This window comes from Pedobacter sp. T50_32, assembly GCF_057652195.1.
Window position 1 is genome coordinate 57,672 of record NZ_JBYFBY010000010.1, and the last position, 48,630, is coordinate 106,301.

General features: G+C 37.3%; 44 protein-coding genes (1 of these 44 cut by a window edge). 16 read left to right on the forward strand and 28 right to left on the reverse strand.

Annotated elements, in window-relative coordinates; genetic code table 11:
* On the forward strand, nucleotides 1-2,069 hold the 3' portion of the coding sequence (gene tamL, locus AC23ME_RS20310) for a translocation and assembly module lipoprotein TamL (RefSeq protein ID WP_487729562.1). 334 nt of this gene lie to the left of the window's left edge; 2,069 of the gene's 2,403 nt are visible here — the last part of the coding sequence; its start codon lies beyond the left edge, outside the window; the stop codon is at nucleotides 2,067-2,069.
* A 37-nt stretch (nucleotides 2,070-2,106) separates the two neighbouring features.
* Here the strand turns inward: tamL and AC23ME_RS20315 are convergent, their stop codons facing one another.
* The 10 genes from AC23ME_RS20315 to AC23ME_RS20360 form a co-directional block, all read right to left on the reverse strand.
* Complete coding sequence (locus AC23ME_RS20315; RefSeq protein WP_487729563.1) at nucleotides 2,107-2,634, reverse strand: hypothetical protein; 528 nt, start codon at nucleotides 2,632-2,634, stop codon at nucleotides 2,107-2,109.
* Between the two features lie 5 nt (nucleotides 2,635-2,639).
* Nucleotides 2,640-4,955: a patatin-like phospholipase family protein gene (locus AC23ME_RS20320; RefSeq protein ID WP_487729564.1), complete on the reverse strand. Its 2,316-nt coding sequence runs from the start codon at nucleotides 4,953-4,955 to the stop codon at nucleotides 2,640-2,642.
* A 288-nt stretch (nucleotides 4,956-5,243) separates the two neighbouring features.
* Nucleotides 5,244-5,390 carry a C1orf53 family protein gene (locus AC23ME_RS20325; protein ID WP_487729565.1) on the reverse strand — a complete coding sequence of 49 codons (147 nt, stop codon included), beginning with the start codon at nucleotides 5,388-5,390 and terminating at the stop codon, nucleotides 5,244-5,246.
* A 30-nt stretch (nucleotides 5,391-5,420) separates the two neighbouring features.
* Nucleotides 5,421-6,371 carry an exonuclease gene (locus AC23ME_RS20330; protein WP_487729566.1) on the reverse strand — a complete coding sequence of 317 codons (951 nt, stop codon included), beginning with the start codon at nucleotides 6,369-6,371 and terminating at the stop codon, nucleotides 5,421-5,423.
* A 35-nt stretch (nucleotides 6,372-6,406) separates the two neighbouring features.
* Complete coding sequence (coaE, locus tag AC23ME_RS20335) at nucleotides 6,407-7,000, reverse strand: dephospho-CoA kinase (protein ID WP_487729567.1); 594 nt, start codon at nucleotides 6,998-7,000, stop codon at nucleotides 6,407-6,409.
* Nucleotides 7,000-7,944 (reverse strand): YbbR-like domain-containing protein, encoded by a 945-nt coding sequence (locus AC23ME_RS20340; RefSeq protein ID WP_487729568.1) that lies wholly within the window; start codon nucleotides 7,942-7,944, stop codon nucleotides 7,000-7,002. Before AC23ME_RS20340 ends, coaE begins: the two co-directional genes overlap by 1 nt.
* Nucleotides 7,945-8,061: 117 nt before the next feature.
* Nucleotides 8,062-8,370, reverse strand: a complete 309-nt coding sequence (gene yajC, locus AC23ME_RS20345; RefSeq protein WP_487729569.1) for a preprotein translocase subunit YajC — start codon at nucleotides 8,368-8,370, stop codon at nucleotides 8,062-8,064.
* Nucleotides 8,371-8,461: 91 nt separating this feature from the next.
* Nucleotides 8,462-8,905 (reverse strand): DUF1573 domain-containing protein, encoded by a 444-nt coding sequence (locus tag AC23ME_RS20350; protein ID WP_487729570.1) that lies wholly within the window; start codon nucleotides 8,903-8,905, stop codon nucleotides 8,462-8,464.
* 98 nt (nucleotides 8,906-9,003) lie between these two features.
* On the reverse strand, nucleotides 9,004-9,957 hold the full coding sequence (gene nusB / locus AC23ME_RS20355) for a transcription antitermination factor NusB (protein WP_487729571.1): 954 nt from the start codon (nucleotides 9,955-9,957) through the stop codon (nucleotides 9,004-9,006).
* Nucleotides 9,958-10,006: 49 nt separating this feature from the next.
* Nucleotides 10,007-11,095 carry a Glu/Leu/Phe/Val family dehydrogenase gene (locus tag AC23ME_RS20360; RefSeq protein ID WP_487729572.1) on the reverse strand — a complete coding sequence of 363 codons (1,089 nt, stop codon included), beginning with the start codon at nucleotides 11,093-11,095 and terminating at the stop codon, nucleotides 10,007-10,009.
* 277 nt (nucleotides 11,096-11,372) lie between these two features.
* On the opposite strand from AC23ME_RS20360, the gene AC23ME_RS20365 reads away from it, so the two are divergent.
* From AC23ME_RS20365 to AC23ME_RS20375, 3 genes are all read left to right on the forward strand, one after another.
* Nucleotides 11,373-13,154, forward strand: coding sequence for an ABC transporter ATP-binding protein (locus AC23ME_RS20365; RefSeq protein ID WP_487729573.1), 1,782 nt, complete (start codon nucleotides 11,373-11,375; stop codon nucleotides 13,152-13,154).
* Nucleotides 13,155-13,256: 102 nt separating this feature from the next.
* Nucleotides 13,257-13,580 (forward strand): DUF3276 family protein, encoded by a 324-nt coding sequence (locus tag AC23ME_RS20370; protein ID WP_487729574.1) that lies wholly within the window; start codon nucleotides 13,257-13,259, stop codon nucleotides 13,578-13,580.
* Nucleotides 13,581-13,762: 182 nt separating this feature from the next.
* Nucleotides 13,763-14,677 carry a serine hydrolase gene (locus tag AC23ME_RS20375; RefSeq protein ID WP_487729575.1) on the forward strand — a complete coding sequence of 305 codons (915 nt, stop codon included), beginning with the start codon at nucleotides 13,763-13,765 and terminating at the stop codon, nucleotides 14,675-14,677.
* Between the two features lie 3 nt (nucleotides 14,678-14,680).
* Here AC23ME_RS20375 and AC23ME_RS20380 read toward each other — a convergent pair whose 3' ends face one another.
* Nucleotides 14,681-15,148, reverse strand: a complete 468-nt coding sequence (locus tag AC23ME_RS20380; protein WP_487729576.1) for a DUF5362 family protein — start codon at nucleotides 15,146-15,148, stop codon at nucleotides 14,681-14,683.
* Nucleotides 15,149-15,317: 169 nt separating this feature from the next.
* Between AC23ME_RS20380 and ychF the strand changes: the two genes are divergently transcribed.
* Nucleotides 15,318-16,412 carry a redox-regulated ATPase YchF gene (gene ychF, locus AC23ME_RS20385; protein WP_487729577.1) on the forward strand — a complete coding sequence of 365 codons (1,095 nt, stop codon included), beginning with the start codon at nucleotides 15,318-15,320 and terminating at the stop codon, nucleotides 16,410-16,412.
* 260 nt (nucleotides 16,413-16,672) lie between these two features.
* Here ychF and AC23ME_RS20390 read toward each other — a convergent pair whose 3' ends face one another.
* The 3 genes from AC23ME_RS20390 to AC23ME_RS20400 all read right to left on the reverse strand — a co-directional run bounded on the left by AC23ME_RS20390 (nucleotide 16,673) and on the right by AC23ME_RS20400 (nucleotide 19,442).
* Complete coding sequence (locus AC23ME_RS20390; protein ID WP_487729578.1) at nucleotides 16,673-17,299, reverse strand: hypothetical protein; 627 nt, start codon at nucleotides 17,297-17,299, stop codon at nucleotides 16,673-16,675.
* 224 nt (nucleotides 17,300-17,523) lie between these two features.
* Entirely contained in the window at nucleotides 17,524-18,369 is an 846-nt protein-coding gene (gene accD / locus AC23ME_RS20395; RefSeq protein ID WP_487729579.1) for an acetyl-CoA carboxylase, carboxyltransferase subunit beta, read from the reverse strand.
* A 296-nt stretch (nucleotides 18,370-18,665) separates the two neighbouring features.
* Complete coding sequence (locus AC23ME_RS20400; RefSeq protein ID WP_487729580.1) at nucleotides 18,666-19,442, reverse strand: hypothetical protein; 777 nt, start codon at nucleotides 19,440-19,442, stop codon at nucleotides 18,666-18,668.
* A 467-nt stretch (nucleotides 19,443-19,909) separates the two neighbouring features.
* Here AC23ME_RS20400 and fbaA point away from each other — a divergent pair, with 467 nt between their 5' ends.
* From fbaA to AC23ME_RS20415, 3 genes are all read left to right on the forward strand, one after another.
* On the forward strand, nucleotides 19,910-20,989 hold the full coding sequence (gene fbaA, locus AC23ME_RS20405) for a class II fructose-bisphosphate aldolase (protein WP_487729581.1): 1,080 nt from the start codon (nucleotides 19,910-19,912) through the stop codon (nucleotides 20,987-20,989).
* Between the two features lie 190 nt (nucleotides 20,990-21,179).
* A complete protein-coding gene (locus AC23ME_RS20410; RefSeq protein ID WP_487729582.1) occupies nucleotides 21,180-22,070 on the forward strand; it encodes a glucosamine inositolphosphorylceramide transferase family protein in 891 nt (296 codons plus the stop codon).
* Nucleotides 22,071-22,203: 133 nt separating this feature from the next.
* On the forward strand, nucleotides 22,204-22,686 hold the full coding sequence (locus AC23ME_RS20415) for a low affinity iron permease family protein (RefSeq protein ID WP_487729583.1): 483 nt from the start codon (nucleotides 22,204-22,206) through the stop codon (nucleotides 22,684-22,686).
* A 158-nt stretch (nucleotides 22,687-22,844) separates the two neighbouring features.
* Here the strand turns inward: AC23ME_RS20415 and AC23ME_RS20420 are convergent, their stop codons facing one another.
* The 3 genes from AC23ME_RS20420 to AC23ME_RS20430 all read right to left on the reverse strand — a co-directional run bounded on the left by AC23ME_RS20420 (nucleotide 22,845) and on the right by AC23ME_RS20430 (nucleotide 25,267).
* Complete coding sequence (locus AC23ME_RS20420; protein ID WP_487729584.1) at nucleotides 22,845-23,765, reverse strand: NAD(P)/FAD-dependent oxidoreductase; 921 nt, start codon at nucleotides 23,763-23,765, stop codon at nucleotides 22,845-22,847.
* A gap of 84 nt (nucleotides 23,766-23,849) precedes the next feature.
* Nucleotides 23,850-24,473, reverse strand: coding sequence for a CatA-like O-acetyltransferase (locus AC23ME_RS20425; RefSeq protein WP_487729585.1), 624 nt, complete (start codon nucleotides 24,471-24,473; stop codon nucleotides 23,850-23,852).
* A gap of 107 nt (nucleotides 24,474-24,580) precedes the next feature.
* Nucleotides 24,581-25,267, reverse strand: a complete 687-nt coding sequence (locus AC23ME_RS20430; protein WP_487729586.1) for an HAD family hydrolase — start codon at nucleotides 25,265-25,267, stop codon at nucleotides 24,581-24,583.
* Nucleotides 25,268-25,341: 74 nt separating this feature from the next.
* On the opposite strand from AC23ME_RS20430, the gene AC23ME_RS20435 reads away from it, so the two are divergent.
* On the forward strand, nucleotides 25,342-25,896 hold the full coding sequence (locus tag AC23ME_RS20435) for a Crp/Fnr family transcriptional regulator (RefSeq protein ID WP_487729587.1): 555 nt from the start codon (nucleotides 25,342-25,344) through the stop codon (nucleotides 25,894-25,896).
* Between the two features lie 2 nt (nucleotides 25,897-25,898).
* On the opposite strand, the gene AC23ME_RS20440 is transcribed toward AC23ME_RS20435, so the two are convergent.
* Genes AC23ME_RS20440 through AC23ME_RS20450 form a run of 3 tightly spaced genes read right to left on the reverse strand, consistent with a single transcriptional unit; the run spans nucleotide 25,899 to nucleotide 28,471 of the window.
* Entirely contained in the window at nucleotides 25,899-26,771 is an 873-nt protein-coding gene (locus AC23ME_RS20440; RefSeq protein ID WP_487729588.1) for a hydroxymethylglutaryl-CoA lyase, read from the reverse strand.
* A complete protein-coding gene (locus tag AC23ME_RS20445) occupies nucleotides 26,746-27,195 on the reverse strand; it encodes a methylglyoxal synthase (RefSeq protein WP_487729589.1) in 450 nt (149 codons plus the stop codon). The genes AC23ME_RS20440 and AC23ME_RS20445 overlap by 26 nt, the downstream gene beginning before the upstream one ends.
* Nucleotides 27,134-28,471 carry an NAD(P)/FAD-dependent oxidoreductase gene (locus AC23ME_RS20450; protein ID WP_487729590.1) on the reverse strand — a complete coding sequence of 446 codons (1,338 nt, stop codon included), beginning with the start codon at nucleotides 28,469-28,471 and terminating at the stop codon, nucleotides 27,134-27,136. The genes AC23ME_RS20445 and AC23ME_RS20450 overlap by 62 nt, the downstream gene beginning before the upstream one ends.
* A gap of 820 nt (nucleotides 28,472-29,291) precedes the next feature.
* On the opposite strand from AC23ME_RS20450, the gene AC23ME_RS20455 reads away from it, so the two are divergent.
* The 3 genes from AC23ME_RS20455 (at nucleotide 29,292) to cobA (ending at nucleotide 34,033) form a co-directional block, all read left to right on the forward strand.
* Nucleotides 29,292-31,904, forward strand: coding sequence for a TonB-dependent receptor (locus AC23ME_RS20455; RefSeq protein ID WP_487729591.1), 2,613 nt, complete (start codon nucleotides 29,292-29,294; stop codon nucleotides 31,902-31,904).
* 209 nt (nucleotides 31,905-32,113) lie between these two features.
* On the forward strand, nucleotides 32,114-32,707 hold the full coding sequence (locus AC23ME_RS20460; protein WP_487729592.1) for an LOG family protein: 594 nt from the start codon (nucleotides 32,114-32,116) through the stop codon (nucleotides 32,705-32,707).
* 528 nt (nucleotides 32,708-33,235) lie between these two features.
* Nucleotides 33,236-34,033 carry a uroporphyrinogen-III C-methyltransferase gene (cobA, locus tag AC23ME_RS20465; RefSeq protein ID WP_487729593.1) on the forward strand — a complete coding sequence of 266 codons (798 nt, stop codon included), beginning with the start codon at nucleotides 33,236-33,238 and terminating at the stop codon, nucleotides 34,031-34,033.
* A gap of 87 nt (nucleotides 34,034-34,120) precedes the next feature.
* On the opposite strand, the gene recN is transcribed toward cobA, so the two are convergent.
* Entirely contained in the window at nucleotides 34,121-35,779 is a 1,659-nt protein-coding gene (gene recN, locus AC23ME_RS20470; RefSeq protein ID WP_487729594.1) for a DNA repair protein RecN, read from the reverse strand.
* A 65-nt stretch (nucleotides 35,780-35,844) separates the two neighbouring features.
* Entirely contained in the window at nucleotides 35,845-36,288 is a 444-nt protein-coding gene (locus AC23ME_RS20475; protein ID WP_487729595.1) for a hypothetical protein, read from the reverse strand.
* A gap of 168 nt (nucleotides 36,289-36,456) precedes the next feature.
* On the opposite strand from AC23ME_RS20475, the gene AC23ME_RS20480 reads away from it, so the two are divergent.
* A complete protein-coding gene (locus tag AC23ME_RS20480) occupies nucleotides 36,457-38,874 on the forward strand; it encodes an outer membrane beta-barrel family protein (protein WP_487729596.1) in 2,418 nt (805 codons plus the stop codon).
* 600 nt (nucleotides 38,875-39,474) lie between these two features.
* Here the strand turns inward: AC23ME_RS20480 and AC23ME_RS20485 are convergent.
* A complete protein-coding gene (locus AC23ME_RS20485; protein WP_487729597.1) occupies nucleotides 39,475-41,418 on the reverse strand; it encodes a M56 family metallopeptidase in 1,944 nt (647 codons plus the stop codon).
* 2 nt (nucleotides 41,419-41,420) lie between these two features.
* Complete coding sequence (locus AC23ME_RS20490; RefSeq protein ID WP_487729598.1) at nucleotides 41,421-41,798, reverse strand: BlaI/MecI/CopY family transcriptional regulator; 378 nt, start codon at nucleotides 41,796-41,798, stop codon at nucleotides 41,421-41,423.
* Between the two features lie 193 nt (nucleotides 41,799-41,991).
* Here AC23ME_RS20490 and AC23ME_RS20495 point away from each other — a divergent pair, with 193 nt between their 5' ends.
* From AC23ME_RS20495 to AC23ME_RS20505, 3 genes are read left to right on the forward strand one after another with little or no spacing between them, the layout of a single operon-like run.
* A complete protein-coding gene (locus tag AC23ME_RS20495) occupies nucleotides 41,992-42,510 on the forward strand; it encodes a hypothetical protein (RefSeq protein WP_487729599.1) in 519 nt (172 codons plus the stop codon).
* A 7-nt stretch (nucleotides 42,511-42,517) separates the two neighbouring features.
* Nucleotides 42,518-43,252, forward strand: coding sequence for an LVIVD repeat-containing protein (locus tag AC23ME_RS20500; RefSeq protein ID WP_487729600.1), 735 nt, complete (start codon nucleotides 42,518-42,520; stop codon nucleotides 43,250-43,252).
* Nucleotides 43,253-43,936 (forward strand): hypothetical protein, encoded by a 684-nt coding sequence (locus AC23ME_RS20505; protein ID WP_487729601.1) that lies wholly within the window; start codon nucleotides 43,253-43,255, stop codon nucleotides 43,934-43,936.
* Between the two features lies 1 nt (nucleotide 43,937).
* On the opposite strand, the gene porD is transcribed toward AC23ME_RS20505, so the two are convergent.
* The 4 genes from porD to AC23ME_RS20525 form a co-directional block, all read right to left on the reverse strand.
* Nucleotides 43,938-44,837 (reverse strand): type IX secretion system protein PorD, encoded by a 900-nt coding sequence (gene porD, locus AC23ME_RS20510; protein WP_487729602.1) that lies wholly within the window; start codon nucleotides 44,835-44,837, stop codon nucleotides 43,938-43,940.
* 21 nt (nucleotides 44,838-44,858) lie between these two features.
* Nucleotides 44,859-46,061: a bifunctional phosphopantothenoylcysteine decarboxylase/phosphopantothenate--cysteine ligase CoaBC gene (gene coaBC / locus AC23ME_RS20515; RefSeq protein ID WP_487729603.1), complete on the reverse strand. Its 1,203-nt coding sequence runs from the start codon at nucleotides 46,059-46,061 to the stop codon at nucleotides 44,859-44,861.
* A gap of 456 nt (nucleotides 46,062-46,517) precedes the next feature.
* Entirely contained in the window at nucleotides 46,518-46,844 is a 327-nt protein-coding gene (locus AC23ME_RS20520; RefSeq protein ID WP_308851086.1) for a DNA-directed RNA polymerase subunit omega, read from the reverse strand.
* Between the two features lies 1 nt (nucleotide 46,845).
* The gene (locus tag AC23ME_RS20525) at nucleotides 46,846-47,796 is read right to left on the reverse strand and encodes an outer membrane protein assembly factor BamD (RefSeq protein ID WP_487729604.1); all 951 of its coding nucleotides are present in this window, start codon (nucleotides 47,794-47,796) and stop codon (nucleotides 46,846-46,848) included.
* Nucleotides 47,797-48,630: the final 834 nt, after the last annotated feature.

Here is a 48,630-nt window from a genome sequence, read left to right on the forward strand (position 1 = left end):
GCACTCAAATCGAAAAGTTTTTTAAAAGTAAGGGCTTCTTTAACACCAAGGTAAAATCTGAAATTGAAGTGAAGGACAAAAAGGCTACTTTAACCTTTACCGCCAATACGGGTGAGCCTTTTATGGTTAATAAAATTACCCATGAAATACCCGATGAAGCTGTTAAATCATTATACTTTGGTTCAAAAGATAAGTTTTCGCATTTGCGGGAAGGAATGCAGTATGATGAAGATTCTTTATCTACTGAAAGGGAAGAAATTTATAAATTGATGCGTCAAAATGGCTACTATGATTTTGTAAGGCCTTATGTGAGATTTTCTCCAGATTCTAATCAGAACAATAATAAGGTAAGCGTAAAATTGATCATCGACGAGCCTTTAGATAGTACCATTAACAAACATCAGATTTATAAAATAGGTGAAACAAATATCATTGTTGCACCAAATAGCGATGGTTTTACAGACTCACTTACCTTAAATAAGCGAAGTTTTAATGGACTACGTTATACTGATCTATCGGGCAAGTTTCGACGAAACCCTATCACCCGTTATAATTTTATAAGGTATGGCGAAAACTACAATATCGATAATGAAACTTTGACTTACGATAGACTGTACGACCTCAATATCTTTAAAAATGTAAAAATCGATTACCTAAAAAATAAGGATACAGCTGGTGTAGTTAATCCTGTTATTTTGCTTATTCCGCAAAAGCGTATGAGTAACAGGATTGAGGGTGAAATACCTTTTAACGATGCGACAGTCGGGTTTACGCTGAGTAATACCTATACCAATAATAACTTTCTGAGAGGTGGTGAGCGTTTTCAGCTACAGGTAAAAGGGGGGATGCAATCGAGGCTTAACAGTATTGGCTCTATATTCTCAGATATTTACCAAAGGGACTTTTCGGTTAGTGCAAGTTTAACCGTTCCGCGTTTAATGGTGCCTTTCAGGATTCCTTTGATGGGTAAAAATGGCGTTCCGTACACTACATTTGCGAGTAGCTACTTATATGCATTACAAAAGGATATCACGGTACGTAGAATTTTTATCAACTCCATTACTTATGATTGGGTAGAAACAAAATCTAAATTACACTCATTTACGCCATTGAATTTTGAGTATCGCTTTGGTAGTGTTCTTTTGGATACAAACAACGTGGACAACATTGTAACGGCGTTAAACAATCTTTATAGCCTTTTAGTGCTTGGGCGTAAAGATTTCACCTTAGGTATGAAATATGCTTACTCCCTAAATGCAGACAAACTCTTGCAAAATAGAAGTTTCATTTATTTTAGAGGAAACATAGACATTGCAGGCAACCTATTGCAGGGTATTTCTAGGCTGATGGGTAATAGGCATAATCCTGCTCAAGACGATTTTGGAAGAGTGCTAGGTTTGCCGTACAATCAATATGTGCGCCCGGAGTTAGACATACGCTGGTATAAGAGCTTGGGAGCCGAATCGCAGTTGGTGGCAAGAATCAACACGGGCATCGGCTATGCTTATGGCAATTCTACAGATATGCCTTTTGAAAAGTTATTTTTTGCTGGTGGATCTAGTGGCGTAAGAGCTTGGCAGGCTAGAACGCTAGGCCCAGGGAACTACAATAGAGGAGAAGTAATTACTACTCCAGAAGGTAGGGCTGCAACTTTTGGCATAGACCAATTAGGGCAAATGCGTTTAGAAGGAAACTTGGAATATCGCTTTCCATTGGTTAGACGCTTTTTTGGAGGAAAATTGAGCGGCGCAACCTTTTTAGATGCAGGTAACATTTGGAATATTTCTCCTAACAACCCTCAGCCAGAAACCAATTTCAAATTCGACAAGTTAGGGCAGCAAATAGCACTGGGTACAGGTTTAGGATTTAGATATGACGTTCAGTTTTTCGTATTCAGGTTCGATATCGGTTTGAAATTGAAAGATCCTCAGTTTGATGGTGACGAACAATGGGTAATCGGTAAATTCATTAACGGCGGTAAAGCTTTCAAAGCAAATTACTTTAGTACGCACAGTCCAGATAGATATCGCTTTATGCAATACAATTTTGGTATCGGTATGCCGTTTTAATCAATATTTTTTTCTTTCTCAGTTAATCAGTTAACCCTCATATGAGGTTTTTTAGGTAATCAAATATCGTTTCGAAATAAGTTGAAATGTTTAGACCGTTGCTATAGCTAAAGAAAAAGAAGATTAGAAACAGCACCACTGCCATGTAAATGAACTTCTTGAACGCAAAGGCCAGTAAGATGATTACTAGTGGAATAATGATGAAGAACATCCTACTAATGGTAATTGGATTTAAATCGCCATCTTTTTTGTACACGTAAAGCAATTTGCTGTGCGTACCATTATCATTTTGGTGCTTAATGTAAACAAAGGTCGATTTTTCTATCGTTAAAGGTAAGATTGCAATACCATTGGTAAAGGTCAGTTGTTGCGCAAATCCGCTTACCGTAAAGCTGTAACTCCCGTTAACTTCCTCAATTGGATTTTCTAAACTATCAGCAGCTATAATTGCTATTTTGCTGTTCTTTAGCAGACTTTCTTTTACAATGAAATTATTAATACCTGATGTTTGCGCAAATGCTAGGCTTGATGATAAAAACAGGCAGAATAAAACAACTAATCGCATAAATACTATTCTAAAGATCTTTTATTGTAAATTAAATATCCAATGTGCAACAGTACGCCGTGCCTACGTTTCGGCTCGTCGTACAAATTATAGCTTAAACTAACTGGTCCCAACGGCGATTGATAAACCAAGCCTGCCGTACCCGCATAACGCAATCTACTTAATTCCTTTTCGAAACCAATCTGTTGCAGCCCAATTTTTTTAAACTCTTGATACGGTAAAAATACATAACCTTCTACACGAAAATCAAATTTTCTTTGCAGGTTGATAATATTTTTAACGCCGGCGGCTCCGTAATTGAAAGCTCTAAAATGTTCCAAAAACGATGATCTGCTATCTTGCAGTGGGTAAAATGCTGGCGCAGCTAATAAAGTTGAGTAATAATTGCTGTACAAAGACTGATTTGAGGCCACAACTTCGGCTAAATAGCCTAAACTATAATTTTTGGTATGTAAGAAATAGTTTTCGTAACTAAATTTAGCCTGTATCCATTGTCTTAAGTTTCGTTTAATATTAGGCGCCATGCTTGGCCCAAAACTATTCGCTTGAATATTGCCAGGGTAGTAATTCTCTCTTCCGGTGGTGTAGTTCACGTTAACCGAAATGTTTCTGCCCGCAGTTGGATATTGCTTACGGTTTAGCGAATTCTTTTCAAAAGTAATTCCAGTTCTAAACCCATTAAAAATGGTCTTGTCTAAAACATCACCAACATTAAAATTCCCAGTTGGACTATAATTATCACTATTGTTGATGAATGCAGCGTTAATGATAATTCTTGCATTACGGTTAAGTGGCATCCCAAATTTCAAATCTATTTTACGGTCGGCCTGGTCAATGTAAACTGGTGTAGGGTTTTCTACGAAAATCTTACTTGTATTGTAGTAATTCCAGTTATTGTAAGTAAGCTCACCACCTAAAAAAAGTGGTAATTTAGTAGGGAAATCTATTCTGCCGCCTAGTTGCACCGATTCGTAAAAACGACCAGAATAGAAATTAGATGAAAATGTATATGCCCTGCGGTTAAGGTAGTTGTACTGTACCCCTAAAAATACATTGCTAATAGGTCGGGTTGAGATGTTTCCCCCAAAATCAATTTTTAAACTTTTTTTAGGTTGTGCTATAATTTCAAAATTGTAGCTATCGGTAGGGGCGTCGTAGGTAATCTTTGGATAAATCGCTTCAAAAACTTCATCGGCTACCAATTTGTAATAACCTCTTTTGATATCGTTTAAATCAAAATTTTCATTGTCGCTTTTAAATAGGCGTTCAACATATTTTCGCTGTTGCGCATTTACGCCTCGTACCAAAACGTTGCTAAATACCAATTCAGATTTTTTAAGGTTAAAGCTTATCCGTTTTTTTAACAATTCTTTGGTGTCAACCCTACGTTTGATAGAAGCCTTTATTTTATCCATTTCGGCTATCGTGGCATCATAGCCTTGTTTAATTAACTCGGCAACAGGCAAAAAATTAGTAGAACTGAAATCGGATAGGTTGGGTTCTATATAAATTCCGTTTTCTCCAACTAAGGTAGAATCCGATTTGGAGAGGAACATATAAACTAGAAATCTGTTCATCAGCCGATCGTCGTCTTTCGGATATTCGTTAAAGGTTTTAGATGATACATTTGCGCCAATAATGAAATCTGGTTTAAATTCCTTCTGCATTACATCTGCTGGGAAATTATTGTAAATGCCGCCATCAAATACAAACTTCTCATCTAATTTTATTGGTCTGTAAATTAAAGGAACAGTCATACTTGCCCTCACAGCTTCTGCCAAACTACCTTTACTTACCGTAATACTTTTTTGAGATAAAATATCTGAAGCCATGCAGCGGTAGGGTACAAATAAGTTATCGAAATTATCTTTTGCAGTAGCCGATGCCTGCGAAAAGAGTTCTAACAAAGCAAAATTAAGCGGAATGTCGTTAACTAAATTAGGGCGGAAACTCAGGCGTAAACTAGTGTCAATTGCCATTTTTGCAGTTAGCATCGAAGGGTTTGGTGTCGATTTCTGAAAGTAATAGCTGTAATCGCTTTGGTAGCGACCGCTTACCCAGTCTTGAAAATCATTACTTAATGCTATTTTTTCAATTTGATCTGGTGAATAGCCAGAAGCGTACATTGCGCCAACGATAGCGCCCATAGATGTTCCAGTGATGTAATCTATTGGGATGTTGTTTTCTTCAAGTGCTTTTAGTGTGCCAATGTGAGCAAGCCCCTTTGCACCACCGCCGCTAAAAACCAACCCAACTTTTTGTGCGTTTAGTTTTATAGAGATAAATATTAGCGATATGGTAAACAAGTATTTACAAAGCATGCTTCATAAATATACCTATTTTTAGATGATAATTAATTTTAATTGGGGATGGTTTCAGGGAAATCGCTTTTTAGAAATCAAAAAGGATTTGGCTAAAGCCATATTGTAATCTTTTATATAGTCCGTTGGCTGAAGCCAAACGGCAATTAATTGTCTTATGTCGGTTCATTGCCGTCCCATTTATGGGACGGATATTTAGGCAAACAAACAAGGCTTTAGCCAAAATTGTTATTAAGAGCGATTTCCCTGAGGGTGGTCTTTATTAATTGTTCTCTTCGATAGGCTATACTATCCTTTTTTGTCTTTCTTTTTGCCGTAATTCCAAGGGCAATGTTTGCATTTATTTTTACAGCAATAACCTCGCTTTAAATGATACGCTGCGGTAAACACCATCAGTCCGTCTTCATTAAAATAGAAATCTTCGCCTTCTTTCATTGTTTAAATAATAGAACAATCTACTGGATTTTAGTTTAATATTTTTACGGCAAGCTGGTCTTTAAAATGGTCTTTCAACTGTTTCCCGTCGCCGTGTAAAGTCCACACTTCTTTTGGTTTAACTTCGTTGATGGTTGTGATAATACCGTTCCAGTCTACGTGATCGGAAATATAAAGATGTATGCCATTGCCTTGTTGTAAATACTTCCACCCTGTGGCAAAAACTCTAACTACGTTAATGGCTCGTATGTAGCTGTTAAAAACCATTGGTGGAACTAGGTAGATGTTGCCTTCCAAGTTTTGCTTCATTATTTTTCTGTCGTAAACTTGATAATTGCCGAGTGATATGCCTAATTCCTCGTAAATATTTACGAATGGCATCACATTATGATGAACAAGTATTTTTTTGTCTTGGCAATGTTTATTGATTAGCGAAATTAAACGCTGACTTTTTCCGAGGGCATAAGCGCCCAACATGATGTTGCTATTCACGGCATTTAGCTTCTTAATTTCGTCTTCCGCATTTGGATGAGTAACATTCGGATCAGCAAATGTTGTTTCTGTAATCAATACATCTGCTTCCACAAATTCAATAGGTTCGCAAGTGCTGTCTGGTTCAATTTTGTAATCGCCAGTGTATAAATATCTGATACCTTGATGTTCCATTAAAACCATTGCGGAGCCAAGAATATGTCCAGCAGGGTAGAAACTAATCTTAACACCATTGAGATCAAATTTTTGACGATAGTCTTGGATCTCAAAATTTGCTGCGGCGAATTTCTTATACCGATGCTGCATAAAAAGCTGAGTGGCTTTGGTACAATAAACGTTTTGATTGCCGCTTACTGCATGATCTCCATGAGCATGAGAAATAACCGCATCGACTACAGGTTCTTGTGGATCTAAATAGAAGTTGCCGTAACTGCAATATAGTCCAGTTTTGGTTAGGGTAATAAAATCTTGAAGTATATGGTTGGTCATTGATTGTATTGGTAGGTTTTGATGCGTGTCGAAGCCTATTTAATTTTTAAAAACTCTTGGTGCAAATCTAAAACTTGGAGGATAATAGATTTACTTTCACTGTTCTCAATAAAGTAATCAGCTAATTTCAACTTTTGTTTGTCGGTAAATTGCTTGCCCATTCTGGCCAATACTTGCTCTTCGCTTACTTTATCTCTCTTGGTAACCCTTTCAATTTTTAAAGCGTGTGGCGATGTCACCAAGATGTTTTTATCGCACATTTCGTAAGAACCACTTTCGAACAAAAGCGCAGCTTCTTTAATAGAATAGGGTAGGTGTTTAGGTAGTTTGGCGTCCCATTTATCAAAAGCTCTAAATACAGCAGGGTGTACCAAAGCATTTAGTTTCATTAATTCTGCCTCATTATTAAATACGATGTTGGCAATATACTTATTGTTTAAGATATTGCCTTCCAGATAGCTCTCCGATCCAAAAGTATCTCTCACACCATCCATTAAAATATTGTCGGTGGTCATAATTTGCTTTGCTACGGTATCAGCATAAAAAATAGGAATGCCTAAAGTTTCAAAAACTCTACAGATAGTTGTTTTTCCACTTCCAATTCCGCCAGTTATTCCAATTTTTAGCATTATTTTTCGATGATAAAATCTACATTACTGGGAGAAATACTTACCAATTTTGAGAACTCTGGTAAGGTAGTCACCTTTACAGAAAGTTTAGTGTGCTTTAAAACTTTCCATTCATTTAAATCTACGACAGCTTTCAATGAATTATCGACCTTTGCGTAATTAGATAAGGCAACTAATAATGTAATCTTAACTTTTTTAGGGTACAATTTTACATCATAATATTCTTTGTTATTAAGGATAGTTAAAGGTACCTCAATTGTTTTCTCCGTAAACTCATCTACAGTGAGTTTTACACCAACATTGTTAGGGTAAATGCTCACATTACTGATGGCATTTCTAAGCACATTTACCCTGGTTTCAACACTTTCTTTGATATCAGTAAGCTTTAAGCTGTCTGTATGCCAAATGTGTATCTTTTCTAATTCTTCCTGTGGACCAGAAATATTAACGTAAGAAGGTGTCAACTTAATTTCTCTAGCAATTCCGTGTTGCGGTGCAAATTCAATTTGCGAAATTAGTTTTAACGGAACACGTTTATTCGTTCTTCGTGAGAAATCAAAAAAGAGTGTATCTGGCTTTACCGAAATAACTTGCTGAGAAGTTTCAAGTTGTCTGTTGATCTGATCTAATTGCTCTGAAAAGACGACATAGCTTCTACTGTTTAACTTCTGTAAACTCACATTAATGGAAGGTGGTTTAATCCTTAATCTCGCAAAAAGTAATTGCCAACCGGTACCTTCTACTTTTAAGTCAACCGTATCTGGTTGTAGCGCTTTAAAAGCCTTGCCCTGAGGTTCATCTTTATAAAGAAGTTCAGTTTGTACGGTATACGGGTATTTTTTGTTTAAAGCCATAAACAACCAAGCGCCAACCGCACATAACATGCAGATGAGTACAGCGCCGAAACGCTTTTGCTCTAGCTTGGTTAATTTAATAAAGGGCATATGGTAAAATTACAATAAAAAAGCCACTCCGAATATATCGAAATGGCGCTATTTTATGATAGCACAGAAATCTTGTTACATCATGTAGTACAAAAGCTGTGTATCTGTGGCTTGTTTTTATGCTTTAGGAGCTGCAGCTTTTGTAGCATCTAAAGAGATAGCAGATTTGTCGAAACGGATTTTACCACCACCTTCTGTTTCAATAAGGAAAGTAGTTTCTGCAGCACCTACAATTCTACCGTGAATACCTGCAGTCGTCACAATTTTATCGCCAACTTTAAGCTCTTCAACCATTTTTTTATGGTCTTTTGCTTTTTTCATTTGTGGTCTGATCATGAAGAAATACATCACTACTGCCATTAAACCAAACATAATTAATGTTTGTGTTCCTGAACCTCCTGCTTGTAAAATTACTGTTGATATCATTTTTTGGTTAATTGTTTTAACTGATTAAATTGTTTTAATTGTCTTGTTGTTTGCATTTAGTGTTCCTCCCCTTGGTGAGGTTAGAATTGGCCTACTTCTCTAAGATATTGCCCACTAAGTGTAACTGCTCAAATGCTGGGTTTGCATTAGATGTAATAGTTACTACTTTATCTTGTAAACCTAACTTACCAGCACTATCAAATACCACCTTAATTATACCTTCTTCTCCTGGTTTAACAGGTGCCGAAGGATACTCTGGTACGGTACAACCGCAAGTTGCAGATGCGTTGGTAATAATTAAAGGTGTTTTGCCGACATTCTTAAACTTGAATTCGTAGCTTACTTTTTCGCCTTGTTTAATATCGCCAAACTCAAATATCGCTTTTTCTACTTGTACTTTTGGTGCATCAGCCTCTGCAATTACGGGTGATCCTGTAGATGTAGTGTCTGTAGTAGTTGTTTCGCTTTCTGTTGTCTTGTTTTGGCATGCGCTAAACGCAACTGCACAAATAGCAATTAAAAAGAATTTTTTCATTGTGTTGTCGTTGTTGTTGAGGGAGTTTGAAAGTTGAAATGTTGTAGCTTAGGATGCTTAGTTGCAAACCTAATTACCCATTTTCTCATTCAAAATTTCTATTCCTCTATTAAACCTCTACCTAATTTTTTAATACTGTTGTTTTTCTTAAGATCGTTTAAAATCTTGTCCAAGATACCATTTATAAAAGTATTACTTTTCGGAGTACTGTAATCTTTTGATAATTCTAGGTATTCGTTAATCGTTACCTTAACAGGGATAGAAGGGAAGTTCATCATTTCACAGATGGCCATTTTCATCAAAATAGTATCCATTAATGCAATACGTTCCGATTCCCAGTTCTTTGTTCTTTCTGCAATTAATGCTTGATATTTGTCATCGTTTTTAAGCGTATAAGCAAAAAGATCTTGTACAAAAGTACTATCTTCTCTCCAGTCGGCACTAATTGGGGTTAGTTTGTTTTTCAGGGGATCTTCAGACTCGAAATTCTTTAAAGTTTTAGCAATCATTCCCTGCATGACCTCACGGTCTACTGGCCAATTGATAAACTTATCTTCGAAAGCTTGTACAACATTTACGTTTTTCAACAACATTTTACGGAAAATGAACTTGATGATTTCCTTTGAACTTTCTAAGGTTTCTTCAAAATCTTCCGCTAAATAAGCTTGGTATTCTTTGCTCTCCTTTAATTTATTGAAGATAGCCTTCACCAACTCAGGGTCAGAAAACCAGTTGATTTGATATTTATTTACAGCAGCAACATACTCTGGGTTATGCTTAAGTACATTAACAAATTTGTTGTGAAGTAATTTTTGATTTGGATTTAAATCTTCGGCGCTTGGCAAGTGTTTGTTTGCTCTTTCGATAGCGTCGTTGGCAGTGTACTCTGTAACATCTACAATAAGTGCCAGCATTGAAATGTACATCTGATTTACTTCATCAATACTTTTCATCAGCGTTTTCTGAGCGCTAACTGTATCTCTCTTCTCAGTAGTGTGCCAAGCGAAAATGTTTTGCAGGGCTTTAATTCTTAAGTGCCTTCTATTTAACATGAATGTAAGAACGAGTGCGGTTTAAACCGCATTGTTTGTATAAAATTAATTAATATGACGATTTGATTTTCTTAATATCTTCGATGCGCTTTTCAGCGATACGCGATGCGGCTAAATTTGTTGGTATATTTTCTGATTTTGATAACTTGATTACTTCTCTGGTAGCTTCGTAAATGTTTTCGGTAAGCTGTATGGTGCGTTTCTTGCCAAAGCCAGTTAATTCCGAATAGCAACTGATGATGCCTCCTGCGTTAATTAGATAATCTGGAGCATACAAAATTCCTTTATCATGCAAGATTTGACCATGAACTTTTTCGTCTGCCAGTTGGTTGTTCGCCGAACCAGCAATGATAGCAAACTTCATGGTTTTTAATGTTCTATCGTTAACGGTAGCACCTAAAGCGCAAGGGGCATAAATATCAGCACCAATGTTGAAGATTTTATCAGCCTCGATAGCCTTTGCTTTATATTTGCGAGCAATAACTCGCATTCGCTCTTCGTTAATATCGGTAACATAAACCTCTACGTTGTCATTTCTTAGTAACTCTACTAAATGCTCTCCAACATTACCAGTACCTTGTACCACTACCGAACGACCAGCTAACTCATCTGTACCAAAAACCTCCTTAACGCAAGCTTTAATACCTAAGTAAACGCCTTTTGCTGTATACGGAGCAGGATTTCCAGCACCGCCTAATGACTCGGGAACACCAGTAACATGTTGTGTTTCCATACGGATATACTCCATATCACGTACAGTTGTGCCTACATCTTCACCAGCAATAAATTCTCCGTTTAAGTTTTTTACGAAACGCCCAAAACTGCGCATTAAAGCTTCAGTTTTTTGTCTTCTTGAGTCGCCGATAATTACCGCTGTACCACCACCAACATTTAAACCCGCAATGGCCGCTTTGTAGGTCATTCCTTTAGATAAACGAAGTACATCTTCTAAGGCTTCGGCTTCCGAGTTGTAGTTCCACATTCTAACACCGCCCAAAGCAGGGCCTAAAGTAGTGTCGTGTATAGCGATGATAGCCTTCAATCCTGTAGTAGGATCGTTGCAAAATACCACTTTTTTGTGGCCAGATTGGCTTAATTGCTCTAAGATAGATTGATTAGAAGAACTTATTTCCGGCATACAAATAACGTTGAAACGTACGCTGCAAAACTAATACAAAAAAACGATTAAAGCTAAGCAGATTTTAAATAAGTAGTCAGTTATCAGTTTTCAAATCTCAGTTTACAGTTGTCAGTTTACAATTCACAGTTTATAAGTTTGCTGTTGTCAGTTTAAAGTTTACAATCACAGTTAAACCAAATAACCAATTTAAACAGTTAACCAAGTATCTTAACTTTACAACCTTCCAACAATAAAACAATTCGACAATAAAGCAATTATCTTAACTTTGCTACGCATGAAACACCTCTTTTACCTCAATAAATATTTTGTTAAATACAAATGGAGAATTTTACCAGGTGTTTTGTTCGTAGTAATTTCTAATATTTTTGGAGTTGTGCCAGCGCAGGTAATTGGTCACGCTTTTAATCTAATCACAGAAAATATTGCCATTTACAGGCTGTATAATGGTTTTGATAGGCAAACAATTGTATATGATATTTTCGGATATAGCCTGCTGTTTTTCGGTGCACTGATCTTATTTCTGTATTTACTAAGAGGGTTATTCCTGTTTTTCATGCGCCAAACCATCATCCTTATGTCGCGTCATATAGAGTTCGACATGAAAAATGATATTTATGCGCACTATCAGAAACTTAGTTTAGGTTTTTACCGTAGAAATAACACCGGCGACTTAATGAACCGCGCTACAGAAGATGTAAATAGGGTACGGATGTATGTTGGTCCGGCGATTATGTACGCCATCAATACAACAGTGCTTTTCTGTCTGGTGATCTACTTCATGTTTTCGGTAAACAGCACTTTAGCTATTTACGCATTGTTGCCGCTACCAATTTTGGTGGTTGCTATTTACTATGTGAATACGATTATAAATCATAAAAGCGAAAAAATTCAAGAGCAATTATCCCGTTTATCTTCGTTTGTACAAGAACGGTTTTCGGGTGTTAGGGTGATGAAATCTTACGTACGAGAAGCCCAAGCACAAGAAGTTTTTGCGGAGGAAAGTAATGCCTACAAGAGAAACTCGATGGGCTTGGTTAAAGTTCAGGCATTTTTCTACCCTACAATGTTATTGCTAGTTGGTATAAGTACTATTTTAACCATTTACATTGGCGGGCAGCAGGTAATTAAAGGGGCAATTACGCCAGGTAATATCGCCGAGTTTATCGTTTACGTTAACCAACTTACCTTTCCTGTAACCATGTTGGGTTGGGTTACTACGCTCATTCAACGGGCAGAAGCTTCGCAAAAACGAATTAATGAATTTTTACAATTGAAGCCAGATATTGTAACGGGCAACGAGCCAATTTCACTGAAAGGAAATATAGCTTTCAAAAATGTGAGTTTTACTTATCAGGATACTGGTATTGAGGCTTTGAAAAACATCAGTTTCGAAGTGAAACAAGGACAGTTTTTGGCCATTATTGGTAAAACTGGTTCGGGCAAATCTACCTTGGCAAATCTGTTGATGCGGATGTACGACGTAAGTATGGGAGAAATTTTAGTCGATGGAAAACAGCTAGAGAAAATTGATTTGCAGGCCTACCGTTCGCAAATTGGTTTTGTGCCGCAAGAAGTTTTCCTGTTTTCTGATACGATTAAGAATAACATCGCCTTTGGTTTAGATGCCGTAGATGATACACAAGTTGAGCGAGCTGCAAAAGATGCGGCTGTTTATTATAATGTCGTAGGTTTCGATCAGCAATTTGAAACTATGTTGGGCGAACGTGGTATTACGCTCTCTGGCGGACAAAAACAACGTGTTTCTATAGCAAGGGCACTGATTAAAGAACCACAAATGCTCATTTTCGACGATTGTCTTTCTGCTGTGGATACCAAAACCGAAGAAGAAATTCTAAGTAATTTAGGTCGTTTGATGAAAGAGAGGACAAGTATTTTAATTGCCCATCGTATTTCTACCATAAAAAATGCAGATAAGATTTTGGTTCTAGATAATGGCGAAATTATTGAAGAGGGTACCCATCAAGAGTTGTTGAACTTGGGCAAAGCTTATGCAGAGCTGTATCAAAATCAGCTTTTAGAAGAAGAAAATTTATAAAATATCAAAATAAATCAACATTTACTGTTATTTCTATTTTGAAAGTTGGGAATTATTACATTATATTTACCGCAACCAAAACCACTACACACAATAATTAAAATGGGAGATTTCGACAACAAAGAGAGAGAAGAGGTTTTTTCAAAGAAAGTAAGAGCTGGTAAGCGTACTTATTTTTTTGATGTAAAAGCTACACGTTCAGGTGATTATTACCTTACGTTAACCGAGAGTAAGAAAAGATTAGAAGATGGCGTTTTTGTAAAACACAAAATTTTCTTGTACAAAGAAGATTTCGAAAAATTTACAGAAGGTTTAACTGAAACAGTAGAGTATATCAAATCTCGCCAAGAAGTTGTAGAAAAACGCTACGAATTCTCTGAAAATCCAGAATATGCAGCAAAAGCTGATGACGATTTTTCATTCTAAGAATAAGATTACCAATCATATAATCCTTCCCAATTGGGAAGGATTTTTTGTTTAAACAAATCGCCAAATTTTTAGCCACAGATACACAGATTAGGACTTGATTTTTTTGATGAATTTATTCCTATTTTAAAATATAAATAAATTCATCTGTGTCTCTGTGGCAAAGAAAACTCCCAAAAATTATGAAACAGTTATCCGTATTTTTTGTAGCCTGTTTAATATCCTTCACTGCTTTTGCTCAAACGGAAAAGGTAGATGCCAAGCTCGATAAAATGATCGCCGATTTAGCCAAAGGTTTTAATGGCGATGTGGGGATCTATGTGAAATCCTTAAAAACGGGAAAAATAGCTGCGCTAAATGCTGATACCATTTTTCCAACGGCAAGTATGATCAAAGTGCCGATCACTTGCGGTGTTTTTGATAAAATTGAGAAAGGCGAATTAGATTATAAAGCGCAGTTAACTTATAAAGACAGTTTGCTTTATGCTGGTGAGGATATTCTTGGTTCGTTTAAAAATGGAGAGAAAATTTGGCTAACTAAAGTGTTAATGCTGATGATTACTACGAGCGATAATACGGCAAGTTTATGGTGCCAAAGTTTAGCTGGAACTGGTGTGGCTATCAACCAACTGATGGAACAGTACGGCTTGCAACATACACGAGTAAATTCTAGAACTCCGAACCGCCAAGCTAATCAGCGTAAATATGGCTGGGGGCAAACCACGCCAAGAGAAATGGCAACTTTACTGACCTTAATTAGAGACGGCAAGATGATTAGCCCGGCAGCTTCTGAGCGTATTTACAGAAACCTGATCCGTATTTATTATGATAAGGAAGCATTGTCCGAAATTCCACCTTACGTTCAAGTAGCTTCTAAATCGGGTGCTGTTAACGCATCTCGGTCTGAAGTTGTTTTGGTAAATGCACCGCACGGCGACTACGTTTTCTGCATCACTACTAAAAACCAGAAAGATACTAGGTGGCAATACGACAATGAAGGCGAAGTGCTAGTGCGCAATTTGAGTAAAATGCTTTGGAACTATTTCGAGCCTAAAAGTAAGTGGGAACCAGCAAAAGGCATGGAAAAGTATCACTAAGATCTAAATTCCACCTAAAACTGCTGAGAATAACGTGACAACGTAAAGGCCTACAAATACAATTGCTAATACGCCAAAGTATTTAAAAAGCGATTTTAATCTGTTCATGGCTTCGTTCAAATTTTCTTGTTCTCCGTATAGCACACCTTGTTTGGCTTTCATCGCATAGCGTACCATTAAAAGACTAGGATAGAAGATCAATAAACCATAGAATAAAAATACGATAGAAATGGTAGTGCCATCCATAGCGCCTAATTGTCCCAACATTTTAGCCATTTCAGGGTTGGCATTGATGGTTGGTCCAACGGTTAATGCTGCAAGTAATAAAAACGCTGAAATTACAAAGCCTACAATTCCTAAGAAATTCGCCCATTTGGCCATATCGTAGATGTAACTACGCATATCTTCTGTTACGATTAGCTGAGGGTGTTTTTGATTTTCTAGGTCTTGAAACTGCTCTTGATCTTCCATTGTTTTGTATTTCAAGTGCTAAGCTAGGGATTTATTTTAAATGTTCATTAGTTCAATTGCTCATTGGTTCATTTGGATTGAAATAATCATAAATCTATTGCTATCTTTGCGCCTTGATTTTAGATTGCGAACAACAATCTAAAATCGTAAATCTAAAATCTTAAATATAATGGCATTACAATGTGGTATAGTAGGTTTACCGAACGTAGGTAAATCGACTTTATTTAACTGTTTATCTAACGCGAAGGCACAATCTGCTAACTTCCCTTTCTGTACAATAGAACCAAATGTTGGCGTAATTACCGTTCCAGATGAGCGTTTAAACAAATTAACAGAACTGGTTAAACCACAACGTGTAGTTCCTAATACGATCGAAATTGTTGATATCGCTGGTTTAGTGAAAGGTGCTTCGAAAGGAGAGGGTTTAGGTAACCAGTTTTTGGGTAACATCAGAGCTACCAATGCTATTATCCACGTTTTACGTTGTTTTGATGACGGAAATATCATCCACGTAGATGGTTCTGTAGATCCTATACGTGATAAAGAAATTATCGATACCGAGTTACAGTTAAAAGATTTGGATACGGTTACTAAGCGTATCCAAAAGATAGAAAAGCAAGCAAAGAACGATAAAGATGCAAAGAAGGAATTTGATATCTTATCTGCAGTGAAAGACCACTTAGAAACTGGTAATTCTGTTCGTTCTGCAAACTTAATTGTAGAAGATTTCGAATTTATTGGTGGATTAGGTTTGTTGACGCAAAAACCAGTAATGTACGTTTGTAATGTAGATGAAGCTTCTGTAGTAACTGGAAACGCTTATGTAGATAAAGTTAAAGCTGCTGTAGCTAACGAGAATGCTGAAGTATTGATTATCTCTGCTAAAATCGAATCGGAAATTGCCGAATTGGAAGATTACGAAGAGCGTCAGATCTTTTTGCAAGATTTAGGTCTAGATGAGTCTGGTGTAGCGAAACTAATTAGAGCTGCTTACCGTTTGTTAGATTTATATACTTATTTCACTGCTGGTGTACAAGAAGTAAGAGCTTGGACAATTACCAAAGGCTTCACGGCGCCACAAGCTGCAGGTGTAATCCATACCGATTTTGAAAAAGGTTTCATTCGTGCAGAGGTAATTAAGTATAACGATTTCGTAACCTTAGGTTCTGAAAATGCTTGTAAAGAAGCAGGTAAATTAGGTGTAGAAGGTAAAGCTTATGTAGTAGAAGATGGTGATATTATGCACTTTAGATTTAACGTGTAACCCTTAAATCCCCTAAAGGAGACTTTTAATAGCAAAACGCCCTTGGATTGTATAAATTTAAGGGCGTTTGGTTTTATAAACTGATCATTATGTTTAATTGATTGGCTATCATGATTTTGAAGGTATGTATTGACGTTCAAAGCGTTTGTGAAGGAGTGGCATTTCGAGAACTTCAGCTTCACGTTTGCTTTATCGTTGAATAATGTTTTGTTGTTCAATCGAGCACTCTTTTACAAACGCTCTGTTATGGGCTGGTTTTGTTATCTAAGTGAAACGACTTTCTTGATTTTTTCATTTGCCAGTGTGCCAAAAAGAAAAAATTCTGATGATTGCACCTTCCCATTACGGAAATGAGATATAGTTACGTCATCATGATTAAAACCTTTTGCCCACTTCACCCTACCATTAAGAAGTGCAATATCCGCTGAAAGATCGTAGTTTTCGATTGCTGTATCCCATCTCCAACCTTGAAGACTGTATCGATAGACTTCAATATGCGTTTTGTTAATCGCAGTTGGGTATAGTAAAATAGTTCGTATGTCAACTTTTTCACCCGACGTATTTGCTTCGATAATGAAAACATCTTTCTTCATTAGTTTATCCTTTACTAAATCTAAAAACTTATATCGAATGTAGCCTTTATTTAATTGACTGTCTGATTTAATGTTTATGTATGCATAGAAAGCGTCAAGGCGGTTCTTGTAATAGCCAATAATTTTTGTTTGTTCTTTGGTTTTAGATTGTTGGCGCAGGGAAGCAATTGTCGCCTTGTTCCAGCTTGTAAAAGTTGCCGCAATGTCGATGACTGTACCATTCTTCTTCTCTAAGAAAGAAGACAGGAGCAAAGTGATTATTAGTAATGTAGGAATTCTCATAAGCTTGCCCATAACCAGCATATCTGCGCCATTATATTACGCCAATCCTACCATTTTAGGCAGGATTGGCGTAACTACTCTACATACAGTAAATATAAATAAATATTTGGTCTTGGTAGATATGAGAAAGTAAGTCTCTAACCAAAAAAGCAGGGCCGGCATTTCAAATGCGCAAACCCTGCTTTTCCTATGTTCAGTTAAACAGTTCAACCATCGAACAATTCAACAAACAACCTTTAGTTCTTCACCATTCTCAAGAAAGTAGCCAATTTAGCTTTCATTTCTCTACGATCTACAATAAAATCTAGGAAACCGTGCTCTTGCACAAATTCTGAAGTTTGGAAACCTTTCGGTAAATCTTTTTTAATCGTCTCTTTAATTACACGAGGACCAGCGAAACCGATTAAAGCTCCTGGTTCTGCAATATTAATATCGCCTAACATGGCATAAGATGCTGTTACACCACCGGTAGTAGGATCGGTTAGCAAAGAAATGTAAGGTATTTTCGCCTGACTTAACAATGCCAATTTTGCCGATGTTTTAGCCATTTGCATTAATGAAAATGCAGCTTCCATCATACGTGCACCACCAGATTTAGAAATCATTAAGAAAGGAATTTTCTTTTTCAAGCTATAATCGATAGAGCGAGCAATTTTTTCGCCCACTACCGAACCCATAGAACCACCAATGAAATTGAAATCCATACAAGCAATTACGATGTCTTCGCCATCTATTTTGCCATAAGCAGCACGAATAGCATCTTTTAAGCCCGTTTTTTTAGTAGTTTCTACAATCCTATCGGTATAAGGTTTGCTATCTACAAAACTTAATGGATCGCCAGAAGTTAAATTAGCATCCAGTTCTGTAAAATCGTTATTATCGAAAAGTACGTGAAAATATTCTTTTGAACCTACGCGTAGGTGGTAGTTACAGTATTGACAAACCCACTTGCTTTCTTGAAGGTCGGCACTGTGAAGGGCTTTTTTACAGCTCGGACACTTGTTCCATAAGCCATCAGGAGCCTCTTTCTTTTCATCTGTACTAGTGCTAATCCCTTTATTCTCTCTTTTAAACCAAGACATGTGTATTTTTTAAAATGCGACTACAAAGAAACGAAAAAAAAAATTAACGCAAAGGGCAGTTTTCAGTTAACAGTAATCAGTTTTCTATTCACAGTCTTATATTTTAAATATTTGAAAAGGTATTATTGTGTTACTATTTCAGTTCAGTCCCGCTGTACGCTTTACTATGGGGCAAACACACAGGTTTGCCCCTGCGTGCTCGCTACCATCGGGTTTAAAATGCAATTGCTGTGCACAGGTTTAAGCGTCACAAACCATATTAAAGTGCAAATACTTTGAGGCAGCATTTCGTAAAATTAATTACGAAGTACTTCTCCATTAGACGTATTTACGGTAACATAGAGGTTGTTTCCATGTTGGGTTTTAATTTGCTGCAAAAGTGTTTTAAGTTTATCAATATCGCCTCCGTATTGCAGGATGAATGGCTTCACAAACCAGTATCCATGGTTCTGAGGCGGTAAAATTTTTCCATTTGTACCGATATTGAAATACCAATAGCTGCCCGGCGCATACGTACGTGTTGTAGCTCCGGCCTGTAAAAACGCATCAAAAACGGATTGAGCTATTGTTTCTGATGATGCCGTATGATAGCCAATGTTACCCCAAATGGTATTTGCAGGGATGCGTGGGAGGATTGGTTGAGGTACTTGAATTTGAGTTTGGTTAGGTATTGAAATGGTGTAACGATCTGGAGTTACCACCAGTTCGCCTCTACTTAGTTTTCCGTTTGTTTTTATATTTAGTTGATATACACCAGCAGGTATTTTTCCTAGATCAATAAACGCAGTCGCCGGACCAAGAGATGTTAGGCAAATATCAGGTTTAATAATGCTTTCAAAAGCAATATCGATCTTATTGCTGCTTTTGTTCAATTTATAATGTAAACCGTAATTCCCACAACCATATATTTTTTCTGTAACGCAAGTTAATAGAAGTGTTTGCTGGCCGTTTTCTAAGTGTTCTCTGAAATTGATTACTATATCGGAATCAATTTTTGAATTAGAAGTAGATTGTTTTTTACAACTAATTAACGTTAGAAGGAGTAAGCTGCTAATTTTTAAGATGTTTCTCATCAAGTGTTTTTATCTGCCTATACGAAAATAGGGTGTTTTTCGCTACAAGACTATTTTATTTTTATTGAACTTGTAGGGGATTGGGTTTTGTAAAACAGGTTTAAGTTTCCTAAACCCGATTGCAGTGGATGCCGATTTTTCATCGGCAGAAACGAAAAGCGGGACTAGCGGAACGTTTGAAATACTGAAAATGCTTTCTAAGTAATCAATAATCAAGCCCCAATAACCAAAATCCAAATTTCAATTAACGACGCATCCAAACAAATGAACTAGTGAACCAATGAACTAATGTTGGGCAACGAGAAATCCCGATACTTCGGGAAACACAATTAACCAGTTTAAACGCTTAACCATAAAACAACCTTAGTGTATAATTGACAATAAGTAAAATTTCATTACATTTGTGAACAGGGAGGTTTGTTAGCTAAAATTTCCTAACTTCGAAACATAATAAAACTAAATATAAAATGAGTTTAAAAGGCTACAAAGGCGTAATCCACGGTACTGCTGTACAAGAATTGTTTGAGCAGGCTAAAAAACATCAATTTGCACTTCCGGCAGTAAACGTAACAGGAACCAATACGATTAATGCGGTAATGGAAGCGGCAAAGGCGGTAAATTCGCCCGTAATTATTCAATTATCTAACGGTGGTGCACAGTTTTATGCTGGTAAAACCTTAAACAACGATAACCTACAAGCTTGTGTTTTAGGTGCTGTTTCTGCTGCTAAGCACGTACATTTATTGGCAGAGCATTATGGTGTTGCAGTAATTTTGCACACAGATCACGCTGCTAAAAAGTTATTACCTTGGATTGACGGTTTGTTAGACCACGGAGAAAAATTCTTTGCTGAAACTGGTAAACCTTTATTCTCGTCGCACATGTTGGACCTTTCTGAAGAGCCAATTGAAGAAAACATTGAAATTTCTGCTAAATACTTAGAGCGCATGAGCAAGCTAGGTATGACTATCGAAATTGAATTAGGTGTTACTGGTGGCGAGGAAGACGGTGTTGACAACAGCGATGTAGACAGCTCGAAATTATATACACAACCAAGTGAAGTTGCTTACGCTTATGAAGAATTGAGCAAAGTGAGCGATCAGTTTACGGTTGCGGCTGCTTTTGGTAACGTACATGGTGTTTATAAACCAGGTAACGTAAAATTGCAACCAATCATTTTGAAAAACTCTCAAGATTTTATCAAAGAGAAATATAGCTTAACTGCTGAGAAACCTATCAATTTTGTTTTTCACGGTGGTTCTGGTTCTTCGCAAGAGGAAATTAGAGAAGCAATTTCTTACGGAGCAATTAAAATGAACATCGATACAGATTTGCAATGGGCTTTCTGGGATGGAATTTTAGGTTTCTACAAAACAAGCGAAGCTTTCTTACAAGGTCAAATTGGTAATCCTGATGGCGAAGATAAACCTAACAAGAAATTCTACGATCCACGTGTTTGGTTACGTAAATCGGAAGAAGCTTTTGTTGCTCGTTTAAAAGTAGCTTTTGAAGATTTGAACTGCGTAAACGCAAATGATAAACTTTAGATAGTTTTAATAGATTAGAAAATGCCGCATAAAATGTGGCATTTTCTATTTTGAAACAACTGGTAGTATCCCGTTATTTTCTGCTAATTGTAAGGTTTACAGTATTCAATTGCTTACTTGCGTTAGTGCATAAATTGAAATTAGCTTTACTTCATCTTTATTAACCTCGCTAATTTTTAATTACTACTAAATGTCTGCCTATTATAGATTTTTAACCTACTTAAAGAAGGTTATTTATGAGTTATTGTTCATTGAGCAATGGCAATTAAGATATAAGTTTAATAAAAGTGCTGAAAAAGGATTTGATGACAAGTTTAATAACTATCAGAAAATCATTCCTCCTAAAGATAGATTTTGGGCAGACCCTTTTATTGTTGAAGAGAATGGTACCTATTATCTCTTCGTAGAAGAGTTGAAATACAATGAACCCAAAGGGTATATTGCTGTAATTCAGCTTAACGAGGATGGTAGTAATCAGATGGAAAGTCGAAAAGTTTTAGAGAAACCTTATCATTTGTCGTATCCCTTTATTTTTAAACTAAGAGATACCTATTACATGCTTCCTGAAAGTACAGAGAACAATACGATAGAACTTTATGAATGTGAAGAATTTCCATTTAAATGGCGTTATTGGGGTACTTTAATGGAGAATATAAATGCAGCAGATGCTACTATTCTATTCCATAATGGCAAGTACTGGATATTTACCCTAATAGAAGCAGAACAAGGAGTTAAAGCTAATAAAGACCTACATATTTTTTATTGCGATGATTTATTGTCTAGCAATTGGGTTGCTCATAGTGCCAACCCGGTAGTAAGAAATGTGAGTAGCGCAAGACCAGCAGGTAATATTTTTGAAGATGGTGGTATTTTGTACAGACCATCACAAGATTGCTCTAAAAGATATGGTTGGGCTACGTCTATCAATAAAATAATCACCTTAAATGAAAATGAATACCTAGAGCAACAGGTAGCGCATATTAAGCCAGATTGGGAAGCAAAACTACTTGCTACCCATACTTTTAATAGGGTTGGGAAGCTGTCTGTAATAGATGTATTGGTGAAAAGATGGCGGTTTTAGTACCATTTTTTAGTTTTGCAATTTAATTTTTGGTGTGAATAGCAATTTATTAAAGCCGTAAAAGCTTGTTCACGTAATTCTGTTTTTTATTGCTCATGATAGTTTTGTAAATTTCTATTCTAAAACTTAAAACATGAGCGAAAAAAATAAAATCAGTTTATTTGAGCGTTTCTCGAATGCTGCCACCAAGTTTACAGGCAGTTCACCAGCTTTTATTGCTGCGGTAGCTATTGTGGTTATTTGGGCGGTATCAGGACCGATATTTAACTATTCTGAAACTTGGCAATTGGTCATCAATACTGGAACCACCATTATCACTTTTTTAATGGTTTTCTTAATCCAAAAAGCACAAAATAAAGATGGAAAGGCCATTCAGTTAAAATTAAATGAGCTGATAGCTTCTCATGAAAAGGCGAGTAACCGAATGGTGGATATAGAGGATTTGACTGAAGAGGAGCTAGACCAATTCCACAAGTTCTACGCTACTTTAGCTAAGCTGGCAGAAGATGATGCTGATATTCATAAATCTCATTCTATTGATGTGGCGAAGAAGTTGCATCACCAAAAGATGGTGAAAATGATCAAAGAGGTGGTGGGTGATGGGAAGGCAGATTGAATTTTAGCCGTGCGTTGACAGGTCGTCATTCCCGCGTAGGCAGGAACCACGAAGTGCTCAGCGCAGCTAATCTTAAAGCGATAAAAGACATGTTTTTCGCATTACGATACCCAATCGAGTTGGGTATGACGCAACTGTGAATGTTGGTTTAAATGGCGTTAATTAACTGCATCAAAATCCTCTGCCACTAACTCCTTACTAGCAGCTGCTCCCGCCATATTACCACCGTAAACAGCATTCGCTACAGAACGCATCATATTAGTATTATCGCCAGCGGCAAACACACCATCTACAGAAGTTTTTTGCATCATGTCTACTTTTAGCATTCCCATTTCATTGATTTCGCAACCTAAACTTTGCGGAATACCGCTATGCTGCGTAAATGGAATTTTCGCGTACAACGCATCTAGTCTATGCGTACTTTCATCTGCAAAAATCAACTCTTGGATTTGACCATTTTCATGAGTGATTTTTACAATTTCTTTTTCCACAATGTGGATGTTTTTGTCGGCTAAGGTTTGCGTTTGTTCGGTACTTAAAGTCGATTTTCCGTTGGTGTATATGGTAAGGTCTTTCGTCCAATTCCAAAGCAGTTTACCAAATTCGTAAGCCATATCGCCGTTGGCAAATAAACCTGTTTTTTGATTACGAACTTCGTAGCCGTGGCAATAGGGACAGTGAATAACGCTAATGCCCCAACATTCGGCAAAACCTTCGATATTTGGCATGAAGTCTTTAACTCCAGTACCGAAAACTAACTTTCTACCTTGGAAAACTGTTCCACTTTGTGTGATAATTTCAAAGCCATTTTCAATTTTTTCACCTTTGATAGCAGTATCATTTACAAAATTGATAGTATCATATTTAGCAACTTGCGATTTCGCCAATTCCGAGATTTCTTGTGGTGTTTTACCATCTTGTGTCAAGAAATTGTGCGAATGAGGTGTTTGTTTGTTGCAAGGATTTCCAGCATCAATTACCAGAACTTTTTTTAAAGCTCTGCCTAAAGCCATTGCTGCGGATAGTCCTGCGTAACTTCCACCAATAATGATAACATCGTATTCTTGTTGATTTGCCATATACTGTTCAATCGAGTTTAACGAAAGTACAATATAATTTTTAATTGCAATAATGTTGCGTTTATTCTTTCGAAATAATGACAATTATTCTTCGTTCATCAGCTTTTGGAAAGCATCTACAAATTGCCCAACATGGTAGCCATCTGCTAAACCATGATGCACATGGACAGAAATAGGCATGCTTTTCACGCCGTCTTTTTCAATTATTTTGCCAAAAGATACTTTGGGGCAGCTATCTGGAAAGGTAAAGCTACGGGCATGCGATAGCGAAGTAAAATCTACCCAAGGAATAGCCGAAAAGTGAATTTCGCTACCTCCAGCTTCAGATGGAATTAAGCCTTCAGTATTTTGTACTAATTCAATCGCTTTTTGAGCATTGGCGATGAAGATGTTTTCGTCGGTATTGTAATCGAAGTAACCAAAACCAAAAGTGCCATTTGGGCGGTTAATGGTAGTGGATACGCTGGCCTGGTCGTGAAGAATTACATCATTATTTAATATTCGGTAACGAAATTCTTCTACTGAATTGGCTGCTTTTAACGCTCTGTATAAATAATACAAAAAGAACGATTTGCTTGCTGCTTTGGCGTCTGCGTAAGCTTTGGTACAATCTATGTTTACTACCACTCCAAAAAATGGCTCTTCAAACTGACTGAAGAGTTTAAAATGGTCTCTGCGTTTCCAAGCGTCTATATTTATTTTTTTCATGCTTATTTAAGTTGGCCACAGATGCACAGATTATTATTTTTAGATATGATGTTTGTAAATCCAAATCTGTGCATCCCGAACTCGGGACAGGTGCTGTAGCAAAAAAGTTATAACAAAGGAATAATCTGATCAATACTCGTTACCGAAACAAAGTTTGGATGCTCTATAGGCGCTTCATGCAATTCATGGATCCAAGTGGTGTGGTACGGAACTTCTACTGCAAAGGCATTCAGCGCCAACACAGGTACAATATCCGAACGACGAGAATTGCCTACCATTAAAAAGTGCTCTGGCTTACAATCTAAATGCTTGATCAACTTTTCGTAATGGCGAGGTTGTTTGTCGCTCATAATTTCGATATGATGAAAGTACTTTGCCAATCCAGATTTTTCTAATTTTCGTTCCTGATCTAATAAATCGCCTTTAGTAGCCATTACCAACCTGTATTTGCCGTGCAGGTGTTGCAAGGTTTCGGCTATGCCATCCAAAAGTACAATTGGTTTTTGCAGTAATCTATGACCAATATCAATTATCTTGTTGATTAAACCACTATCTAGTTTATCATCGCTCAATTTCGCCGCTGTTTCCAGCATGCATAACATCACACCTTTAATGCCGTAACCGTACATTTTCAGGTTTTTCATCTCGATATCAAACAAATCTTTAACCACATCATCTTGTGGTAGATGTGGAAATAACTTTGCAAATTCAAGCTCTGCTTCACGGAAATAGGGTTCGTTTTCCCACAAAGTGTCATCGGCATCAAAGGCAATGGTTTTGATTTGGTTCTTCATCGTTTATCTTTGTTGATGTTGCAAAGGTGAGAGAAAAACTTGCACAAAAAAAGGACAAATGTCCCAAATGATTTATGCTGAGAACGAATACTGAATTTTTAACTTATATCGATAAACTTTATCAGAGTGGCCAATCGGAAATAAGCTTGCAGAGTTTTGAAAAAGATAGCTTATTGCTTCGTCAGGGAGAAACGAGCCATCGTGTTTTTGTGATAAAGGAGGGGATAGCCAAATGTTTTTTTCTAGAAGAAAACGGTAAGGATTACATCTTGGAGTTTATGAGTAGAGGCCAGGTTCTGGGAGAGATAGAATTGATTAGGCAGATTGCTTGTCTGTGCAATGTTGCTGCTTTAACTTCTTTGCAGGTTTACGTAATTCCAGCTTCGAGTTTTAAACAGATGCTTGCAAAAGATTTAGTACTCAACAAGATTTTGTTGGAAGAATTGGCAGAACGTATCATCAACACCAGTAGTCGTGCTTCGTTCCAACAATTGTACACCGTAGAACATGGTTTAGCAAAGTTGTTAGATTTACAGAAAAAACAGGGAATTGAAATCAGTAAGGAAGATATGGCTGCTTACTTGGGCATTACTTTACGAAGTTTGAACAGGGCTTTGAGGGGATTGTAATATCAATTAAAAATCCTACTAGAAACCATCATCGCTTCGCCCCATTTTTCCATATTCAAATTTAATTGAACACCTTTTGAATTTAAATAACTGATTAAATCTTCAGTTGCGATATTGCCCGTTAAATCATCTGCTGCCATTGGGCAACCGCCGAAACCTTTTAAAGCGCTATCCATACGGGTACAACCAGCTTCAAAAGCAGCTTCAATTTTTTCCAAACGCTGCTGTGGTGTACTGTGTAAATGTAATCCAATTTCTATGTTTGGAAACTGCTGAACTAGGGGAGGAAGAATAGCCGTAATTTTTTCGGACGTAGAAACACCAACCGTATCCGCAACAGAAATGATTTTCACACCTTTCTGCACCAACTCGTTGGCCCAATGCGAAACAATATCTGTATTCCATTCATCGCCATAAGGATTGCCAAAACCCATCGATAGATAAACTACAGCTTCTTTATTGTGCTTGTCACAAAGGTTCAGCATTTCTTCCACTGTGTTTAAAGATTGCGCAATGCTAGAGTTTGTGTTACGTTGCTGAAACGTCTCTGAAATAGAAAAAGGAAAGCCCAAGTATTTAATCTTAGGATGCTTTACTGCATTTTCTACACCTTTTAGATTTGCTACAATAGCCAACAACTTTGTATCGGTTAGTTCTAGCCCAGCCAAAACCTCTTCCGTATCCCGCATTTGCGGAATAGCCTTTGGCGAAACAAAACTACCAAAATCTAAAGTGTCGAAACCAACTTGAAGCAATAGATTGAGGTATTCGATTTTCAACGCTGTTGGTACAAAATCATGTAAACCCTGCATGGCGTCACGAGGGCATTCAACTAACTTAATTGGAGAACTAAAGTTTTCTGTTTTTGTAGTCATCGTAATCAGTTAAAGCCGCAGTATAAGTGCCTTTCATATAAGGCGAAGAAATCAAGAAATCGGCAGTGGCTACGTCGCAAGCCATAGGGATGTTCCAAACAATGCCTACACGCAATAAAGCTTTCACGTCTGGATCGTGTGGCTGAGCTTCCATCGGATCCCAAAAGAAAATCAAAACGTCAATTTCACTTTGCGCAATTAAAGCACCAATTTGTTGGTCGCCGCCAAGTGGTCCACTCAATAATTTCTTTACAGGTAAACCTAAGTTTTCTTCTAATAACCTGCCAGTTGTGCCAGTAGCTACTAAACTATGCTGACTAAGCGCTTCCTTATTGGTAATTGCCCATTTAATTAAATCGTCTTTACGATGGTCGTGTGCTACTAATGCTATGGTTTTGTTGGCTTTCAGCTGTTTCTGGGTCATGTTGCTTCTTGTATTCTTTGTAAGGTTTAAATCGCCTGATGATTAATCTAGTACCTCTGTCGTAGCTAAAGTAGCTCCAAACCCAGTTTACAAAAACTACCAGTTTGTTCCTAAAGCCTACTAAGGTCATTAAATGTACAAACATCCACGTAAACCACGCAAAAATTCCTTGAAATCTTATTTTATTGATATCCACAACCGCTCTATTTCTTCCAACGGTAGCCATGGCGCCTTTATCGAAATACTTGAATGGTTCGGTAGGTTTGTTCTCTATCAAATTAACCAAGTTTTTCGCTAATAATTTACCTTGTTGTATGGCTGCAGGTGCAACTCCTGGATGCCCATTTGGAGTTTCTTCAGTAATCATGGCAGCAACATCGCCAATGGCAAATATGTTTTTATAGCCATCAACCAGGTTAATTTCGTTTACTTTTAAGCGGTTACCACGTACTAAAGTTTCTGTATTTAAACCGTCTAAAACCACACCTTTTACACCAGCGCTCCAAATTACCGTGGCAGAGCCGATATTTCTACCGTCTACCAGCGACAAAGTTTTTCCGTCGTAGCCTTGCACACGAGCTTCTGTATAAACGGTAACGCCCAGTTCTTCTAAAAACTGTTTAGATTTTTGTTGTGCTTGTACAGACATGGCTCCCAATAATTCGGACGAACCTTCAATTAAATAGATGTTAACCTTATTTAAATCCAATTCAGGATAATCGTTCTTTAATACGTGTTCTTTAAGCTCGGCAATTGCTCCGGCCGTTTCTACACCCGTTGGCCCGCCGCCAACCACAACAAAGTTTAGCAACTCGTTTTCTTCAGCTGGATCTTTAGCTATAATAGCCGCTTCCAAATTTTGCAAAATCAAGCTGCGTAGGTTTAATGCTTCTGGGATTGATTTCATTGGCATAGCATTCTGCGAAATCTCTGTTTGTCCGAAGAAATTACTGGTAGAGCCCGTGGCCATCACCAGATAATCATAATGGTAGTCGCCAATAGTAGTTTCTAATCTGTTCTCTTCTGGAATTACCTTTTTTACTTCCGTAACTCTAAACTTTAGGTTTTTCTGCCCTTTAAAAATCTTTCTAATAGGAAATGCAATAGAGTCTGCCTCTAAACCGCCAGTAGCAACTTGATAAAGTAATGGCTGAAAAGTATGGTAGTTATGCTTATCGAGAATAACAATGTCAACGTTTTTATTTTTTAGCTTTTTTGCTAGTTCAATACCACCAAAACCGCCACCAATAATTACAATTTTTTTTCTGTTTTCCATATCAAACTAAGTTGAAAGTAAAAAGTTAAAATAGCGTGCTATTTCACTTCAATAGCAACAGGTAAAACACTATTTAGTTTTGGTAAATATAGGAATTAAAAGGTTCGAGAATTGGTTGCTTTGTAGGTAGTTTTGGTATAAAATGACATTAGTCACAAATGTTGAATTGGCTTGACAAAAGGTTTGTTTTTGGAAAGCTTAGGACCTGTTTTATCGGTTACGATAGTCCCGCTTTTCGCTATAATCTTTTTGTATTCTGTTGCCTCCTACTATTGTCTTCCTGAGCTTGTCGAAGCATCTATCACATTAAATATCCTTCTCCGCCAACTGCGGATCAGGAAGACAGCACGCAAAAAGTATTTCCGCTTCAATCGGGTTTGGAGAACTAAAACTTATGCAAAAAACCTAGTTCTAAATACAAAGCCTTCTAATTTTGTCGATCTTATTAGCCTTATGTCGATAAAGATTGGCAAAGTTTAACACACTGCCTTTGCGTTTTAAACCCGATTGAGCGGATTAACCCGCATCCCGATGTTAAATCGGGAGAGGACTATGAGCGAAAGCGGGACTAAACTGAAATAGAATTACAACAATTGCTTTTCTAAAACCTTCTGAGCAAAATTTTTTGAAATAAAATCTTCGAATGTAAAAACTTTAATATATTTGTCTACTAATTCTATAGATTTAATATAATTTAAAATTTTTTGACATGAAAAGAACCTTAAATCCCATGTGTTGCTGTATGATGAAAAACCCAATGAATGAATTGAAAGCGCTCAAAATACCCATACCGCAAACATTTTAATAACCAATAACAACAATGAAAATTAACCTATACCAATTTAGAAAAAATCTCTACCTATCTATATTAACTACTTTAGCGCTCACTTTATCTACAGGTTTCGCTTTTGCACAAACCGCCTTGTCGGGCATCATTAAACAGGGCAATGGTTCGCCTGTTCCACACGCTACTGTTAAGGTGAGGGGAACAAATATTTCTACCAGCGCCAACGAAAAAGGCGAGTTCCGAATTGCCTCAGTTCCAGATGTACCCTTTTACATTCAAGTAAGCTCGGTAGGTTTTAAACCCCAAGACTTCCAAATTTTAACTATTGCTGCTACGCCAGTAGAGCTTGTTTTATTGGAAGCTTCTCAGCTAGATCAAATTGTGGTGACCTCGAGACGCCGCTCAGAAGTTTTGCAAGAAGTACCTATTCCAATTACGGTAATTGGTGGGCAGGCAGCTGAAAATGCTGGTGCATTTAACGTAAATCGTTTGAAAGAATTGGTGCCTTCCGTTCAGTTATATGCTTCGAACGCTAGAAATACCACCTTAAATATTCGTGGTTTGGGTTCTACATTTGGTTTAACCAATGATGGTATTGATCCAGGTGTTGGTTTTTACGTAGACGGTGTTTACCACGCTCGTCCGGCGGCTACTTCAACAGATTTTATCGATATCGACCAAATTGAGGTAATTAGAGGTCCGCAGGGAACTTTGTTTGGTAAAAATACTACCGCAGGTGCATTTAATATTACTACTAAAAAGCCGAGTTTGGTGCCGAGTGCCAAAGTAGAACTTAGCTACGGTAATTATAATTTTATTCAGGCAAAAACCACTGCTACTGGACCATTAGCAAAAAACTTAGCTGCAAAAATTTCTATTTCAGGTACACAACGTGATGGAACGATTTGGAATGTTCTAGAAGAGCGTAGATACAGCGGTCAGAACAATGTTGGCGCTAAAGGGCAATTTCTTTACACGCCTAACGACAAACTGGAACTTTTATTAAGCGGAGATGTAAGTATTCAACATCCAGCTGGTTACCCTTTGGTAGTTGCCGGGGTTACCACTACAGAAAGAAGTGCGTACAGACAATATGCTCGAATTGTTTCGGATTTAGGTTATGCGCAACCGAAAGTAGACCCTTTCTCGAGAGAAATTTACACAAACACGCCGTGGAGACATAATCAATCTATTGGTGGTATCTCTTTAAATGCTGATTACAAAATTGGCAATGGTAAGTTAACTTCTACCACGGCTTGGAGGTTTTGGAATTGGGATCCGACCAACGATAGAGATTTTACGGAGTTTTCTGCATTGACTAAATCGCAAGGAAATACCCGTCACGATCAGTATTCGCAAGAAATTAGATATGCGGGCGATATTACCGAAAAATTGAGCGGAGTTGTTGGTGTTTTTGTACTAGGGCAGAATTTGCAAGGTTTAGGACAAACCGAGGAAGTAGGAAGAGACCAATGGAGGTTTGTACAAACGAGTAATACAGGAGCTCAGGCACAATATTCAACGCCGGGGCTGTTAGATGGCTTTGGTATTACTACTAATTCTACTATTAAATCTTTAAGTGCTGCGGCTTTTGCGCAGGTAGATTGGGAGGTGTTAGATAAGTTGCACGTATTACCAGGCATCAGATTTACTTACGATAAAAAAGATGTGGATTATGACAGAAGAACTTACGGAGGTTTGCAAACCTCAGATGCAGCTTTGTTAGCGCTAAAAGCAGCGGTTTACTCAAATCAGGAGTTTAATACCAGTACAAACAACAATAACTTATCGGGTAACCTTACTGTATCTTACAGACCAAATGATAAGTTGAATACTTTTGCTACTTACTCTACTGGCTACAAACCAGTAGGTGTTAACGTTGGCGGTTTGCCTACTACATCAGCTGGAACTGCAGATCTATCTGTCGCGGTAATTAAGCCAGAATACGTTCAGCATTATGAATTAGGTGTAAAAACTAAACCAACAGCTGGTGCGATATTGAATATCACTGCTTTTAATACCGATATTAAAGACTATCAAACGCAGGTGCAGTCGCCACAGCTGGGGGTAAATAGAGGATATTTGGCAAATGCCGAGAAAGTTAGGGTGAGAGGTTTAGAAGTGGATGGTAGCTATCAAGCCGGAAGGTTTCTGACATTAAACGCTGCAGCGTCTTATTTGGATGGTAAGTACGTGAGATTTACTAACGCACCGCTGCCATTGGAAGAAACAGGAAGAACACAAACCATTAACGGTGTGTCTACACAGGTTGCTTTTAAGGATGTTTCTGGCGGTAGATTGCCTGGTATTTCGAAGTGGAATGTGTCTGGTGGTGCAGAATTAAGTACTGCTGGTAAACTTGCCGAAAGAGAAGGTAGATTTTTTGTTGCTGCCGATGTTTCTTATCGCTCTGAATATTCATCGAACCCTACACCATCTAGCGTTTTAGTGGTTGATGGCTATACCTTGTTGAATGCAAGGTTAGGTTTCAGATCGGAGAAGTTCTCGATCTTTGCATGGTCTAGGAACCTAGGAAATACGAAATACTTTGAACAACTACAAGCTGCCGCTGGTAATGCTGGTTTGTTTGCAGGTGTACTTGGTGATCCAAGAACTTACGGTGCAACCCTGAGGTACAGTTTTTAATTAAATTTCTGTTCTCTGTCAGTCTGAGCTTGTCGAAGACTAGAGGACATGTTTTGGAGATTAGACTTACGAAGTTTTTAAACGGCGAAGCCCTTAACTTTTCCATAAGGAAAATAAGATAGGTCAAAGTTAAAATTCGTAAGTCTTTGTGTAAAAATGGTCGGCAATTGCCGACTATTTTTTTGCGAAAAGAGTTTTATCTTCGAAGCATGGAGAAACTAAAATCACTTTGTGTTTATTGCGGTGCAAATTTCAATGGCGATGAAACCCTGAAACAAGCTATTGTAGACTTGGCCAAAACAATGGTCAGTCAAGAAATTAGCTTGGTTTATGGTGGCGGGAGTGTAGGCGTAATGGGCGTAATTGCGGATGAAGTGATGGCTTTAGGCGGAACCGTGACTGGTGTAATTCCGCAGTTCTTGATGGATAAAGAAGTAGGACACAAGGGCATTACCCAAATGATTATTACTGAAAATATGCACCAGCGTAAGCAAAAAATGGCAGACTTATCTGATGGTTTTGTGATTTTACCTGGCGGATTTGGAACTCTGGAAGAATTTTTTGAGGTGCTAACTTGGTTACAGCTAGGCTTACATGCTAAACCTATCGGCGTTTTAAATGTTGGTGGTTTTTACGATCCACTTTTTGCTCAGATGGACATGATGGTAAAGCATCAATTCTTAAAGCAAACCAATAGAGATTTGGTATTTAACGAAGCTGATGCAAGCATTTTAGTAGAAAAGATGCAATGTTTCTCTTCCGCACCAGATGAAGTTTGGTTTAGAGAGAGGAATTTGACTTAAGTTCTGCTAATAGTTCGTCATCCCAAATTTAGTTTACTTCGTAGCTTTTCACTTCGTTATAGGCCTGGATTTCATGCAGCCTTTGGTTGTTGCATTACGATACCCGCTTATGCAGGTATGACGAAATTAACTAACGGGTCTTGTCATCCAGAGCGTAGCGAAGGATCTATTTGAAAGCCTGTAAAAATAGATGTCTCGAAACTCGACATGACAGGTTGCCTAAAGCAAGACGTCTAGTCTAAATACGCTTAATGGAAGGTCGTATGGTTTACGCACATAGCAGTATTCGCCAAAGTAAAATAGCCCTGAACGAAGTGGAAAGCCCGCATCCCAAGCTTGTCTTGGGGAGGACTTGTAACGGAGTGCAGGACTGTTGGCAGCTATGAAAAGCTGAAATTGCGCTTCTAAAATTATAGCACATTAAAATTATTCGATTAATTATCAATGTATTATATTTTATTTTAAATAAACACTACTAAATAGGTAGAATTTATATACATTTGTGCTGTTGATTAAAAATACAGCGCAATGATTTTAGAAAAAGTAGAAAGAAACACTGTTGAACCTAAAATAACTTTGGTAGGTGCTGGTCCTGGTGATCCAGATTTGTTAACCTTAAAAGGGGTGAAGGCATTGGCAAGTGCAGATGTGGTTTTGTACGATGCTTTGGTAAACGAAGCTTTGTTGAACCATGCACCTGAAAACGCGATTAAGGTTTATGTGGGCAAACGTTCTGATGATGAGTCTTTCTCTCAAAAATTAGTCAACAAATTAATGATAGATTATGCTTTGAACTATGGACACGTGGTAAGATTAAAAAGCGGAGATCCATTTGTTTTTGCTCGTGGCTACGAGGAAATTAACGTTGCCGAATCGTACAGCATTCCAACGGAAATTGTGCCAGGGGTTTCGAGTGCGCTAGGTGTACCAGGGCTGCAAAAAATCCCGATGGTTTATGGCAATATGAGCGAGAGTTTTTGGGTAGTAACTGGAACCAATGCACAGGGAGAAATTTCTCCAGATTTGTACGTTGCTGCAAAATCTAACGCTACTATTGTGGTTTTGATGGGTATAGAGAAAATAAAAGAGATTGCTCAGATTTTCAAATTGGAAGGTAAAGCAAGCTTGCCAGTTGCGGTAATCGAAAATGGATCGTCTACGGAAGAGAACGTGGTAGTGGGAATTGTAGATACGATTGAAGAGTTAATAGAAGAAAAGAAATTAAGTTCGCCAGCTTTATTGGTGTTTGGAAATGTGGTTTCATTGCATCCGCAGTTCAATTCCATTCACGAGTTTTATGCGATAATGGCGCAAGAAGAATATTAAAGATTTATTACTTAGCGTAATATTTTTGTTTGGTTGTGATTAGCTGGGCCTCTAAGCCCAGCTTTTTCTTTTTTAGGTTTCTGGGATTTAAGATACGTTAAGTAACTCTTTTGCATTTTCTAAAGCCGATGCCCCAGGGTTTTTACCACTCAACATCTCCGCAATTGCGGTAACACGTTCTTCAGTCGCTAACTTCTTAATTCCAGTAGTGGTTTTATCTGCTTTTTCATGCTTGTAAACGAAATAATGTGAATTGCCTTTTGCTGCAATTTGTGGCAAGTGGGTAATGGCTAAAATCTGCATATCAGCAGCTAAAGCATCAATTACTTCGCCCACACGTAAAGCAGTTTCGCCAGAAATACCCGTATCAATTTCGTCGAAAATTAGGGTGGGAAGGGAGGTGTGTTTTGCTAGCAAAGCTTTTACCGCCAACATCAACCTAGAAAGTTCACCACCCGAAGCAACTTTACCAACTGGTGCCGCCTGCTGACCAGCATTTGCAGTAAACAACAATTGAACTTCATTGATGCCATTAATATTCAGTTGAGCTTGTTTCAACAAATTAAAACTGATGGCAGCATTAGGCATACTCATTTGCTTTAGTGCTTTTCCAACTTCTTTTTCAACAACAGTAATTGCTTTTCTTCGGTTGCTATCTAACTGTTCTGCTTGCTTAAACAAACTTTGGTTTAGCGTATCTATTTCTTTCTGAAGTTTTGCCAATTGTTCGTCGCTATTTAAAATGGCATTTAAATTTTCCGAAAGTTGTTCTTGTATCGCCAATAATTCGGCATTACTACTTACACGATGTTTTTGTTGTAAACTATAAAAAAGATCTAACCTTTCTTGAATGGTTTCTAGGCGCTGTGCATTATGCTCAGTTCCTTCTTCAATTGCACTAATTTCACTGGCAATATCCTTTAGTTCTATTAATGATGATTTTAATCTTTCGTTCAATTCGGCAATAGCAGCATCAAATTTTTCTACAGTGTTTAACTGCGAACTAGCTTCTTTTACTAAATTAATGGCTGCGGTTTCATTGTCGCTAATTAAACTTGCGCTAGCCAACAACGAACGCTTGATACTTTCGGCATGTGTGAGTTTCTCTAGTTCTTTCTCTAAATCTTCCTGCTCACCATCTTTTAATGCAGCTTGCTCTAATTCGCTAAACAAAAACTGCTCGTAATCTTGCTTGTTTTTGGCTTCAGTAGTTTTTTGTTGCAAATCTTTTAACTGCTGTTCAATTTGTTTCAGCTGCTTAAAATCTGTTTTATAATTTTTAAGCAAAGGCTGATGATTTGCCAACGCGTCTAAAATTAGCATTTGAAAATCGGCATTGCTAATTTCTTGCGTGGCATGCTGCGAGTGGATGGCAATTAACTGCTCGCCAACTGATTTTAAAGTGCCTAAATTTACAGGGGTATCATTTACAAAAGCTCTCGATTTTCCATCTATCGCAATTTCTCTACGCAATAAAGTTTCCTGCTGAAAATCCAAGTCGTTGCTTTCAAATAAAGGTTTCAACAGTTCATCCACCAGCAAAAAACTACCTTCTATCACGCACTTTTTCTCTTGGTTAAAAAAGTATTTACTTTCTGCCCGTTGACCTAAAATTAGCGACAGCGCACCTAAAATGATAGATTTACCAGCACCGGTTTCACCAGTAATGATATTCAATCCTTTGTTAAAATCGATTTCTAGTGTATCAATTAAAGCGTAGTTGCGTATAGAAAGTTTTTGTAGCATATCTACCGCTAAATTAACAAAACCAAAGGCTTTAAGAAAAACTAAAGAAATTATAATAGAAACATTTAATTATCCTTGCTTAACTTAATTTCTCTATATGAATAGTTTGGTCCAATGTCGTCTGGTCTGCCAGAAGAATATGATTTAAGTGTTAAAGAATTATCCGAAAGAATATATTCGTATATAGCTGTAGAGCCATTACCTATCTTGATATAATTTGATTTTGTTGAGGTATTATATTCTGTTGTATAATTAGGATGGGCATGATCACCATCAGGGTCGATAATTTTTATTCTTTTGTCGCTAATTTCTAGTGCTTTAAAAGAGTAAAATTCTTTGTTTACATCATGTTTTTTAGAAAAACTCCTGTTTTCAGGATATACTTTGTGCCAAGTTTCCTGTGTTGTTTGCCAATTTCCCAACAGGGTTTCGGGTAAATTTTCTGTTTTCTTTTTACAGCCCAATGCTATTGTACTACAACAGACAAGTATATAGAGAAAATACTTCATGATTCTAAATTATAAAATTTTAACGATTTAGTGTTTAAAAATCAGACACTTGTGATTTCTACTGGTTTTGGAAGCATTTTTATTTATGAAACCATGCAACGTTCTTGAAAATTTCCCGTCTGATGGGTAGACGATTGTAAAATCGCATACCAAACTTAACTTATTATAATGAGCAGATCCAATCTAGTTTTTTCAATTGTAATGCTATTCGCATTCACTTCAATAAACTTAAAAGCGCAAGACAAAACATTTTCAATCAAAGGTGTACTCATCGACAGCCTTACCCAAAAACCTGGAGAATATTTCACTATAGCCTTGAAAAAAGATTCCGCAGTTTTAAAAACAGTAGTTTCAGACGAGCAAGGAAAGTTTTCCTTAACATCTATTAAGTCTGGTCAATATCAGTTAATCATAGGCTCTATAGGATATCAATCTAAACAATGGCCAATAACCATATCAAAAGAAACGGATTTAGGAAGAATTTTAATGAAACCTCAAGGTAACGACTTAAACGAAGTTTCAATTGTGGCCAGCAAACCTATCATTAAGCAAGAGCCAGATAGAATTGTTTACGATACTCAGGCCGACCCGGAAAGTAAAGTACTGTCTGTGTTAGATATGATGCGTAAAGTTCCGCTGCTTTCTGTAGATGCAGATGACAACGTGAAGCTAAAAGGAACGGGTAATTATCGTATCCTTATCAATGGAAAGCCATCGGGCGTTTTAACTAGAGATCCAAAGGAATATCTGAGGAGTATGCCAGCAAATGGTGTACAAAAAATTGAGGTGATTACCACACCGCCATCAAAATACGAAAGTGAGGGCTTGTCAGGTATCATCAACATCATTACTTCAAAAAAGGTGGCAAATGGCTACAACGGTAATGTCAATGCTCGTATGCAAGAGCCATTTAGTCCGGGTGTTAATGCAAATTTAACCATTAAGCAAGGTAATTTTGGCGCCAATTTATATGGAGGTACTGGTGTATGGCGAGTAGATGGTATCAAAACCACTAACATCAGAAAAAGTGTAGCTCCTACTCCATTTTCAAGCCTTTATTCTGTTGGCTTTCAAAAAACAGATAATTTTTGGGCTTGGGGTGGTGGCGAGTTAAGCTACGAGATAGATTCATTAAACCTTATTACTGCCGAAATCAATCCTTATGGCGGTCACAACCAACAAGATCTCAACCAACATTTCGACATACAAAATGGCTCAATTCCTTCTTCATACAATATCGCCAATAGCACCCGTTACGAATGGACTGGTACAGATTACACACTTAATTATCAAAAAGGCTTTAAAAATAAAAAGGAACACTTGTTAACGTTTTCCTACAAGTTTTTCGATAATAAAGAACCACAAATCAACGATGTCCGTTTTCTAAATACCGTAAATTTTCCAAACACGAATTACAAACAAGACAACATCAGTAAGTCAAAAGAACAAACGGCGCAGTTAGATTATATCAACCCATTTGAAAAAATAACAGTAGAAGCGGGCGTTAAGGCCATTTTAAGAAGCGGCGAAAGTAATTTCCAGTTTTTAAATTTCGACGCTGCACAAAATAGATACATCACAGATTCTGATCAAAGCAATGTGTACAGCAACGATCAAAATATATACGGCGTTTACAATACTTATACTTTGAAAATGAAAGATTGGACTTTCAAGGCAGGCGCACGTTTAGAGGCTACTTATGTTACCGGATTGTTCGAAACCAGTAATTCGTCGGTAAAAACTAATTATTTCAATCTTATTCCGTCGGTGTCTTTTAACAGAACTTTAAAGAATAGCCAAAGTGTAAGTTTAGGTTTCACACAGCGTATTCAACGCCCAGGTATTTGGGATTTAAATCCATTTGTAGATAAAGCCACGCCAGGTTTCGAATATGTGGGTAATCCAGATTTGGAAGCTGTTTTGAGCAACAATTTCGAACTTACATATAGCAACTTTAAGAAAGGCTCGTTAAACGTAAGCTTAAGCTACAACTTCGCAAACAACACCCAACATAGGGTTTTTCAATTTCTAGAAACAGAGAATATAACAAGAATTACCTCGCTAAACATTGGTAAAGACAGATTACTTGGAACCAACGTTAATTTCAACTATCCAATCACACCAAAGTGGAATTTAAGCCTAAGCGGAAACCTTAATCACCTTTGGTTAGAGGGGATGATTGACGGCGTGCTGGCAAAAAATAGTGGTATTACTGGTTATGCCAGCTTTAATTCTAGCTATAAATTCGAGAAAACTTGGAAAGCCACCATTTCTGGGAACTATGGTGCGCCAGACGTAATGTTGCAAGGAAAATCTAACGATTACTATTACATAGGTTTTGGTGGCAGCAAGGATATCATCAAAGATAAATTGACATTCTCTGCCTCTGTTGCCAACCCTTTCCAAAAGTTTAGGGCATTTAGAAGCTATACCGAAGGAATTAATTTTACGCAAGAACGTATCCGCGAAAATTACTTCCGTAGAGTTTTCTGCAGTTTAAACTGGAAATTCGGGAAATTAGAAGGTTCTATCAAAAAGAACGAACGCAGTATCAATAACGACGATACCAAGAAATCTAGCAATTAATTGTTATTGTTTTAATACTCAAGCCGAACTGTTTAATTATAGTTCGGCTTTTTTGTTTCCATATTTTTCGAAGCGCAAGGCAATTGCTGCTATCAATGTCAATCCGGCTTTCCGCTCCAATTCCCGATAAAATCGGGATATTTCCGCTTCAATCCGGGCTATTTAACAACCACCAATTCTAATCACCAAGTGCTGGGCGCAAATGCAACAGTGGTATGTATCAACAAATGCAAATTGCCTCAAGTACTCAAACCTTAGCGTTCTTTGTGCCTTTGTGGTTAATTTAATATTCATCAACATTGGTTTTCTTAGAACTTGTAACTAGAGAGGGAAACAAAATGTATGTTGGCGGGGACGCCAACAAGGAAAGTAGGGATGCCAACAAGTGCAGTTTCCAAGTTGGCGTCCCCGCCAACGTGCACAAGCTGTCCCGAAAATTCACAACAACCAATAGATTTTTAAATCCCATCAAAGAAAATCATCAACTTAAATATCAACCAACTTCGTGTTCTTTGTGTCCTTGGTGGTGAAATATAGCAGTAAAGAAACAAAAAAGGGCAGGAGTAAAAACCCTTGCCCTTTATATCATTTGTTGTGTAATTAATTTACTTCAGTCATATCTGTTAAAGCCTTAACCGCTGTTTCTGCACAAACTTCGGTTTTAATTTTAGGAGCGTTAACAAATACTCTTTTGATATTGCTTGCTGTTGTGTGTGGTAAGTTAGCAATGTGCATTGGCATAGCGCTATCGTGAATTAAAAATGCTTTTTCAATAGAAATTCCTTTTTTCTTTTTCAGTTCTTCTACATCTTTTTCATATTGCTCACGCAGCTTTTTATACTCTGGCGATTTCTGTAACTCCTCCATTTCCTTCATCTTTTTCTTCCACTCAGGCGAATTGAATTTCTCGCTTAATTCTTTGCCCTTAATTTCGATGTCTTTCATTCTCGCTTTCCACTCTGGTGAGTTGAACTTCTTCTCTAGCTCTTTGCCATTCAACTCAATTTTAGCCATTTTCTCTTTCCATTCGGGCGAGTTAAACTTTTCTGCTAAGGCTTTAGAGTGTAATTCTATTTTCGCCATCTTTTCCTTCCACTCAGGAGAATTGAACTTTTTCTCTAATTCTTTGCCGTTAAATTCAATTTTTGCGATTTTGTCTTTCCACTCTGACGAGTTGAACATCTTTTCCATTTCCTTCGCATTCAACTCAATCTTCATCATCTTATCGTTCCAATCCTTCGATTCAAACATTTTAGAAATCTCTAGACCATTAAGCTGAATTTTGCTTAATTGCTCGTGCCATTCTGGCGAGTTTATGGTTTTTTCCAAATCAGTTAACTTGATCTTCAAACTATCTGGCAATTCATCAATAGAGTTGTAAACTGTTTTTTTTCCGTCCTTACTCTTAATGATGATCTCTCTTTTAACTTTCTTTTTAACCGTGTCGGTATCCGCTGGTAAGCTAAATAATTCCTCTTTGCCAACGGTAGCGTTAATTATTTCTGAGACTGTAGTAGTTTTCTTTTTACTGGTTTTTTGTTCTTTTTCGGTTGGATTAATCCAAGCTAACGATACTACAGTAGCAAGTGTTAAGCAAAGTGCTAATATTTTTTGCTTTGCGTTCATGTAATTGGTTTTCATATCGGTAATTCTTTTAATACGTTGATACAAGTGTTGATTTTTGCCCGTAGCCGCTAAACTAAGCGCAGGCTGTGTTTTGTCTTTAATGAGTTCTAATTTCAACAAAGCATGAGCGTATGTGATAGGCGCTTCCGTAAACTTTACCACTAAGTCGTCGCAAGCGTGTTCTCTTTCAATATGGATAAATCTAGAGGTTAGCCATACAAATGGATTGAAGAACAACACCGTTTCGATGCCAGTTTTAATCAGATTTAATACATAATCATTTCTACGAATGTGAGAAAGTTCATGGATCAATATTGCCTCAACCTGCTTAATATCTAATTGCGCTACCAATGCAACTGGGAAAAGAACCACTGGTTTTAAAAAGCCAACGGCCAAAGGCACATTAACTTTTTCCGACAAATAGAATTTAACTTTCTTGGCAATACCTAGTTTTGACAAGGTTTTTTCTGCAACCGCTAGCCACTCTGCAGGTATGGCCGTAATTTGCGTTTGCTTTAGTTGTTTAAGTTTAATGTAGCTAGAAACCAATACCACAAGCTGGAAACCAATTCCAATAGCATACAAGGCTACGATAAAAGGGAAATAACTTTCTGTCTTAAAGCTCCAGCTTTCTGTAAAACCATACAACTGCCCTAAAGCTACGTTACTTAAATCTGTTGCTGTGCCATTTATAGTCGCAGTTTTCGGCATATTAAACAGCGATGCAAAAGTTAAACAGAAGCTAACAAAAGTTAATACTAATGCACCCATAGCTAAATTGTGCTTTAACCTTGCGCTAAAGTTCGATTTTACTTGCAAGGCGATGAATAAAATCGCAAAAATGATTGCACCTTGCCATAGCGAATGTAAAATACTCCATCCAATAGCTTTAATAAGGTTGTTGATAATGGCTTCCATGATTATTTGTTTTCAAGTTTGTCTAGATATTCTTTAATTAAATCTATCTCCTCCTTGCTTGCACTTTTGTTGCCTAAAGCCTGCATCACTAATCTTGCCGCCGATCCGTTAAAAACATTATCGATCATTTTTTTGACCAAATGTTGTTGAGTAGTTTCTTTATTGATCAATGCTCGGTACACATGAGTTTTAGCACTGGTATCTCTATCAACCAATCCTTTTTCATGCATAATTTGCATCAGTTTCAGGGTAGTGGTATAACCTGAATCTTTCTTGTTTAAGGCTTCGTGAACTTCCCTTACCGTACAATTGCCCTTTTCCCAAAGCACTTGTAAAATCTCCATTTCTCCCTCAGTAGGTTTGATGTTGTTATTGCTCATTTGTTACGATTACGAATTTTTTCGTATTCAAATGTACGAACATATTCGTATAATCAAAATGATTTAACAAAAAATTAACAAATTTTGTAGGATTTAGTATTTATCTAATCCTTATTTTGCTGACTGATAGCAGATTATTTCGTTTTTATGATTGAACCTATTATCTTGCATTGGTTTTAAATTATTAACGTTCATGAAAAAATCTACCAAGTCGCTCTGGTTAGCAGCTTTGCTTACCGTGCTATTTGTTTCTGGCTGCCTGCGCAGAGCAGAACCTATCGTTTTTACGGAATACACTCCGGTTTTAGTTTCTAAAACAGATCTGGTTAACTCGGTAAAGTTAATGCCTGCTACAGATATTCTGGAAGCTGCTAAGATTTATCATAAAGACAACTATATATTCATTAGTGAACAATTTAAAGGTGTACATATTATAGATAATACAGACCCTAGTAAACCTGTAAACAAATATTTCATTTCGGCACTAGGCTGCGTAGATATGGCTATAAAAAATGAAGTCCTTTATTTAGATAATGCCATCGATTTCATCTCTATAGACTTAAATGAAATCAGGAATGGAAACTTAAAGATATTGAAACGTATTTCGAATGTGTTTCCTGAGGTAGCACCACCAGATGCAGGAGAAATTCCAAATAAATTTAGCGAGAGAAACAGACCGCAGGGAACTATTATTGTTGGTTGGAAAAAATAGCACAGACATGAAATCAATTTTATATATTTTCATCATAGCATGCCTCTTTTCTTGTAGCAAAAGTGGCGATTCATCACCTGCAGGCAGCGCTAGCGGCAAAGCTGGTTCCTTAGCTCGCTTCGCAATAGTTGGTGATAATCTTTATACGGTTACTACTACAGAACTTAAAATATTCGATATCAAAGACGAAAGCAATCCTGTTTACCAAGGAGATATGCAGGCTGGAATTGATATCGAAACAATTTTTCCCTTGGGTAATACCTTATTTATGGGAAGTGAAGTAGGGATGTATATGTACGATGTAACGGATCCTTTAAGCCCGAAAAGATTAAGCATTTATCAACATATTCGTAGCTGCGATCCGGTAGTAGCCAATGATAAGCACGCTTTTGTAACGTTAAGTACGTCAGCTACTAGATGCTCTAGAGGGGTAAATCAATTGGAAGTTATTGATATTGCGAATAAAAATAACCCAAGACTCCTTAAAGCGCTTGTAATGAATAGACCTTTGGGAATGGCACTTGACGGAAACAACTTATTCGTTTGTGACGATGTTGTAAAATGGTTTGATGTAAGTAATAGTCCAAACTTAACCTCAAAAGGTACAATTAACGTTAAAGCTCGTGACGCTATTGTGCACGGAAATACCCTCATGTTGGTTGGCGAAAAAGGGTTGACCCAGTACGATATTAGCACAGCTCAACCGAAATTCTTAAGTCAGATTAATATCGGTAAATTATAGATGAAGAAACGCTCACTATTTCTTTCTTGGCTACTTTGTGTCGTTTCTTCTACATTATGCGCACAAGAAAGTAAGCACAAAAAGGAAAGTACAGATAACATACGAGCAATCAGTGTTACCTTACATCCACTTTACCTTTTCAATAAAGCTATTAAGATAGATGCAGAAATACAGTCCAAGAAGCCGTTGGCATTTGTTGCTGGTGCTGAGCTTTACAGTGGGCGAGTAAATAGTTTATACAAACAAGAAAATAGCTTCGGCGAATCTGTAAATGATAAAATCTCAGGTTTGGGGATTAATTTCGGTATCAAATATAAATTTCAGGAAACCGGTGGAGTAAACTCCTATTATTTTTCACCAGGTGTTACGTATAGACGTTTAGAACTAAACCTAGATGGTCCAGCTTTTTATAGCTACCAAGAAAATGGAATTACTTATTACAGTTATGGTAATACGCAACAAACACATAAAGTAAACCCATTGGTATTCTATGGGAATTTTGGCCGTTACATTGAGGTTAATTCTGTGGTACTAGACGCATTTGTTGGATTAGGTTATAAGGTACTTAACCGAAATAGTCAACTTCTAAATACAAGAAACTATCATGAAGCAATGTTCGGCTACAACTACCAGGGTCCAATTTTTCAGGTGGGAATTAAACTAGGATGGCAAATTACTAAGTAAACTAATTTCTTTTCTTCAGCCCTTCGTATTTCTGTGTATTCGGTGCGTCAATCTCTACCAAAAGATTATAAGCTTTCATTTTGTCTTGAGGATCTGCCAAAGAAAGAACATTGGTAATTTCATCAGCCTTTGCTGCAAAATAAACATTAGGAAAAATAGAGCCTAATTTCTGTTTATCAAATTGCTTTAAATCTGATAAGGAAGACATGATACTTTTTGTACCGCCATTGGCATTCGCTTGCAGTTTATCTAAACCATTTAAGTGATATTCGTAGATAAAGGTTCTCAATCCTTTAAATGAATTGTTAAGCAAATTTTCATTTAACCAGTACCTATTTCTTAAGCCATCTACAGGTCTCCAACCTTTGCCACCGCCAGTTTGTGCGAGGTTAATCAAATTCAATGCCTTCTGATAAAAAGGGGTACCACCTAGTTTTCCAAAACTATCTTTATCTAATCCGATAATGGTATAAGCGTAAAAACCTAACAAAGAACTCAAATTGGTAATAAAGTTCTGATCAGAAAAATCTAGCGCTTGTCCTTCGTTAAAACTAAAAGCAAAATCCTTATCACTCATGTTTAGTAAAGTAGTAGAATACGAACTTCCAAATACAGGTCTGCTCGATTGGATCTGAGCCTCGGCAGTGTAGCCAGCATTGCCGTCCCAGGCGGTTACGTTAATTACCAAGTTACAATCTATTTTCTCTTGGGGTAAATAAGTTTCATCAGTCCACTTGTTATTGTTCATGAAATCTCTAATGGTATTCTGTAACACGTCCAAATTTCTGCGATTGGCATTGTTAACTGTAGGGGCCAGTATTTGTACACGTGTATTCAATTCTTGGGCATAAGCCATAAAGCTTGCCAAAAACAAGAGTAACAGAATGGTAGTTTTCTTCATTAGGTTTTTCAATTATTGGTATTAACTTCTATTCAGAAGTTTTAGTATTTCGGCAGCAATATCTTCGGCAACTGCCGCTTTCGATTTAGTTTCAAAAATAGTTTTGTCCAAAGCTTTGTTAAAGATAGTGATTTTGTTAGTCTCAGTTTTAAAACCAGCACCTTTATCATTCAAAGAATTAAGAACAATTAAATCTAAATTCTTCTTTTTAAGCTTTTCTTTGGCATAGTTTTCCTCGTCGATAGTTTCTAAAGCAAAACCTACCAGCAGCTGCCCGTTTGTTTTTTGTTGACCTAAAGTCGCTAAAATATCTGTGGTCTTCTTCAGTTCAATACTAAACTGATCCTCTTTTTTCTTGATTTTTTGTGGAGCAACAGCAATAGGGGTGTAGTCGGCAACGGCAGCACTCATCACCGTAATTGCACTACGCTCAAAGTGAGCGAGGCAAGCATCTAGCATTTCTTTGGCGCTTACTACGTCAATTCTCTTAACACCGGTGGGGGTGGTCAAAGAGCTTGGGCCAGAAATTAAAGTTACTTCGGCACCAAGATGGTACAACTCTTCAGCAATAGCAAATCCCATCTTACCCGACGAATGGTTTCCGATAAAGCGGACCGGATCTATCGCTTCGTAGGTTGGGCCAGCGGTAACCATCACTTGTTTTCCCAAAAGTGGAAGATCTTTCTTAATGTAGTTCTCCAAAAAAGCAACAATTTCTTCTGGTTCGGCCATTCTGCCTTCACCATGTAATCCGCTAGCTAGTTCGCCACTTCCGGGTGCAATCAAAATATTGCTAAAGCCTTGCAGCCTCGCTACATTTTCTTGCGTACTTTCGTGCTTCCACATGTCCAAATCCATTGCTGGTGCAAAAAGCACAGGACATTTGGCAGAAAGATAAGCGGCAGTCAATAAATTATCGCAAAGTCCATTGGCCATTTTACCAAGAGTGTTAGCACTTGCCGGAGCTACAATCATGTAATCTGCCCACAAGCCTAATTCAACATGGTTACTCCATACGCCGGTTTCTTCCTCAAAATATTGGGTATACACAGGGTTTTTAGAAAGCGTAGCCAAAGTGAGTGGGGTAATAAAGTTACTAGCATCAGCAGTAAGAATTACCTTAACGTTAGCTCCAGCTTTAACCAATAACCTAACTAGCAAAGCCGATTTATATGCAGCAATACTACCGCAAACACCCAAAAGAATATTTTTATTATTCAGCATTTAAAAACAAACTTAGATAAATTCCTTTTATGCACAATATAATTAATGTGAGTTGAATAAATTTTAATCTATTCGCAAGCGATAGCCGCTCAATCAACCGTTCAACTAAATTTCGGTCTCTTATTTTTCGGGCTGCACCAATAAGCCAAAGCATTTACTTTGAAAGAAAAATAAGCAACCGAGAGTTTTTGTTACTTTTTGCGGTCAAAAAGTAAGAGCCCAGCGGCGGTGAGCTCAAAAAACGTAATTTTGTATAGATTTTAATATGTCTGTATTCGAATAAAAAAGTATTTATCAATCTCTATTCAATCAATGAAGAATTTTGATAGAAGATGAAATAGAAAACCCAAAGCTCATAAAGCACTTAAGCCACAGGCACACAAATTCAAATTTGTGCAGCTGTGGCTATCATATGTTGTTTACACGTAAATGCTTTAACGCATTACGCCCAACTAATTATTTTTGCTCTTTGCTTGGGTTTCTGTGATAAACCTTGTCGTTTAAGAACTCATCCATCGCAATTAAGCTAGGCTTAGGTAAGCGCTCATAATGCTTGCTAATTTCAATTTGCTCTCTGTTTTCGAAAACCTCTTCCAAGTTATCATTAGACGAAGCAAATTCAGCTAATTTACCGTGAAGCTCCTCTTTCATGTTGTTAGAGATCTGATTAGCTCTTTTAGCAATAATCACTAATGACTCGTAAATGTTATCAGTAGATCTATCCAAATCATGAACATTTCTAGTAACCGTAGTATTTGGGATCGCTGGTTTTGGAGTACTCATTTTATTTTTGTGTTTTATTATCTAAATTCTTGTTATTAGTAGTAGTATCTTTTTGTTTGTCGCCTTTTTTATCAGCCTCTTCAAGGGCCTTATATTTAGCAATCATAGCAGCTTCTTCTGCTAATATTTTTTTAGCGCTTACAATTCCCGCATCGCTATCCGCTTTTAATTGTTTTGCCTCTTTGGCAAACTTGCTGGTTGGATACGCTTCTATAAACTCATTATAATATTCAATAGCTTCGTTAAAACGATCTTCTTGTCTCAAAGGATAACTGTTTTTAGCATACATATACTGTGCCTTTACAATTAGTAAATTCATTTCCTCAGCATACTTAATGTCCGGAAACTCTACTTGCGCATTCTTCAAAGCCACCACCGCAGACTTGTAATTACTAATATCGTAGCCACCTAAAGTGTAGTAAAGTTTTGCATTATCAAAAGCTTTGGTCTCCAATTTATCTCTTAAGTTAGCAATATATTGCGCCGCCTGCGTAGCTCTATCACTTTTAGGGTAAAGGTTAATAAACAATTGAAGCGCATCAATCGCTTTATAAGTATTCTCTTGGTCTAAAGAAGATTTTGGTGAATCCAAATAATAGCAATAAGCCCCCATATATCTACACTCTTCAGCGTTTTTACTTGCAGGGTAAGTATCAGCAAACTCCTTAAACTTGTAACGAGCCGTGGTGTAATCCTTCAAGCGATATAACGTATAAGCATAATAATAGTTCAAATCCTCTGCCTCTGCTGTTCCTCTATACTTTTGTACTAAGCCTTCAAACAAGATCAACGCCCTATTATAATCCTTCTTATTGTATAATCTAATCCCCTCTTGGTATTTTTTGGCAACGTCATTACTTAAACGCAACTTTTCGAAACGACTTTTGCACGCACCAAAGCTCAAAATTGCAATGGCAAAACAAGAAATAATAAGGTGTTTAATTTTAAACATTTTGCAAAGATAAGGTAATAATACGATAACGTCAATTAAATAATAAAGGCTAAGCTACTTAAAGCCAACAAAGCTGTAAAATACTTAACAAATTTTAACAATAAGATAATTAGAAAATGTACTGCCCTGCTGCTGTCGTCCGCTAGCCCTGCTGTTCATTACAAGTCCTCGGTTTCGCTATGCTACACCTGCGGGCTTTTCATTTCCATCAGGTTTACTCTTCAAAGGCATTGCCATTGGTATTCCGCTTACCTGCATGGTGCCAATAGGTCAATCTTTGCGCCCTTTGCGGAGCTCTTACTTTCTTTGCGATAATATAATGTAATGCGGAATGTCCCGGATTTTATAATAAATATAGTATTAAAGCTCCTTTGCGGCCCTCGCTAGCGCACGCCTGTGGCGTGTGACAAAGTTTGAACTAATAGACATTTAAAAAATAGTTTTGATTAAGAACTGCTTCATAAACTCCACCTCCTATATATAATAGTCGTATTAAGTATACTAACATACATACATACATACATAAGCCCAATTAGATGGAATTTCCACTTCCGAGCTAACCTTTCTATGTTTTTCTGCTATATAAAGGGTATCGATATTCTTACTTGGCATCTTTTTTAAATTTTATATCCCAATCCAAATACCTTTAATGATTGTTTAAAGTCTGCAATCCGCACCACATATCTGGCCGTGCGTCATCATTCCGATAATAGCATGTCATTTTTTCTCATTGTATTCCAGCTGGTTGTGCCTTGTATCAAATAAAAAACGCTTCTTGTGTTGTGTGTGGATATATTTTTTCTACCTTTGCACTCCGCTTCGGAGGAAGAGGGG

What these genes read in the sequence shown, in the direction of transcription:
- AC23ME_RS20400 (WP_487729580.1), bottom strand. Translation starts at nt 19,442, where the DNA reads ATGAGAAACATCTTAAAAATTAGCAGCTTACTCCTTCTAACGTTAATT.
- AC23ME_RS20320 (WP_487729564.1), bottom strand. Translation starts at nt 4,955, where the DNA reads ATGCTTTGTAAATACTTGTTTACCATATCGCTAATATTTATCTCTATA.
- AC23ME_RS20445 (WP_487729589.1), bottom strand. Translation starts at nt 27,195, where the DNA reads ATGACCCAGAAACAGCTGAAAGCCAACAAAACCATAGCATTAGTAGCA.
- cobA (WP_487729593.1), top strand. Translation starts at nt 33,236, where the DNA reads ATGATTTTAGAAAAAGTAGAAAGAAACACTGTTGAACCTAAAATAACT.
- AC23ME_RS20325 (WP_487729565.1), bottom strand. Translation starts at nt 5,390, where the DNA reads ATGAAAGAAGGCGAAGATTTCTATTTTAATGAAGACGGACTGATGGTG.
- nusB (WP_487729571.1), bottom strand. Translation starts at nt 9,957, where the DNA reads ATGTTAAATAGAAGGCACTTAAGAATTAAAGCCCTGCAAAACATTTTC.
- AC23ME_RS20505 (WP_487729601.1), top strand. Translation starts at nt 43,253, where the DNA reads ATGAAGAAACGCTCACTATTTCTTTCTTGGCTACTTTGTGTCGTTTCT.
- fbaA (WP_487729581.1), top strand. Translation starts at nt 19,910, where the DNA reads ATGAGTTTAAAAGGCTACAAAGGCGTAATCCACGGTACTGCTGTACAA.
- AC23ME_RS20360 (WP_487729572.1), bottom strand. Translation starts at nt 11,095, where the DNA reads ATGCCGGAAATAAGTTCTTCTAATCAATCTATCTTAGAGCAATTAAGC.
- AC23ME_RS20450 (WP_487729590.1), bottom strand. Translation starts at nt 28,471, where the DNA reads ATGGAAAACAGAAAAAAAATTGTAATTATTGGTGGCGGTTTTGGTGGT.
- AC23ME_RS20520 (WP_308851086.1), bottom strand. Translation starts at nt 46,844, where the DNA reads ATGAGTACTCCAAAACCAGCGATCCCAAATACTACGGTTACTAGAAAT.
- AC23ME_RS20485 (WP_487729597.1), bottom strand. Translation starts at nt 41,418, where the DNA reads ATGGAAGCCATTATCAACAACCTTATTAAAGCTATTGGATGGAGTATT.
- AC23ME_RS20480 (WP_487729596.1), top strand. Translation starts at nt 36,457, where the DNA reads ATGAGCAGATCCAATCTAGTTTTTTCAATTGTAATGCTATTCGCATTC.
- recN (WP_487729594.1), bottom strand. Translation starts at nt 35,779, where the DNA reads ATGCTACAAAAACTTTCTATACGCAACTACGCTTTAATTGATACACTA.
- AC23ME_RS20390 (WP_487729578.1), bottom strand. Translation starts at nt 17,299, where the DNA reads ATGGGCAAGCTTATGAGAATTCCTACATTACTAATAATCACTTTGCTC.
- AC23ME_RS20315 (WP_487729563.1), bottom strand. Translation starts at nt 2,634, where the DNA reads ATGCGATTAGTTGTTTTATTCTGCCTGTTTTTATCATCAAGCCTAGCA.
- AC23ME_RS20350 (WP_487729570.1), bottom strand. Translation starts at nt 8,905, where the DNA reads ATGAAAAAATTCTTTTTAATTGCTATTTGTGCAGTTGCGTTTAGCGCA.
- AC23ME_RS20330 (WP_487729566.1), bottom strand. Translation starts at nt 6,371, where the DNA reads ATGACCAACCATATACTTCAAGATTTTATTACCCTAACCAAAACTGGA.
- coaE (WP_487729567.1), bottom strand. Translation starts at nt 7,000, where the DNA reads ATGCTAAAAATTGGAATAACTGGCGGAATTGGAAGTGGAAAAACAACT.
- AC23ME_RS20365 (WP_487729573.1), top strand. Translation starts at nt 11,373, where the DNA reads ATGAAACACCTCTTTTACCTCAATAAATATTTTGTTAAATACAAATGG.
- AC23ME_RS20440 (WP_487729588.1), bottom strand. Translation starts at nt 26,771, where the DNA reads ATGACTACAAAAACAGAAAACTTTAGTTCTCCAATTAAGTTAGTTGAA.
- AC23ME_RS20430 (WP_487729586.1), bottom strand. Translation starts at nt 25,267, where the DNA reads ATGAAGAACCAAATCAAAACCATTGCCTTTGATGCCGATGACACTTTG.
- AC23ME_RS20500 (WP_487729600.1), top strand. Translation starts at nt 42,518, where the DNA reads ATGAAATCAATTTTATATATTTTCATCATAGCATGCCTCTTTTCTTGT.
- AC23ME_RS20495 (WP_487729599.1), top strand. Translation starts at nt 41,992, where the DNA reads ATGAAAAAATCTACCAAGTCGCTCTGGTTAGCAGCTTTGCTTACCGTG.
- AC23ME_RS20490 (WP_487729598.1), bottom strand. Translation starts at nt 41,798, where the DNA reads ATGAGCAATAACAACATCAAACCTACTGAGGGAGAAATGGAGATTTTA.
- ychF (WP_487729577.1), top strand. Translation starts at nt 15,318, where the DNA reads ATGGCATTACAATGTGGTATAGTAGGTTTACCGAACGTAGGTAAATCG.
- AC23ME_RS20420 (WP_487729584.1), bottom strand. Translation starts at nt 23,765, where the DNA reads ATGGCAAATCAACAAGAATACGATGTTATCATTATTGGTGGAAGTTAC.
- AC23ME_RS20455 (WP_487729591.1), top strand. Translation starts at nt 29,292, where the DNA reads ATGAAAATTAACCTATACCAATTTAGAAAAAATCTCTACCTATCTATA.
- AC23ME_RS20460 (WP_487729592.1), top strand. Translation starts at nt 32,114, where the DNA reads ATGGAGAAACTAAAATCACTTTGTGTTTATTGCGGTGCAAATTTCAAT.
- AC23ME_RS20375 (WP_487729575.1), top strand. Translation starts at nt 13,763, where the DNA reads ATGAAACAGTTATCCGTATTTTTTGTAGCCTGTTTAATATCCTTCACT.
- AC23ME_RS20435 (WP_487729587.1), top strand. Translation starts at nt 25,342, where the DNA reads ATGCTGAGAACGAATACTGAATTTTTAACTTATATCGATAAACTTTAT.
- coaBC (WP_487729603.1), bottom strand. Translation starts at nt 46,061, where the DNA reads ATGCTGAATAATAAAAATATTCTTTTGGGTGTTTGCGGTAGTATTGCT.
- accD (WP_487729579.1), bottom strand. Translation starts at nt 18,369, where the DNA reads ATGTCTTGGTTTAAAAGAGAGAATAAAGGGATTAGCACTAGTACAGAT.
- porD (WP_487729602.1), bottom strand. Translation starts at nt 44,837, where the DNA reads ATGAAGAAAACTACCATTCTGTTACTCTTGTTTTTGGCAAGCTTTATG.
- AC23ME_RS20370 (WP_487729574.1), top strand. Translation starts at nt 13,257, where the DNA reads ATGGGAGATTTCGACAACAAAGAGAGAGAAGAGGTTTTTTCAAAGAAA.
- AC23ME_RS20380 (WP_487729576.1), bottom strand. Translation starts at nt 15,148, where the DNA reads ATGGAAGATCAAGAGCAGTTTCAAGACCTAGAAAATCAAAAACACCCT.
- AC23ME_RS20410 (WP_487729582.1), top strand. Translation starts at nt 21,180, where the DNA reads ATGTCTGCCTATTATAGATTTTTAACCTACTTAAAGAAGGTTATTTAT.
- yajC (WP_487729569.1), bottom strand. Translation starts at nt 8,370, where the DNA reads ATGATATCAACAGTAATTTTACAAGCAGGAGGTTCAGGAACACAAACA.
- AC23ME_RS20415 (WP_487729583.1), top strand. Translation starts at nt 22,204, where the DNA reads ATGAGCGAAAAAAATAAAATCAGTTTATTTGAGCGTTTCTCGAATGCT.
- AC23ME_RS20340 (WP_487729568.1), bottom strand. Translation starts at nt 7,944, where the DNA reads ATGCCCTTTATTAAATTAACCAAGCTAGAGCAAAAGCGTTTCGGCGCT.
- AC23ME_RS20425 (WP_487729585.1), bottom strand. Translation starts at nt 24,473, where the DNA reads ATGAAAAAAATAAATATAGACGCTTGGAAACGCAGAGACCATTTTAAA.
- AC23ME_RS20525 (WP_487729604.1), bottom strand. Translation starts at nt 47,796, where the DNA reads ATGTTTAAAATTAAACACCTTATTATTTCTTGTTTTGCCATTGCAATT.
- AC23ME_RS20475 (WP_487729595.1), bottom strand. Translation starts at nt 36,288, where the DNA reads ATGAAGTATTTTCTCTATATACTTGTCTGTTGTAGTACAATAGCATTG.